Consider the following 57,671-nt stretch of genomic DNA (forward strand, 5'->3'; position numbering starts at 1 on the left):
AAAAAGATTCACATTGAAATGGCACTACAGCAATCACATATTGCAGATCAGCTTGATATGCTCGCACAACAAAATGGTTGGATGAGCCATCCTAACGCAACGGCAATGGAACAAACTAATGCCCAAATCCCGTTGAAAGAAAATCAAGGACACATGCCAGTATATGACAATGGCAATGCCCCCACCCAAACACATTAATAAGAAAAGCGCAGGCGCCTTGCTAGCCCCGACAGGCATAAGACAAGCCCTGACGTGGCGGTCTTTGCCACAGAAGAGATTGACTTATGACCCCGAGGGGCTAGGCGCCCGGAGCTAGACAAATAGAAAAGCGCAGGCGCCTTGCTAGCCCCGACAGGCATAAGACAAGCCCTGCGTGGCGGTCTTTGCCACAGAAGAGATTGACTTATGACCCCGAGGGGCTAGGCGCTGGAGCTAGACAAGAAAGAGAAAAGTAATGAAAAACCATTCCCGATTTTTTCGGAGGATGGTTCTTTCACTTCCAGTTCTATCCTTTAAAAAGCCGTGCATTGATAGCCACGATAACTGTACTTAAAGACATTAACACAGCACCAATTGCAGGACTTAATACAATTCCGATTGGAGATAGGATACCAGCTGCAAGCGGAATTGTCACAATATTGTAACCTGCCGCCCACCACAGGTTCTGTATCATTTTACGGTAGGTTGATTTTGACAACTCTAAAATCGAAACTACGTCTTCAGGATTACTTCTGACTAGAATGACGTCTGCTGTTTCCATCGCTACATCCGTACCAGCACCTATAGCAATACCTAGGTCTGCATTGGCTAGCGCAGGTGCATCATTTACGCCATCACCTGTCATAGCAATTTTCTTTCCTTGCCTTTTAATTTCTTTGATTTTATCTGCTTTTTCATGAGGTAAAACTTCTGCAACAACCTGATCTAATTTCAATTGCTCAGCTACCCAGCTGGCAACTTTATAATTGTCTCCAGTTAACATTTGTGATTCAACATTTAATTCTTTTAAACGTGCGATTGCGCGCTCAGCACTTTCTCTCACTTTGTCCGCTAAAGCAATCATACCTGCAAGCTTTCCATCAATGATAACAAAAATGACCGTCTTACCTTGTTCCGATAAATCGTTAAATGTTTGATTATTATAATGGATGTTTTGTTCTTTTACATAACCAGGACTTACAATTAGAATTTCTTTTCCATCTACGTTCCCTTTTAAGCCTTTACCTGTCATAGATTCGAAATGGTCAGGCTCTTGGAAGGTAATATTCTGCTCTTTTGCCCCTTCTACAATCCCCTTAGCTATCGGATGTTCAGACTGGGCTTCCAATGAAGCAGCAAGTTGTAAAACACTTGTTTTGTCGAAATCAGTTTCTGTAATAATATCAGTAATTCCGAATTCTCCCTCTGTCAGAGTTCCTGTTTTATCAAAAACAATCGATTCGATCTTTCTTGCTTCTTCGAATTGGGTCCGGTTGCGAATTAATAACCCTTGTTTAGCAGCTAGAGCTGTCGAACGTGCTACAACTAATGGCGCAGCTAAACCGAGCGCATGAGGACAGGCAATAACCATAACTGTAACCATTCTCTCTAATGCATAGGCAAATGGATACCCTAATAATAGCCATATGACAAGTGTAGTCACACCAGCTAGTAAAGCTAGATAAAACAGCCATTTAGCGGCACGATTGGATAAATCCTGTGTTTTGGACCTTGACTGTTGTGCTTCTTGAACCATGTTAACTACTTGGGAAAGATAACTGTCTTCACCAGTTTTTTCGACACGAATTGTTAAGGATCCTTCACCGTTTATAGAACCAGCAATTACTTCATCATCGACCGCTTTTTCTACTGGAACGGACTCACCAGTTAGCATCGATTCATTAACGGCTGATTGACCTTTCACAATACTTCCATCAACTGGTACCTTCTCCCCAGGCTTTACCAGCACTTTTTCTCCCTGCTCTAAACTCGATACTTTTACTTCCTTGATTTCACCATTTTCATCAATTAGGTGTGCATCTTGAGGCATCATCTTAACAAGTTCTTCCAGTGCATTTGATGCACCCATAACAGACCGCATTTCAATCCAGTGACCAAGGAGCATGATATCAATTAAAGTTGCCAGTTCCCAAAAAAAGTTATTTCCTGACAGACCAAATACAGTTAGTGTACTATAGCCATAGGCAACTACGATCGCTAGTGCGATAAGTGTCATCATGCCTGGATTTTTTTGCTTAAGTTCGTCAATTGCACCTGTTAAAAACGGTTTTCCACCATAGAAAAAAATAAATGTCGCAAGTGTAAATAGTACATAACTAGCACCAGGAAACGTTAATTCATAATTAAGAAATGATTGAATCATGGGTGACAGTACTAAAATTGGTATTGTTATTAGTAAGGATATATAAAATCTGCGTTTGAAGTCAGCTATCATATGCCCATGATCGTGGCCTCCGTGACCATGTCCAGAGTGGTCATGATGATTATGCCCATGATCATGGCCTCCGTGATCATGATTGGAGTGGTCATGATGATTATGCCCATGATCGTGGCCTCCGTGATCATGATTGGAATGATCATGGGTCATTTCTTTATGGTCGTGGTGCGTTTTTGAGTTTTGTGTATGTTGATGTTCATCCATTTTTTTCCTACCATCTTTCTTATGATGGTTATGATTGTGATCCACGTCACTCACCCTTTCTGTCATTTACTTCCATAAATTATATCCCGCTTCACCCACTTTATACCCCCCACGGGTTTAAATTAAACATAATTTTATCATTTAGGCTTATCCACTTTTTTGATTTGTGTTATTCAAAGAGAAACATCCTTGTGTTCTCACAAACTTTTGTCCTTAGAATATTTCAAACCACACATTCATATAGTGAAATATAATGGACAAGTAAGAGAGGGGTAAATTATGGGAAGATCTCTATCCTTTATTTTAATAATATTACTCATACTTTCGGTTACTGTGATAGGGAAAACAGTCTATCATCGAAAAAGAATTCCATGTATGACCGGGATGATGATCGCTATGACAATGGGGATGAGTGTTGGTCTAACTGTTGGGGTTATTTTTGGAATCTTGTTTTCAGGAAACCTCTTTATAGCCACGGTTTTGGGTATGGTGATTGGCATCGTAGTCGGCTTTATATCCGGTGTTCCTGTTAGTATAATGGCTGTTCTAGATGGATTATTATCTGGTGCGATGGGCGGTATGATGGGAGCGATGCTAGGGGATATGATTATACCGGAGTATCGTGATGCCATTACCAAAATAATGTTTTTCTTATCCCTTTCAACGATATTAATCTTATTGTATTTATTCCAAAAGGAAAGAAAGAGTAGCCAAGCCTTTCTTTTTAACAGTCCACTGCTATTGGTTATTCTTTTCGGTTCAATTTTCCTGTTAATTAATCAGATGGGGCCTATTTATTCTGAAACAGACACGCCAAACAATAATCAACTAGATTTCACTACGAATCAACAAAGGTTATCAATCAAAAGCGATGTTTTCTCTTTTTCACCGAGTACCATTAAGATTGAAGTTAACAAGGAAGTAATCTTAACATTAGAAAATCCCGATAACATAGAACATGACTTGGAGATTGAAAATTTCAAAGGAGAAAGCTCGTCTATTGATAGTAGTTCACATCTTCATAATCAATCTAATAATACAATTCATCTACATGCTGCACCTGGGAAACAACAAAGTGTTACCCTCACTGCCACTGAGCCAGGAATTTATCGATTCATTTGTACCATTCCAGGTCATAAAGAATCTGGGATGGTAGGAACTATCGAGGTAACATGAAAGCAAGTCGCAAATTTCTTGGCTTAATACTCCATCGTTATAAGCGGGGTACCAATCGTAAACACAGTATTTCCGCTTAAGGAATCATATCGACTAGCCATTTGAACGTTTATCGGCTTGTTATTACTTTTTAAAGAATAATTTATCTTTTCAGAATAACCTGTAAGACTAATTACGTCCTTTTCATTCAATCCCTCACGGACAGATGCGTTAATATCCGAAAGCATATCCATGATAACTTTTTGTTGTTGGTCATGACTTAATTTTTGGTTTGCGGTTCCTTGAATATTTACTTTTATTTTCGAATCAACTGAAATTGTTTCTAACGATTTTTCAAGATAAGAATACGCGTTAACAAAATCCGTTTTATCGGTCAGGTTGCTTGACAATGACAGTATAAGATGTGCTTGGTATGCTCCATTCTCGTGTAGGACATTCGCTAAAGTTACTTGTATAGTAGCGTTCGGTAAAGCTGAAATCGTTTTTTGCCCTAAATATTTGATTAAATCTTTATTATCTGGGGCTGACGTCAACGATAGATTAATTGAAAATGCTTGTTCTATTTCATTCTTAACCTCTTCAACATTTGAAGTGTTTTTAAAGGTGTCAACTACACCAGTATAATTCAACATCAATCGTTCCATCTTAATATCTGCTTTTTCAAACGTATCTATTAATAAAAGTCCATCGTCCTTTATATCTTTCGCATAAACAGCTTGCTTTTGATTAAAAATGATTGCAAATACTAAAATGATAAGTAAAAAAGTAATAAATCCATTCTTTGTACAGATTTTTTGGAATGTCCCAAACATCTCATGCCCCTCCTATTAAACGATTCTATCAAACTATTAATTATAGTTTGGGCAAAAATGGATGCGGTTATACACTAAATTACATTTAAATGTTCACAAGCCAAAGGGAATGATATAATTGGCGGTGGTGATTAGAATGATACAAATAATTGGGAAAACAGAACTTTATTTTCATAGTGATCAAACATTTCTTTCGGACATCAACTATCATTTGCATCAAAGTTTGGAAAGCTTTGAGGTGCTTTTCCATGAACAACAGAACAAAAGACATAAAATAACGATCTCCTTTATCCTTCATATGGAAGAAAAAATACACTGTAGAACGTTAATGGATTACAACAGTTATGCCTATGATGAATTTAAAAATAGACTTCCCGATAAAATTCATACATCTTACATGCAAACATTAGATATACGCCCTGCTGGAAAAAGGAAGCGGCGAAATGGAAAAGCCAAGCGAAAAGTCTAGCCTACGCTTGGCTTTTTTTATTAGAATAAGAAAGAAGTATGGCTACGCAGCTTCTACAAATCAGTCCTACCGAGGAAAATTAATAAAAGTCGCATAACAATGATTTACAAGAAAATAGGCTGAAACAATATAGAGTACTATACTTTTTACTAATATACCATATTTAGGCAAAATGTTGATTTATTTACCTGAAACTATTAATTTATTGACTGAAATAGCGAAACACTTGTTTGTACTACCTGCCATTTAAAGTTAAAAAAGTTTAAAAAAGTTAAAATAGAGAATATATTTATAAATTGTTTTTTAATAGTTAACGATATTTAAAGGAGGCTGTTAAACTATGATACAATTAAGTACCTCTTTACTAAAAGAAGCCTATCAAAAGGCAAAAGACTTACAAATGAATGAAGACTTTATCCAACTGCTAAAGGTTGAATTAGAAGGAAGAGAACATGAACCAGGCACACAGCTCGAGGAGAATAAATGACATTACATTATTATTGTTTATGGAATGAATGACAAGATGGATAAAGACACATTCTATTTTTGAGACTATTATAGCAATAACCTTCTATTCACCTTAGATCTCTTATCACTGGCAAACTTAAGAAGGGAGGATATTTTTTTGTGACCAACATTAATGTTATCATCGCAGAAGACAATCCAGATGCGCAAGAAATCATCTCGAGTTTTCTAAAACCTCTTGACGATTTTACTGTTACTGGGATAGTTGACAACGGGGAAAGTTTAATTGATACAGTAGCGAACAAAAGTGAAACCCAATTAATCATCGTTGACATTGACATGCCAAAGATAGATGGTATAACTGCGGTCGAATCTTGTTTGAAAATTAATCCTCACCTAAAAGTTATCTTTACAACCGCATACGATCAGTTTGCTGTTAAGGCATTTGATCTAAATGCACTAGATTATGTATTAAAACCGATTAAAAAAGACCGGTTATACATTGCCTTACAAAGAGTAAAGTCATCCATACCTAACCAAGAAGATCATCTCAAGCAGAACTTACTTACGATTAAGATGGATCGGATTTCTTATTTTATTCCCTTGTACAAAATTATATTCATTGAAAAAGATAGTCGTAAAACAATTATTCACACGAAAGAACAACATTATGAGACGAATGAACCGTTAGATAGTATTTTTAGAAAACTGGATAATCACTTTTTCAGAACGCACCGATCATTTATCATTAACACAACTTACCTTTCCCATATAACGTTTGAAGGTGAAACATACTTTGCTCATTTTCGAAATTATCCCAATTATGCCCACGTATCGAAACTTCGCATTAATGAATTGTATAATAAATTAACGTATCCTAATTAACGACCCAAAGTAAATCAGACCTTGATACTTTGGGTTTTTTCTAATTTGTTGAATATATGGTAAATAAAAGTTTCCCTTTAACATTCGTTCCTAATTCATTAAAATAGATGGAAATAGTGTCTTGGAGGCAATTCATCTATGCAAACGTTTTATACAACCGGTACATTTCAAGCATTATCTCGGTCGTCTGACATGACTGGGGCACATATCTTGTACATGTTCAATGAACAGGATAAATATGTCGAAAATGCTTTTTCATATATTTCGGAAGGATTGGACAATGGGGATAATATAATCATAGCCGAAGATAAAACATTTTATCGTACTATTGTTAAACAACTAGAAAGGATTGGATATTCTCATCACGCCATACAGTCAATCGTCTATCTCTCAAACGAAGAGTTTTATTTAAATAAAGATCGCTTTAGTGCTGAAAAAGGTCTCACCCAATTACAAGAAGTTATTCACGATCAGCTATTATCAAAGCGTAGAACGAGGACTTGGGGCAATGTACCGTCAGATGTATCATCTCTTAGTGAAATAAGAAGATATGAGAGTGAAACTGATAAGTTTATTAAGGGTAAAAATCTCATATCGGTGTGCTGCTATAACGCATTAACAACTCCCGCTTTTTTTCAAAATGATTTAATGAAGGTTCATGACTATTTAATGTTTGATGATCAATTGGAAAAATCACCCTTCTATAATCAAAAATCCGCTTCCTTTCCAACCTCCGAGAGAAAACGGCTAGACAAATTAGAGAAAGAAAATCAACTACTTAAAGAAAAGAACGACAAGCTGCTAATAGATTCAGCAAGACAGAAAGAACTTGAGAAGTATTTAAAACTAGATAAGCTAAATGCGGAGAAGGCAAACCATGCGAAAAACCTATTTCTTTCCCAAATGAGTCACGATTTACGAACACCCCTTAACACAATCCAGGGCTTTGCTCAAATTATTTTAATGAATGAAAAAGAAAGTGATTTAAGAAATAAAGTAAATAAAATATTTTATGCATCTGAACAGTTGCTCAAGCTAATTGAAGAAGTGTTGGATTTTTCATTAATTGACTCTGGTAAAATAACGATTAACAAAGAAAAAATACAGGTAAAGCACCATTTAGAAAAGACTGTAAATACTGTATTAGAACTAAATAATACAGATATCGAAGTTAAATTAACAAACGTCAACAAGGACTTATACATAGAGGTTGATCCACTTCGGTTTAGCCAAATTATTACAAATCTTTTAAATAACGCAATCAAATATAATAAACCTAATGGAAAGGTGACCATCTTTTGCGAACATGATAAACAACAGAAACAGGTAAAGATAACTATTGAAGATACGGGACTTGGCATTGACCAACAGGAACTTAATTTGATCTTTGAACCATTTTACCGGTGCAAAAGTAACGCCAATAATTGGAAGGGAACAGGTTTAGGGTTAGCAATTGTATCACAATTAACTGAGCGAATGAATGGAACTTACGGTGCAACAACAGAAAAGGATAAAGGATCGACTTTTTGGGTTTCATTTCAAACAACCAACAGGCTTAACCATCGAGTTGAAAATGAAACCGAGGTAAAAAGTCGTTTGAACCTTGCATATCCGACAAACGTATTATATATAGAAGATAATTCAGAGAACATTGATGTGATTAAATCGATGTTTAATCTGATTAAAAATACGAATGTCTCCTGCATCAGTACTGGAGAAGAAGGCTTAATAAAGGCATTCGAACACCCACCAGATGTCATTCTGCTTGATTTAACTTTGCCTGATATTGATGGGATTGAGTTATTAAAAAAATTGAAGTCGAATCCTATTACAAATAAGATACCTGTCATCGTTATTAGCGCAGATGCAATGAAGTCAACAATTAAACAAGCCTTGGAAGCAGGCTGCAGCGCTTATATTACAAAGCCTATAGACTTTATCGAATTTAGAATTGTATTTGAAAAAACAATAAGATATCTTGGCTATCATCAGTCGGAAAGAAAGTACTAAGGCCTTTCTTTCCGACAGGTAAAAAACCAAGATTTGTCTAGCTCCTCCACCTCTTTTTCTTGTCATTTTTTTGATTTTAACGTTTTTATTTATATGCTTTGGGAAAGACTGATAGCAGTCGTCAGCGTTCGACATTACCCGACAAAAAGGAAGTGACTACGTTGCTATTTCTGCTGTTTTCAGTTGTTGTCTTTACAGTAGTAACGATTATTGTACCAAAACGGATAAATAAGCAAGATTTATATGCAGTTGCCTTATTCTCTATTATTATTGGATTTGTTGTTGATGTTACGTTAGATTTAAAATTTAATCTATATGGCTATTTCGAGCCAGGAGTTCAATTTGCTGGATTTCTTCCTATTCTTGTACTTTTTCCCGCTTCTGGAATGCTCTTTATCAATTTTTTCCCATTTGCTAAATCACTTGGAATGAAGTCATTGTATGTCATTTGTTGGACTATGCTTTGTTTAACTTACGAGTTTTTTTCTGTTAAATTAGGATACTTCTATCATAATAGCTGGACGTTCTTATATTCGGCATTTGTTTACCCGGTTCTTTTTTTTACACAATTAACACACCTCCACCTCTTCCGCCGTTACATAAGAAAAGCGTAAGCGCCTTGCTAGACTAAGGCAGGCATAAGACAAGACCTGACGCGGCGCTCTTTGCCACATGGATTTTTTGCTTAAGACCTCAGGCGGGATAGGGGCTGGAGTAACCTTTTATGGATTATTTTTTTTAAAAAAGTGAGGTTCATCGTTGTTTCCATTAATCATCCTTAGAAGCACACCACATACAACTTCCACAAGCGAACCCAGGGTGCTTATGGGCAGTCTCTATTAATGCTTCGTATCTCGTATCAAAATAAAGCCAACCACCATCGCGAAGAAAACCATAAATGCCTTTGTGCTTTGACTCTTTACTTGGAATAAAAATGCATGTATTTTCATGAAGAGTAAGTTTTTTTGTTGGGAAATCTACATTCAACCACATAAACCTCTCTCCCTTAACTAGAATACACAGCAATTCTTATAAGTCTACCTTTCTACGTACCGATAAACGAGATCCTTGACTCCCTGTTTTTCTACTAACTCAACTAACCCTTGGGCCTCTAGATGCTTTAGAAAAATACATACATTAGCGTAAATCACTGGTGTGCCACTGGAATACCTTTCTTTGGTAGCCCCGTGATACTTGATTAAGTCCTCACACAGGTCACTAGCTTTAAAAATAGGAGATGTTAGGTTGTCTAAATAGACGAATACACCTAATTGCAGCTCTTGCTCTAAAGGTATATTTAATGTATATGCAGACTGCTTGTCTTGTTTAACCTCTGTTAACATTTTTCGTTTCTGCTTCATTTCCTCCCTTCTCTTCTGTGCTTTCATTTCTTGTTCTTGTCTAATTATTTCCATTTGCTTTGTTCGCTGTTCGTGTAGATACTTTGCCAATATCTTTTTTAAAAGCTGCACTTGTCTGCTTAGTAACGGAACATCGTAAGCCAGCTGTTGTTTGATGTCCTCTGGAATTTCCACGCTTTCTGGGATGCCAAAAATCCCTTCCTGAGCTAGCGTCCATCCGTTCGCAGCTTTCATTAACACTTCATCCATTTCATAGTCAATTTGCTCAATACCTTTTACGATATCCCTTACTAATTGTGGTGAAATACTTGTATGCTCTTCAAAGTGAGTGATGCCAAACTTTTTCACTTCACCCGTTTCTAAATTTTGCAAAACATATTGGTAGCGTAATGGACGTCCACATTCACAGAACAACTGAGGATTTGCCCGCCACTCAGGTCCTGCGTCAATATAATCCATTAGCATCCATTTTTCAGCAACATCTTCTATTTCTCCACCTGTAACGGCACTTGCCTTTTCTTTGGCAAGAACATTTGCAAAAATCGTTCTTCTTCCTCGTTTCAAGTAGTCATTTATGAATTTCTTCTGTTCTTCATCCAAATTGGAAAACAGTACGTCTCTTTCCTTTTGTGACAAGCGTTCTAATCGTTCCATCAAGCACTCCTCCTTAATTTAGCATCTGTGAAAGGTGTTCTGTCGATGATGGGGTATTCATCACTAAACAGCTTTTTTTAGAAAAGCGCAAGCCGCGCCTTGCCCACCCCCGGAGCTAGACAGTTTTTGGATTTTTTTATACTTTCTTTTCTTTTGAAAGAAGAGGCAGAATAGTTACTGCCTCTTCAAGGATGGTTCATTATACTTCTTGTAAGCTTCTATTATTTTACCAATTATTCCAACCGAAAGAGGTTGTTCAAAAAGTCACCAATAAGCTACGCATCTCTTCGTTGGCTTTTTGAACACGCACTTAAAGGAAATTGTAAATTAAACCGATAAACTACATTTCTATCTTTTAGTCCACATCACTATTCCAAAGGTGTATACTTCCCAAAGTCTACAATTACCCCATCATCACGACTATAATAATGAATGAGTTTAGGTTCGTCGAGTGAATTGTCAAGGCTTCCGAACCTAGCATCAAACCCACTCCAGCCGTTTAGACCATCCTCATCACTAAAGCTACTTTCAACGTACTGTTCCGCTAACGAATAGTCATTCCAGAACGAAACAGCAGAGTACTTTTCACTTGAAAATTCAATTGCAGCTCGCAATAAATACGGTTCTTGTTCTTTAAACTCGTCCGGTACATTGTCGATATAAACGACTGCATCGTAAGGAGGACGATCCATTTGGTTAGAAACAATGGTATATTTAAACTTTGGAATTTCCATGACACTCGTAATCCGCTCGCTTAACAACTGGTTATTTTCTTCCATTTGCTGTACGGTAATTTTTAGTTCTTTTAAATTTTTTGATGTTTGTTTATAGGAGTCAAGCTCCGCTGTTGTTTTACTTAACTGATTTCGCAATGAGATAATTTCTTCTTCCGTTTTGTTCAACTCGTTTGTTAATGCTTGATTTTCAGTTTCTAAATTATTTGAGCAACTAGTCAACAAAAATAGAAAAAGGACAGAACCAATGAATTTCTTCATGTTATACATAAGATATAGACTCTCCTTTCCTACCGAAACATACGTATGGATACCCTCTTGGTATATTTTAGCATTTTTTATATTTTGCTCAAGATACTTTCACTTTAAGTTAAAAGAAAAGGGCAAGTTGCACTCTGCTCATTCGTCCTTTACGTTCAGGTGAAACATGATACGCGTTTAGTGCAGGCTTGTGGTGTTTGATTTGATTCCATATCACAACAACTACCAACACACGGCTCTAACCTTTTACCACAAATATGGATACCAAATAGTACCAAAGTAATATATAATAGACAAAGGCTGATTATTTACATGAAGATACAGGCCTATAGCTATTAATTGCGATGGTCACTCGGCTACCAAAGGAAAAATCGTTCCCCTTTGGACATCTTCTTCACCTGAATATGGAGGTATTCCGTGTTAAAATCAATTCAACAACGTTGCCTATTGATTATTGGTTTACATACATTTTTATATTATCTCTATTTGTACCTGACAAAAGATAACGAGAAAATTTTATTAGTTGGTTCTGATGTATTTGTTTTGGTCGCAGCATTGCTAAGCTTTGTATGGTTATACAAACGATTTTTAAAAACGAATGATCGTTTTAAATATTTTTGGCTCGTTTTAAGCATCGGGACTGGATGTTCGGTCATTGCGCAAGTCATCTGTCTTTATTATCGACTTTTTCTTAATACCTACCTTCCTTACCCGAGCCTTGCTGATGCAGCCTGGTTACTACAATCGTTTTTATTTGTTGTTGCCTTAGTAATTAAAAAGAGATTGTTAGAAAGTTATTATCCGGTGACTCGTTTCTTATTTAACATTTTAATCATTATAACCGTTGCAGTCACACTTAGCTGGAAATACTTAATCGGGCCAGGATTCTCTTCTTCAACTGATTCTATCCTGACAATTGTTGTGTCAATGTCCTATCCAATCCTTAATTTAGTTGTTTTATCTGCATCTATTAGTTTATATTTTATTGCACAACACTCAATAAATAAGACTGTACTCTCCTTACTTACAATTAGTTTTTTTGCACAAATTGTCGCTGATTCAGTCTATATTTTTACATTCATGGATAGTATTATTGTTGATCACGGGATTTGGGTTATGCCGCTATGGTCGCTGTCCTTATTTTTAATAGGATTTGCTGGCAATCAGGTAAGTCAATCCCAATCGTTAAAGTCAAATCAGCTACATATGATTGATCGGAGTAATCTTGTCACAAACATTAGTATTGTCATCCTATTTATCCTTGTCATCACCTTTAACCCAACCATGACTGAAATCGATGTTGGCTTTCTCGTAACATTTTTTCTACTTTTTATTAAACAGATTATTACTCTATCAGAAAATGAGAAGCTTTCTCTTGGATTAGAACAAAAAATTACCGAACGAACAGCAGAGCTGCACACGACCTTAGAAAGAATGGAGAGAATGGCCAATTTTGATCCGTTAACAAAACTGCCGAATCGAAACGTGATAATTAATTTTTTAGAAGATAAATTTCGGAAACAGGAACAAGAAAAACTTGCTGTTATGTTTATTGACTTAGATCATTTCAAAACGGTTAACGATACAATGGGACATGAAGCTGGTGACTTCTTACTTGTTGATGTATCGAAGCGACTAACAAATAGTGTTCGGACCAATGATATTGTAGCACGCCAAGGTGGCGATGAATTTATTATTCTTGTTGACAATGTTGACTACGAGGAAACAAAGCGGATTGCCGAACGGATTGTCGATAGCTTTGACTCCCCTTTTTTGTTACGAGGGAATGAGTTTTATACAACACCGAGCATTGGAATTAGTATATATCCTGATGATGCAACAAATAAAGATGATTTGATTAAAGCTGCTGATAATGCCATGTATCAATCAAAGGAAATTGGCAAAAACACCTACCAGTTCTATGGCGATATATCGACTACGTTAAGCCGTCAGTTAGCTATTGAAAGTGGACTTAGATATGCATTAGAGAACCATCAAATGCATCTAGAATTCCAGCCTCAAATAGATTTAAAAACAAGAAACATAGTTGGAATTGAAGCATTGTTAAGGTGGGAGCATCCACTGCTTGGCAACATTACTCCGGAAGAATTTATTCCGATTGCGGAGAACACGGGACTAATTTATAAAATTGGCAAGTGGGTACTTCGAACAGCGTGTGCGCACAACAAAGCTTGGCAATTAAATGGATACCCACCGATTACAATTGCTGTCAATTTGTCGCCATTGCAATTCAAGGATCCGAACTTTGTAAGCGATGTTGATAATATTCTACTAGAAACAGAGCTAGCGCCACAGTACCTAGAATTGGAAATTACCGAACGACATATGCAAAACATTGACCTGTCAAGACAAGTAATTACTACACTCAAGGATTTAGGAGTATCTATTTCGATTGATGATTTTGGAACTGGTTATTCGTCTCTATCTGTTTTACACCAATTACCAATTGACCGTATGAAAATCGACCAGGCCTTTATTAATGATTTTCATAAAAATGAAAAGACTAGTGGATTGGTTAAAACCATTACGGAAATGGGCCGTAACTTAAATTTCGAACTAGTTGCTGAAGGTATTGAAAGCGAAGAGCAAGTTACAATTTTAAAAGAATATGGTTGTCATATTGGTCAGGGGTATTTATTTAGTTACCCGCTGAAGTTAAATCAAGTAGAGCAATTATTTAACAAGTACTATTCATTACAAGAAAAGCACAGGGAGTCTTCCAGCCCATGACAAGCTTAAGCAAAAAGTAATCTATGTGGCGCTCTTTGCCAGATAGATTATTTTTTGCTGTCCGAATTAGGGCTTCATTCGGACTCTGGTTGCCGGGTTTTCGATTTCTCTGTCCGAATTGGGGCTTCATTCGGACTCTGGTTGCTGGGTTTTCGATTTCTCTGTCCGAATTAGGGCTTCATTCGGACTCTGGTTGCTGGGTTTTCGATTTCTCTGTCCGAATTAGGGCTTCATTCGGACTCTGGTTGCTGGGTTTTCGATTTCTCTGTCCGAATTGAGGCTTCATTCGGACTCAGGTTGCTGGGTTTTCGTCTTCTCTGTCCGAATTAGGGCTTCATTCGGACTCTGGTTGCTGGGTTTTCGATTTCTCTGTCCGAATTGGGGCTTCATTCGGACTCTGGTTGCTGGGTTTTCGATTTCTCTGTCCGAATTGTAGGGATGCTCAGCAGATCAACTAATCGGATCCTCATTCCACTAATTGAATTTTATATTTGGGACAAGTACCCTGTCCCCTTGTCCCTTCCCCTTGTCCCTTCTCCCCTTGTCCCTCCCTTGTCCCTTATATCAGTTTGTGGGCATACCATTTTTGGCCGTTGAATCGTTTAGTGAAAATGATACCCCGAACTGCCCATTCGACAATCATCGCTACCCAGACACCGATAATTCCAAATCCTAACGTAATGCCCAGTACATATCCAATCACGACACGGACGATCCACATCGACAACAACGACGCAACAGAGATAAAGGTTGAATCCCCTGCCGCTCTTAATGCAGACGGCATAAGGAAACTATGTGACCATAACAGTGGCTGAGCAATTGCTGAGATCATTACTAAAATAAAGATTGTTGGGACAATTTCATCTGGCGCTCGGAATAAATTCATCATTAATGGGAAGAAAGGTAAAACAATGATTGCAGTCAAAACAAACAAGATGGATGATAGCTTCATAAACGACTTCGTGAATTTCCGGGCATCCTCACTATTTTTTTGACCAATGCTTTGCCCTACCACCGTGACAATCGTGACGCCTAATGAATTTGGACCAATCTGCAGCACCATTGCAATTGCATTGACAATCGCATAGGACGTTAGTGCAAGCGTCCCTAGCTCGACGATGAACGTTTGCGTTAACAATTTTCCTCCGTTAAAAAAAATCTGTTCGGCGGCAAATGGCAAGCCAATAAACATAACCTTTTTTATGATGGAAAAATCAAGACGAAGAGCATCTTTCACTTTTAGACGAATAGTTTCATTTATTTTTATCATATAGAATAGTGATGCGGCCATGCCAAGCAGCCTTGCTAATAGGGTAGCAATTACGAGGCCTGTCACACCAAGATGAAAAACAGTAATAAATAAGACGTTTAAGATTGTGTTTGTTAAATTCATAATTAGTGACAGGTTCAAGCATGGCTTCGTTTCCCCTATCCCGCGCAATGCTCCAGAAACAGCCTGGAATACCCCGATAAATGGATACGATATACTGCTCCCAATCAAGTAAACCCGGGCAAGCTCTAATACTTCTGGGTCTGCTTCGCCAAACAATACTGTTAATAAAGGTTTATGAAAAATAATGACGAGAATGGCTAATAGCACTGAAATAAGTGTTGTGGCTGAGATTGCCTGTGTCGCTGTTTTCGAGACCATTACTTTATTTCCGCTCCCTTTGTACTGGGCAATAATGACTGTCCCACCAGTGGAAACAGCAATAAATACAAAAATCAAAAATATATTTAACGAATCTACCATACTTACTGCACTAACAGAAGCAACTCCAGCCGAACTAATCATTGCGGTATTAAAAAAGCTCATGAAAATTAAAAAGGCTTGGTCGACAAACACAGGAATAAAAATCGAAATCATTTGTTTCACATGCATCGTTTTGCCTGTAAAATGTTGATCCAGCCAATTCCCGATACGCTCTTTTGTTCTTACTAATCGATTTACCATTAGGCAACTCTTCTTTTTATTTAATTTTTAAGAAAATGAATACATGTTATTATAGCACTTATGTATCGAATGAGATGAAAAAATTAAGTGTCAATCGCGCCATTTACATTAAACCTATAGCACTCAGTACTAGTTTCGAGTAAAATAAGACACATCGGCAAATTAAAGGATTCTCTGTACAACTTAGAGGGCTTTTGAAACTGCGGCTTACCATTCAAAAAGGATGTTTATTACATATGGGAATACTGTTGTTATTACTCAGCACATTAATGTGGAGCTTTGTCGGAATCCTTGTTAAGGCAACTTCATTTTCTATTGACAGCTACACAATTACTTTTTTACGGTTTGCAATCGGTGTCATTTTCTTACTTTTATTTTTATTTTTAAGTGGACGGAAACTAAATATATCCTGGAAGTCAAAATGGATCTGGTTCGGGGCACTCGGAAAAATAGTAAACTATTTATTTGAAAACTACGGGGTATCGGTTGGGTATGCGTATGAACAAATTTTGGTTTCACCGTTTTTAACGATTTTTATGCTTCTACTTTCTATTTTTTACTTTAAAGAAAGGGCAACTTTATGGGCATGGATATCGGCTACCCTTTGTATATTAGGTGTCATAATAATTAGCTGGAATGGAATGCCTATAAGCCAGTTACTCGAATTCGATTTATTTTTAACATTAGTGTTTGCCTTGTCTGCATTCGGTGCTAGCTTTCATTTCATGGCGCAAAAAGTGTTAATTGATAAAATGGGCGCCATCGATATGAATTTATCTATCTTTTTATGGTGTAGTCTGTTGACGACACTCCCCCTTCCTACTCAATTTACTTACAGTGGGGAAATGTCTGGCGTAACAGTCATTGCCATTACAGGGTTAGGCTTAATAACAGGTATAAGTTTCATTATCTATTCGAAAGCATTACAGCGTGTTTCTTTTTTGGTAGCAGGCATTCTAGTAAACACTAGTGTCCTGTTCACACTACTTTGGTCCTGGTTATTTTACAACGAACCCATCACCTTGTATGTCATCTTAGGCTCAGTTTTATTCTTAATAGGGATGAGCCTTCTAAGCATCCCACAACCAAGAAGAGCAAAGTATAAAAGCACTGCTTAAAAGATTTATTGGCATCAAAACATGTAAATTCAATAAACCAGATGGACGTGTACATAAGTCCATCTGGTTTAGCCTAAAGCTTGATTAACACGTTGGATAAAGGCTTGTTTTACCATTTCATGCTCTCCTAAACAGTGACTGAGCAGCAATTGGGCGCTGTTATCTTGATTGTATTGTTCTACTTTTTTAATCATCGATTGAAATAGCAAACCATCAAATAACAGGTAAGGTGCGACGATCACCTTTTTCTTCTGTTCGGTTCCGAGCTGGTCAAGCTTTTCCGTAAAGGCCGGTTTGCAAGCAGCCAGATAGGCGACATCCACTGGTTTGTCCACTTTTTCACTTAACATGGTCGCAATAGCTTCAATATCCTGTTGAACAGATAACATGTGGCTACCTCTACCAACTAATAAGATGGATTCGTATTTGGCAATATCAGCTGCTGTAGCATGGATTCGCTCGACCAAAACGTGAACTAATCGCTCTTGCACTCCTAGCGGGGCACCGTAACGAAAAACTATTTCCGGATATTGTTGTGTGACTTTGGCCAATTCTTCTGGTATATCATGCTTATCATGCCCTGCACTGAGTAGTAAAATAGGTACTACTGCAATTGCTGTTGCGCCTCGGTCAACCAATCTTTTTACCCCTTCTTCAATGGAAGGAGCACATATTTCTAAAAAACAGATTTCTTGTAGCTGCGCATCGATTGAATGTTGAATAGATGTTAAAAAATCGATTGCTTCCTCTTCCCCCGCTTTCAGCCGAGTACCATGGCTGACATATAATACACCCTGCATCCTTTCACCCCCAAACTAAAGTTCACTGGAAACCAAGTCGGCACTTAATTCGTCAAACCATTGGATATGCTCACGTAGCTTAACAACCTCACCAATGATAATCATGGATGGATTACTAACCTCATCTAACTGGTCTGTAATCGTCGCCAACGTCCCTGTGATCGTTTTTTGCTGTTTAGTCGTTCCCCAATGAATGATTGCAACTGGAGTCTCTTGGTCCATGCCATGCTCAACTAGCCGGTCCCGCATATCGGGAAATCGTTTAACCCCCATATAGATACAAAGCGTCTCAACCGTCCGGACCAGACTTCTCCAATAGTCACTCGTATCTTTTTCCGGATTGTATCCGGCGATAAAGGCAACAGACGAGCTTACATTTCGATGGGTTAATGGAATACCTGCATAGGTGGGTGCAGCAGAGCCAGAAGTAATACCTGGGACAATTTCAAACGGTATCCCTTGTTCACGTAAGACAAAGGCTTCTTCTCCACCACGCCCAAAAATAAGCGGATCTCCACCTTTGAGACGGGTAACTACTTTATCTTGATTAGCAAATTGGCAGAGCATTGCGTTAATTTCCTCCTGGATGAGTGCGTGTCTACCTGGTTGTTTTCCACAATAAATTAACTCAGCATCTTGCTTGGCATAGCCTAACAGTTCTCCATTTACTAACCTGTCAAAAAGAATGACATCGGCCTCTTTAATAGCCCGTAATCCTTTGATTGTAAGTAACTCAGGATCACCCGGTCCTGCTCCTACTAAATAAACCTTACCCATCGTAAATTCCTCCTGTTCACTTTACCATAGCTGAATCATGAAAATGGTTGAGACCATCACGATTAAACTTAATGGTAATCCAACTTTAACATAATCGGTGAACTTATATCCACCTGGACCATAGACAATTAAGTTTGTTTGATAACCAATTGGTGACAAGAAGCTTGCCGATGCACCAATTGTAATTAAAATTAAAAAGCTCATTGGGTCTTCACCAAGCCTAGTAGCAGCTTCTACCGCAATCGGAAACATTAACACAGCAGCAGCACTGTTTGTAATTATTTCGGTAAAAATTACAGTCAATAGATAGAGAAATAATAAAACACCAATCGTCCCAAATGGGCGTGATAGATAAATTAACTGATTAGCAAGCAAGTCAGCCGCTCCGGTTTTAAACAATGCCTGCCCGACCCCAAACGCACTAGCAATTAGTAACAGCACATTAATTTGGACATGCTGCTTTGCTTCTTGAGCAGTAATGATTTTACAAGCTAAATAAACCATAACGGAAATACTCATCGCTTTTAACATCGATAACACATCAAAGCTGACAAGAGCAATCATTACAAGTAATGTCCCAATCGCAATCCATGATTTAGTTTTATCTAACTTATTTAATAGTGGATGGTCATGGATTGATGTGACAACGTAAAAATCATTCGATTGCTGGGAACGTTCATGAAAGTCAGTTCCTGCTAACAATAACAAAGTGTCTCCAGGTTTTAAAATAATATCACCAATTTTACTATCGATTCGTTCATTGTGGCGGTGGACGGCGACAATTCCTGAATCATACTTGGCCCGGAACTGGGTATCTTTGATTTTTTGATATAAAAGCGATGATTGATGAGAGACTACGACCTCAATAAGCTTACCAGTCCCATTTCTAAGCTTTTCTAGTGTGACATTTGTTCCTGTTTTTATCGTTAACCCTTTTTTATTTTGTAATTCAGCAATTTTAGAAAGATTTCCGGTAAAAATAAGGCGGTCGTGCGCATGAATTTTCGTTGTTTTCTTCACCGGGTAAATCCGCTCGCCATTTCGGATAATCGCAATAAGGAAGACGCCCTCTAGACGCCTTAGACCTGCCTCTTCGATTGATTTATTAACAAATGGATTATCCAAATACGGATAGTTGTCTTCAACAATTATTTCTGTTAAGTATTCCTTACCATTGTCATCCAATAGGGCATTTGCTTTGTAATCCGGTAACAACTTATAGCCAATAGTGACTAAATAAATGATACCAAGAATACTAGCTGGTAAACTATATTTAGCTAAAGTAAATAGTGAGTAGCCTTCCATACCCCTTTCAATCATTAATCCATGGATAACTAGATTCGTTGACGTTCCCATCAGCGTAACAATACCACCTAAGATTGATGCATACGAAAGTGGAATTAAAAACTTCGAAGGGGATACCTTGTTTTCTCGGCACCATTTCCTGACAATTGGGGTAAGCGTTACAACGATTGGTGTATTATTTAAAAAGGCAGATACACCAGTTATTGGAAGTAATAGCTTAAATAATGAATGTCTTTCTGATTTGTTTGTAGCAAGTAAAAAAGAAATCGACCTCTCAACAAATCCACTTTTTTGAATCGCTCCTGCCACAATGAATAACAAACCAACGACAATTGTACCTTCATTGGAAAAACCTGCAAATGTTTCTGTTGGTGTTAAAATCCCTACAACAAAGAAACTAATTAGTGCAACAAAGACGATGATATATGGCCGTGCGATCTCTGTTATTAATCCAATAATCATACAAATGACTACAAGAAACGAGAATGCGATCTCCCACGTCATCGCTTTCACCCCCTCCCCGAACCACTCGGATCAATAGACACTTAATCCTATCCGTTAACTTGGTATTAACCCCCAAAAAAATCAACTTAATAGACGTTGACAAAGTCTCGTACGTAACCATTTTCTTTCAAATAGGCAACAATCGTATCCACGGATTCCTCTAGCGTTAATTTATCTGTTTCGATGGTAATTTCTGGACTAGCAGGTTCTTCATACGGCGCATCAATCCCGGTAAATCCTTTAATTTCTCCAGCACGGGCTTTTTTATAAAGGCCCTTAGGGTCCCGCTGTTCACATACGTCAATACTTGCTTTCACGTAAACTTCAATAAATTCATTTTGATCAAGAATGGCACGGACGTTGTCACGATCCTCGCGGTACGGCGAAATAAATGCTGTTAACGTAATTAATCCTGCATCGACCATTAATTTTGATACTTCACCAATACGACGAATATTTTCGGTGCGATCCTCTGGGCTAAAGCCTAAGTTGTTGTTTAAACCGTGACGAATGTTATCTCCATCTAAGCGATAAGTGTGGATTCCTAGCTCATACAATTTTTTCTCTAATTCAACCGAAATCGTTGATTTACCAGAACCAGACAGACCTGTAAACCATAACACGACGCTTTTGTGCTTATTTAATGCTTGTCGTTGATCCTTTGTTACCTCTGAATCATGCCAAGTAATATTTGTCGCTTTACTCATATTTATAATTCCTCCTTTTAAAATTGGACATGAGAGTCTCCCCTCATGTCATATTATGCTTCTTGTTCTTGCATTCCTCTAATTAATACTTCTGCAACTTCTGGGCGAGAGAACTGTTTCGGTGGTTTTTCACCGTTACGTAACATTTCACGAACTTTCGTACCACTCAAATGAACGTGGTACTCCTTGTCATGCGGGCACGTTTTTGCTGTTCCCATGTTTTCACATTTGGTACAGAAGAAAGCATGTTCGAATTTAAAGATTTGAATACCTAACTCATCTTCAAATTGACTAATGAATTCTTGCGCTTCGTATGTCCCGTAATAATCACCAACACCAGCATGATCACGACCGACAATAAAGTGTGTACAACCATAATTTTTCCGAACGATAGCATGTAAGATTGCTTCCTTCGGTCCTGCATAACGCATTGCCGCAGGATAAATAACTAATGCAGTCCGGTCTTCTGGATAATAGTTTTTAAGAATTACCTGATAACTTTCCATTCGAACAACTGCAGAGATATCATCAGACTTTGTTTCACCGACTAATGGATTTAAAAGTAGTCCATCAACTGCTTCAAGCGCACTTTTTTGAATATATTCATGGGCACGGTGAACAGGGTTACGGGTCTGGAAACCAACAATCGTGTTCCACCCGAAGTCATTAAACATTTGACGCGTTTCACTTGGATCTTTATAAAAAGCAGTGAAATCCCCGTGGTCTGGACGATTCAATAAAGTAATTGGACCCGCTAAATAAACATCGCCACGTTCGTAAAGTTTTTTCACACCTGGGTGTGCTTCATCAAGCGTACCGTACACTTTCTTAGCTTCTAGTTCCTTATCATAAGTGTATTTTTCCTCTAATTGAAGGGTTCCGTAAATGACACCATCTTCCCCTTTTAAAGCAATCTCATCACCTATCGACAACTGTTCTGCTTTTTCAGTTGTCACTGCTAATGTGATTGGAATACTCCAGACTGTTCCATCTGCAAGTCTAGTACGACTCACGACTGACTCATAATCCTCTTCACCTAAGAAACCTGTTAAGGGACTAAATCCACCAATACCAATTAATTCTATATCGGACACAGTCCAAGCCGAGATCGTTAATGTTGGAAGTGATGCAGCCTTTGTAAGCGCCTCTTCCCGTTTTTCCCCGCGTAATTCACGATTGATTAATGTTCCTCCGTGTGCTTCGATTGCCATATTTATTAACCCCCTGTTTGTTTCGTTACAGAGTTCTGAATCTGCATCGATTCTTTCACTCATTTATGCTTTTGTTGACTCTTTATGAAATTCTCGGCCATCTTCCACTTTATCTACGTAACCTGCGCGAATGACAAAGTCACCAAAATGTTCGTTCTCTTCTCGTTCTTTCGCATAGCGTAAAAGAATTGGGCGTAATTCTGCCAATATCTCGTCTTCGCCAATATTTTCACGATACATTTTGTTTAAACGGTCACCTGTGAAGCTTGCACCTAAATACATGTTGTACTTTCCTGGCGCTTTTCCAATAAACGCAATTTCAGCTAAAGCTGGACGAGCGCATCCATTCGGACATCCTGTCATTCGAATCGTGATTTCTTGTTCACGCAAACCTGCTTCGTCTAAAATCTCATCCATTTTATCAATCAATGATGGTAAATAACGCTCAGATTCAGCCATCGCTAATCCACATGTTGGAAAGGCTACACATGCCATTGAATTTCTACGTAATGCAGAATTTTCTTTTCCATCCGTTAACCCATATTCATCAACAAGCTTCTGAATTTTCGGCTTCATGTAGCTTGTAACATTGGCAATAATTAAATTTTGATTTGGAGTCATGCGGAAATCACCAGTATGAATGTTCGCAATTTCCCGCAAAGCTGTTTTTAACTTGTACGTTTCTGTATCAACTACCCGGCCATTTTGAATAAATAACGTCAGATGCCACTTACCATTGTGACCCTTCACCCAACCATAGCGATCGCCATTACTCTCAAAATAGAAGTCACGCGCTTCTTCTAACTCATAGCCTAACCGATTATTTAGCTCGTTTAGTACCCATTCTTTGCCTAGACGGTCAACTGTGTATTTAAAACGTGCATTTTTCCGATTGGAACGGTTTCCGTAATCACGTTGTATTGTTAAAATTTTCTCAGCAACATCGACCATTTTGTCTTTCGGGCAGAAGCCAATCAGCTTCCCAACCTGTGGATACGTGTCTGTTTCCCCGTGAGTGCTTCCCATTCCACCACCAACAACAACGTTAAAGCCAACTAATTCCTCATTCTCTATTATTGCAATGAAGCCAATATCTTGCGAATAAACATCAATATCGTTAGATGGTGGAACCGCTACACCAATCTTAAACTTCCGTGGTAAATATAGATCACCGTAAATTGGTTCAATCACCTCTTGACTGTCAACTACCTTTTCTTCATCAAGCCAAATTTCATGATATGCCCTTGTGCTTGGAAGAAGATGGTCACTAATTTGCTTAGCGTATTCACTAACCTCAGCGTGCACATTGGATTGTGAAGGATTCACGTTACACATCACATTTCTGTTAACATCGCCACAAGCAGCAATCGTATCTAACAGCACTTGATCCATTGCTTGGATTGTTTTTTTCATGTTCCACTTCAAGATACCATGCAATTGGAATGTCTGACGTGTCGTTAACTTCATTGTACTGTTCCCATATGTTTCACTTAATTCATCCATCGTTAACCATTGTGCAGGTGTCGCTACTCCAGCAGGTAAGCGAACGCGAATCATAAATTGATAAGCAGGTTCTAATTTCTGTTTTCTCCGCTCATTACGCAAATCACGGTCATCTTGCATATAACTTCCGTGGAATTTTAAAATTTTCGTTTGATCGTCCGGTATCGAGGCAGTTATCGGATCTTGAAAACTTTCTTCTAGCGTCCCACGAAGGTAATTACTTTCTTCCTTCAGTTTCTCGGCAGCATCGGGCGGGCCTGCTTCATATGGAAATCTCTTCTTCGACATATTAAAAAACTCCCTTTCTATCGAACTATCGATCTTAGTCTTAATACACATCACGTTGATAACGTTTTGCTTTTCGCATATCCGTGATCAATGCTTCTGCTTCTTCTCTTGTTTTATTTCCTTCTTGTTCAATAATCGTTAGCAGTGTTTCATGAACATCTTTAGCCATATGTTTCTCATCGCCACAAACGTACACGTAAGCACCTTTTTCTAACCATTGATATAGCTCTTTACTCTTCTCAAGCATCCGGTGTTGCACATAAATCTTTTTCTCGGTATCCCGTGAAAAAGCAACATCCATTTTCGTAAGCACACCATCTTGCAACCACTTTTGCCACTCGGTTTGATACAGGAAGTCTGTTGTGAAGTGCTGGTCACCAAAGAACAGCCATGATTCACCTTGGGCTTCTAATTCCTCACGCTCTTCTAAGAAGGAGCGGTATGGCGCAACACCTGTACCAGCACCAATCATAATGACTGGTGTTTCAGGGTTTTCCGGAGGGCGGAAGCTATCATTCTTTTGAACATAGACTAATAGATACTCACCAACCTTAGTTCTTTCAGCTATTTGTCCGGAGCAAACACCAATTCGTTCCCGACCATGTGCTAGATAGCGAACAGTGCCAACGGTTAAGTGTACTTCGTCAGGGTTTGCCTTTAAACTACTTGCAATCGAATAAAGTCTTGATGGCAACTTACGCAAAATTTGAATAAAGTCTTGTGCCGTTACCTTCCAAGGTCCAAAATCACGAACCAAATCTAACAAGTCGCGCCCTTCTAAGTAGGCATTGATTTCATCTCGGTCACTAGCTATTAACGCTCGTAATTTCTCATCAGTCGTTAAACCAGCAGCCTTCTCTAATAACGGCTTCGTTAATGTCGTAATTTCAAAGTGAGAGGTTAATGCTTCGCGCAACGAAAGCAAGTCACCTTCTTTATTAATTGGTACTGATTCATCCGGATTCCAACCCATTTCCTCAATTAATTCACGTACTAGATCTGGATTGTTTTCTGGAATAATACCAAGACTATCCCCCGGCTCAAAACTTAAATTCGATCCTTCTAAATCTAATTCTAGATGAATTGTTTCCTTGTTCGAACCACGACCATTAAGATTAATAGCCTCTAAGATTTCTGCTTTAAACGGGTTTTTCTTAGAGTACTTTGGTTGGTCAGTGAAGACTTCTGCTTGTTTAAGGGTTGCCTCACGACTCGCAGGTCCACTTTTTGATTCATTTAGTTTGCTTAATACACCCTTAAACCATTCTTGCGCTGGCTCTTCAAAATCGAGGTCACAATCCATTCTTGGATACAATCGTTCTGCACCTAACTCTTCTAAACGTTGATCAAAATCGATTCCAGTCTGACAGAAGAATTCATAGGAACTGTCACCTAATGCTAATACAGAATATCGTACACCCTCGAGTTTTGGTGCTCGTTTGCTGTGTAAAAATTCGTGAAAAGAAATCGCATTGTCCGGTGGGTCACCATCACCATCTGTGCTTGTAATAATTAATAAATCTTGAACATTTTTTATTGACTTTGGTTTAAAGTCATCCATTACCGAAACAGAAACTTTAAAATTGTCAATTTTTAGTTTTTCAAAATATTCCTCGGCAAGTGCTTGGGAGTTCCCTGTATCTGTACCATATAAAATGGTAATCTCTCTCGTTTCCACCTGTGCTTCTTGTTTACTTTCAGACTCTTGCTCCAATGCATCTTGAAGCGAGTTGTCCGGTGTAATGATTTGTTGTCCATCAGTCAATTGAACAGGAATAGATAGAAAACCACTTAACCAAATCTTTTGGTTCTCTGTTAATGTTGGTAACAATTGGTTAAGAAGCTCCACTTGTTCTTGACTAAAAGGACTATTCTTCACTTGTAATTGCAAAGACAACACCCCCATACAAAGAATTTTCGTTGTTTTATCAAAACTATATCACTAAATTGATTAAAAACCAATAATATCAAGTGAAATACTCGGAATTAATCCCAAAAAATAAATCCCTTAATTGGTAGGATACACCTTATCGGCTATTACTTGGTGTGTGCAAGCCACATTCGGTTTTATTCAGTCCTTGCCAGCGACCATTACGACTGTCCCCGCCATCCGCTACCGGGGAAGTACACGGAATACAACCAATGCTCGGATAATTCCGGTCGTGTAAGTCATTGTAGTCCAACTCATTTTGCTTAATATAATCCCATACATCGTCCCATGTCCAGTGAATAAGTGGACATACCTTGACAGACTCGAATCGTTCATCTTTATTGACGAAATTGGTCTTGCTTCTAGTTGGTGATTGCTCTCTGCGTAAACCTGAAATCCAAGCTGTCGCACCACTTAACGCATCCTCGAGTGGTTTGATTTTTCTTATATAACAGCATTGATTAGCATCACGTTTCCAAAGTGCCGAGCCAAGCTGGTTAGCCTGTTCTTCAACCGACAGCTCTGGCTGTTTCATTTCGATTTGAAGTTTTGGATATCTTATTTTTACCTTTTCGATTAATTCATACGTCTCTGGAAAATGTAGTCCAGTATCTAAGAAGACAATCGACGCATCTTCTTTTGCCTGTGCAATTAAATCGATCAAAACAATTCCTTCTGCACCGAAGCTACAAGCATAGACAATATCGTCGCCGTACGTTTGGTATGCCCAATCGATTACGTGTGCAGCTCCTTTGGTCGTATCCGTTGGGTTCCACCCAGAGAACGGATCACCAGTGAAGTTGCTGTATTGAAGTATATTAGTATTCATAATTTCCTCCTTACATATAAAAGCCTTACGTTATAAAATCTAAGCAATCCGGATAGAAGGTATCTACCCGGAAAATCTATATTACTACTATTATAGCTTATAAAATTTCATTTGCCACATCAACAATATATTTTAATTTCTGCCATTGCTCTTCTTCCGTTAATTTATTGCCGTGATGCGTGGATGCAAAGCCACATTGTGGGCTGATGCATATTTGTTCAAGCGGTACATATTTACTAGCTTCTTCTACCCGGGCTTTGATTGCTTCTTTATCTTCTAATTCACCGAACTTGGAAGTAAAGACACCAAGCACGACTTTCGGTCCACCAAGAGGAATATGGTTCAGTGGCTTAAATCCACCAGATCGTTCATCATCATATTCTAAGAAAAATCCGTCTACTTTTTCTTTGGCGAATAATGTAGGTGCGATTAAGTCGTAGCTTCCTTCAAAAGCCCAATTAGAACGGTAATTTCCACGGCAAAGGTGTGTTGTTACAACTAAATCTTCCGGCTTACCTTCTAACACTCCATTAATGACGCGAAGAGCAAGGTCAATTAATTTATCCCTTGAATACTTTCCGTCATTAAACGGGATATCAGGAGATGAAAGACCTGCAATATAAACATCGTCAAACTGCAAATATCTGACACCCGCATTATAAAAAGCTTGCAGCGCATCACGATACGTTTGAATGACATCCTTTGCGAATTCCTCAATATCAGGGTAAATTGATTCGTCACGAATACCTTTATTAAACAATTGATTCGGACTAGGAATCGTTAGTTTTGGGACTGCCCGGCCACCAACGATTTCCTTGAATTCCTCGAAATCTTTTAGTTGTGGATGGTTTGGGTTAAACGACACTTTTCCGTTTACTCGAACATCGTACCGCTCCGTCTCTTCACCTTTAAACTGGAAACCTTGTTCCGGAACGTATCCTTCCACACCGTTTAAATGCTCTAAGAAATCAGTATGCCAAAACTTACGTCTAAATTCCCCATCCGTCACTGCCTCTAATCCAATCTCCACTTGCTTGTCAACAATTCGTTTGATTTCTTCTGTTTCGATTTCATGTAATTCGGTTGCACTAATCGTACCATCAGCAAATTGTTTTCGTGCAAGATGAATTCTTTCTGGACGAAGCAAGCTTCCTACGTGATCTGCTTTGAATGGTGCTTTTGTTATTGTTACTGACATTATTGGTCTCCCACTTTCGTTTGTTAGTTTATTTTCATCAAGTTTTCGGATGCATTTATTGTAATATCTCGTATTATCTAATCACTTTTACTTGTTTACTAGCTTCAATAAGTGCTTGCTCGATATCAGCAATTAAGTCATCGACATGCTCAAGGCCAACTGATAACCTTAGTAATCCATCAGTAATTCCGCGTTTTTCCCTTTCTTCTTTTGGCATTGCTGCATGTGACATTTTGGCAGGATACGACAAAATTGATTCGACAGCACCAAGGCTTACCGCAAATACTGGTATCTTCATGTGCTCAACAAATGTCTTCGTTACGTCTACATTAGGTAACGTAAAGGATAATACAGCTCCATCTCCACTCGTTTGCCTTACGTGGATCGGATGGCCTTTATGGTTAGTTAACCCAGGGTAGAAAACTTCTTCAACGAGCGACTGCGATTGCAAGAAGTTAGCAATCTTGTATGCTGATTCTGTTGATTGTTTTAACCTTGCTCCAAGCGTTTTTATTCCTTGAATTAACGTATAGGAATCATGAGCACCGAGAATCGAACCAAATGTATTCTGGATAAAGGCTAATTGGTCTCCTAACTGTTTGTCCTTCGTAACTGCTAACCCTGCAATAATATCACTATGACCGGATAAAAATTTCGTGGCACTATGTAACACGACATCTACACCGAGCTCAATTGGCTTTTGATATAAAGGTGTCATGAACGTGTTATCCAAAAAGGTTAAACAGTCATTCGCCTTCGCAATTTTCACAACGCCCTCAATATCGGTAATATCTAAGCGAGGATTGGAAGGTGTTTCGATATAGATTACCTTGGTGTTCGCTTCAACCGCTTGTGCAACAGCATCAAGATCTGTCATATCAACAAACGTGTAACTAATATTAAACTTATTTAAAATCGATGTAATAAAGCGATAAGTCCCACCGTATACGTCTTCTGATACGATGACATGATCTCCAGCCGAAACGAGCATAAACGCAGAAGTGATGGCAGACATTCCAGATGAAAAGGCAAAACCATCCGTACCACCTTCTAATTCTGCAATAGTTTTTTCAAGCGCTTGTCTCGTTGGATTCCCAGAGCGACTATAATCATATGCACCATATTCATCAAAGTTATCTTGATGAAATGTTGATGACAAGTAGATTGGAACATTAACAGCACCGGTTTGGTTATCAGGACTTGCTTTTGTTGCTGTATGAATTAACTTCGTCTCGATTTGGTTGTTAGTTGTACTCATTCCGCTGCCTCTCTTCCAAGTTTCTCAAATGCTTGCTTTAGATCTGCAAGTAAATCTTCCTCGTGTTCAATCCCAACAGAAAACCGTAATAGGCGATTGCAAATTCCGCGTTTGGTTCGCTCCTCTTCCGGAATGTCTGCATGGGTCTGTGTTGCCGGGTAGGTAATAAAGCTTTCGACTCCCCCTAAACTTTCGGCAAATGTAATCAACTTTAAATGTTGTAAAAAGTCATTTACCCAGCCACCTTCTTGTAGTCGAAACGAGAGCATTCCACCTCTACCGGGATAGAGCACATCGGTAACTTTCGGCTCATCGTTTAAGTAGGTAACGATTGCTTCGGCATTTTCCTGGTGCTTTCGTAATCGTAGTGGTAATGTTTTTAACCCTCGAATCAATAACCAAGCGTCTAGTGGTGATAAGACTGCGCCCGATGCATTGTGCAAGGTCGCTAGTCGATTACAAAGTTCTTTCCCCTTCGCAACGACTAAACCTGCTAATACATCATTGTGTCCACCAATATATTTCGTTGCACTGTGAATGACAATATCCGCACCTAGTTGGACAGGTTGCTGAAAGTAGGGTGTTAAAAACGTGTTATCAACGATTAGTAATAAGTTATGTTTTTTGGCGACTTGAGCAACCTGTTCAATGTCAATTTCCTGCATTAAAGGATTTGTTGGAGTTTCTATTAAAATAGCTTTCGTATGTGCAGTAATCGCACGTTCTGTTTCAGCAATTGTGTTCATCGAAGTGTACATTGGCTTTATTTGATACTGTTCGCTGTAATAGGCAAGTAACCGGTACGTACCACCGTACACATCTTCAGCAACGACAATTTCATCACCTGAACGAAATAAGGATAAAACTAACTGAATAGCAGCCATTCCTGAGCTGCAAGCAAATCCAGCATCCCCATTCTCAAGATTTGCAATCCCGTCCTCTAGTACTGCACGTGTTGGATTTTTCGTTCGGGTATAGTCATAACCTGTCGACTGACCCAACCCTTCATGTTGATAGGCTGTTGATAAGTAAATCGGGGTACTAACAGCACCAGTTACTCGGTCACTATGATTCCCAAGTTGAGCCAGTCTTGTTTCTAACCTATGTTCTGTCAAGTTGCTCACCCTTCCCTGAATTTATAAAAATCAAAAGCGGAGGCGCAGAATGGACATGGCTGGCAAATTGTTATCCACATCCAGCAGCTTTTATCATAGACAAAAAAGGCCATCTAAGAAGATGGCCTTTAACAGTTTAGTCCAAGCGCTCTTCTTATCTTTTAGGTTTTAGTAAACCTATTGGAATTAGCACCATGCCTAACATCGGCTGGTTGCTGAGACTTCACAGGGCCAAATCCCTCCATCTCTCATGATAAGAAATAAATATAGTAATATTTATTCATTATATTATTTAGTTTTAGTAGTTCTTTTATAACCTGTGATTAGTGTAATGTAATTTGGCATTTATTACAAGTATTTTTTTTAATATTTTTTAATTTTAGTATTAGTCAAGTTAATTTAGATAGGGGGAGAACTGTCAAGCACCCCTATCATTTAGATGATTCTTGTTGTAACAACACCTTCGATTTGACTTATTTTTCGTTCTAAGTTAGGGATAATATCTCCATTGACGTCATTTTCAATATCAATCATCGTATAAGCATACTCACCACGGCTCCTGTTTACCATGTCAGCAATGTTCAAATCAAAACTTGAGATAGCTGATGACATTTGACCAACCATGTTTGGAACGTTTTGATGAAAAGTAGCAACACGTTTTTTCCCGGTATAAGGAAGGCTCGCATTGGGGAAGTTGACCGAGTTCTTGATATTGCCTGTTTCTAAATAATCTTTGATTTGGCGAGCAGCCATTACAGCACAATTATCCTCCGATTCCTTTGTAGAAGCACCAAGGTGTGGAATCGGAATTACATTTTTCATTTTTAACACATTCGCATTCGGAAAGTCTGTTATATACCGAGCAACAGTCCCCTCTTCAAGCGCTTGAGACATGTCTTTTTCATTGACAAGCTCACCACGTGAAAAATTCAAAATTTGGACCCCTTGTTTCATTAGACTGAATGAACCTGAATTAAACATTCCTTTCGTGTCATCTGTTAATGGGACGTGAACAGTAATGTAATCGGAATGTTGAAACAATTCATCAATCGTAGCCGCACGCTTAACATTGCGTGATAAATTCCAGGCAGTATCAACGGAAATAAACGGGTCGAATCCAATCACGTCCATACCAAGGTTTAGCGCGTCATTGGCAACTAGTGCACCAATTGCTCCTAATCCAATTACACCAAGTGTTTTACCTTTTGCTTCTGTACCAACGAACTGTTTTTTACCTGCTTCGACAAGTTTGGAAAGATCTTCAGTTTCGTTATCCAAAGCTTTTGCCCACGCTACTCCATCAAATAGATTACGGGAAGATGCCATGATAGTGGTCAGAACTAATTCCTTTACAGCATTTGCATTTGCACCAGGGGTATTGAAGACAACAATTCCTTGCTCGGTGCACTTTTCTACCGGGATATTGTTAACACCTGCACCAGCTCGCGCAATTGCTTTTAACTCGTCACCAAAGGTTAAGTCATGCATGTGAAAACTACGGACGACGATAGCATCTGGGTTTTCACTATTGTTATCAATTTGATAGTTATCATCAAAAACTTTTAGACCATTTTCTGAAATATTGTTTAACGTTTTGATCATTTGCTTTTTATCTAACGTGATTGTACTCATAATTATTCCCCCTAATTCTTTTATCATTTAGATGCACCCTGCGATAGACAGCTCTCGGATAAGAAAAGTGCCTGGAGCTAGACTGCTCTCGGAGCTTTTTATACTTTCTTAGCCTTTAACAAAAAGAGGCAAGGGTATCTCCCTTACCTCTGCCCAGGCGAACGGCTACGACACTATGTGCTCCCCCGCGGTTATCCGCGTTTCGCCAGTTACACATAGTATTGTCTCTAATTTTTTTGAATAAGGTAATCTTAGGACAAGTTATGTCCCCTGTCAATGAATCTATCATTAATATAGCAAAAGCTCGTTTTAAAATCAAGCGGAAACTGAATATTTATCCTGAATAATCATTTAATGTTCGTGTTTTTTAGTTATTCTTCGTCTGCTAGTGGTAATGTTATCTTGAAGGTCGTGCCTTCTCCTTTTATACTAGTAACGTTAATTTCACCTTTCAAACTATCAATAATCTTAAAACAAACCATCATCCCTAATCCGGTTCCATTTTCTTTAGTAGTAAAGTAGGGAGTTCCTAGGCTATTAACGTCTTCTTCATCCATTCCTTTTCCATTATCGATAATTGTAACTTGTAAATATTTCCCGACTTGTTGGGTGCTGACAATAACCTGTCCGCTTCCATCAATCGATTCGACTGCATTTTTTATCATATTTAAAAAAACTTGAGTTAATTCATTGCGATTGGCACGGACGATAAAGTTTCCATTCGTTTGATTTATAATTTCCACTCCACTAATCTGGGCATGGTACTTGGTTACATCTATAACATTTTCAATTACTTCCACACAATTTAACCGCTCGAAATCTTTTTCGTTCGTTTTCGCTAACGATAAATAGTCGTAAATAATCTTTTGGGCTCTATTCAACTCTGAATCAATTAATTGTAACGAGCTATGTTGTTTCTCGGTTAAATTCTTATCACCCTTTAGAATTTGAGTAAAACCCATCACAATCGTCAAAGGGTTTTTTATTTCGTGGGCAACAGATGCTGCCATCTCACCAATTAGTTTTACCCTTTCAGCTTGCTGAATTTGAACCCTGTTTCTTTCCTTCTCCATTAAAGTCTCGACAATATAGACGACTAACACAATCGTAAGGAGGTTTGAGACGAAGAAATAGGTGATAAACATTGGTATTTCAGTATAACTAACCTTTCTGATAAAACTAAGCAATCCGATAACGATTAAAGAAACGGAAAAAAGCGTTAGGAGAACACTTATTTTTAACTTTTCACGCAATTCCACCCGTTCATATTTTTTGATAAACAAGCTTACTATTACCGCCGACAACGAAAAAGCAATTATTGTTATCAGGAAGCCTTCATCGATCCCAATCCTCGCCCGGTAAATGAAAATGACGAGTGTAGCAAATAACCCCATCTTCCGTCCACCATACAAAAACGCAATAAGCCATGGAATAGTTCTCATGTCGTAAACATGCCCTGTAGCAAGGTTAAACGGATAGGACATTGATATAATGATAGCAATTGCACAAAGGAAACCAATGATGTAGTAGTTAACTTTGGTAGGATATTTTTTGTAAAAAAAAGAAAAGTAGATAAAAACTGGTATTAATATTACTAACAGTGCAAACAAGTAATTTTCAAAGTTAAACATAGTGTGTCGCTCCATCATATCTGACGTTACCCAAAATTATAGCATAAAGGAAGATAGGTTAATTAGTAGCCAAGCCCAAAAAACGAGCCGAAAGTCATTGCCCTAATTCAGAAGTACCAAAATTTACTAGTCTATCAAGTTAATAAGAAAAGCTCTTGATTTTTTTACTCTTATTTTTTGAAAAAAGTTAATTCTACTTACCTGCGAGCGGTAAAACAATTGAGAAGGTTGTCCCCACCCCCTGTTTACTTCTAACATTCAGCTCCCCTTTTAAACTATTAATTATTTTATAACAAACCATCATTCCTAAACCAGTTCCGTGCTCCTTTGTCGAATGATAAGGAATACCAAGGAGACTAACTTCTTTTTCACTCATTCCTTTTCCGTTATCGATTATATTAATCTCAATATATCTTCCTAGTATTCTAAAATTAATCGTTATTTCGCCATCTTTTTCAATTGCTTCGATGCCATTTTTGACTATATTTAAAAAAACTTGGGTCAACTCACTTCGGTTAGCTTTCACGCAATAGTTGCCATGTGTTTCATTTTTAAGAACAACACTAAATAACTGTGCATGATACTTTGTAACCTCAACAACGTTGTTGACAACCTCCATTATATTTAACTTTTCTACTTCTACTGGCTTTGATTTCGCAAATGACAAGTAATCGTAGATAATTGTTTCAGCACGTTTTAACTCAGAATCAATTAACTCTAATGAGCTCAACTGACGTGCTGTCAAATTTTTATCACCCTTTAAAATTTGTGTAAAACCCATCACAACGGTTAACGGATTTTTAATTTCATGGGCTACCGATGCTGCCATTTCGCCAATTAATTTAACTCTTTCCGATTGTTGGAGTTGAACCTTATTCCTTTCCTTTTCTAGTAATGTCTCAATTATGTAAATAACTAGTAATGTCGTGAACAAATTAGCAACCACAAAGTAGGAAAGAGAAGAGGTTAGCTGGTTTAAGTTGGATTTGTCTATCACAAGTACAATCCCGACTATAACTAATAGGTTATTTACGACAGTGAATAATGCAGAAAGGGCAAGTCTTTGATAGAAGCTACTTGCTCGATATTTACCGATTACAAATGTAATACCTATACTTGCTATGAGAGTAACAAATAAAGCAACGAGTAATCCAGCATCGAATCCTATAGTGGCCCGTAAAAGGACTATTAAAACTGCGATAAACGCACCGACCCAGTTACTACCATAAAGGAAAGCAATTAGCCACGGAATATGGCGCAAGTCGAAAATGATACCAGATGGTAATCTGGAAGAAAAAGACATAGTTAAAATAACTGACAAAGCACAAAGCAATCCTAACATTAGAAGATTGGTTTTTGATTGATTATTTTTAAAAATATATGTAAAAAAAATAAAGATTGGAACTAAGATAATTAATAATTCAAATAGGTAATTTTCGAAGGTAAGCATTGTCTCAATCTCCCGTGAAGTAACATAAACCGATATTTTATGCACATTATATCACAAGAAATTATCCAATTTACCCCTATTTATTGAAATTTTTAGAAAAGCGCAGGGACAGGTGCTTGTCCTTCATCTTTTGGACGAACAACGGTCCCTGTCCCTTTTGTTATGGTTGTACGTTATCTCGTTGTGCTTCAATATTAATGAGTGCCCGCTCGATTCGATGCTGTGTTTCTTCGACACGCATTTGAGCTTCTGTCAATGGTTCCGTTGAAGTTCCACTACCATTAATTGCCTTACCTCGTGCTGCTTGAATGTCATGTTGCGTTTCGCGTAATTTTTGTTGCAACTGTTGGATTTCTTCTGTGTTTGCATGATTAACAGCTGCTTGAGCAGACTGTTCTAGTTGCTGCGACAATTCAAAGAGTTGCTTGATCTCTTGGTCATTTTGAATAGGCATGAAAATTCCTCCCAATAAAGTTTACCTGCATATCTTCTGCAAAATACACCCAGCCTATTCAATAAGTAGCGGTGGCTTAAGTTGTAACTTGGGTGTGAAAACACGGTATCAGTGTGAAGATTACGAAGGATTTGGACTTTCGGGCGAATTCATAAAAGTAAAAAAAGACAGTTCCTACACCGATTAGGCTGCAAAAACTGTCCTTATAGATTACATCGCAATCCGATAAATTCGTTCGACCGCGTCTGCGCAGAGCTTGACGAAGTTACCTAATTGGCCTTTTTCAACTGCTTTTTTCGCCATGTCAGAAAAATGTTCATCGTCAATTTCGGCATCTCGAAGGGTCGTTGGCATACCAATTGATTTAAAAAATTCTTCTAATTTCTTAATCCCTGCTAATGCAGTTTTTTCTGGATTATTCAGGTCAATTTCAACATCCCAAACACGGTTGGCAAATTGAACGAAACGATTAATATCATGCTTGTAAACATATTTCATCCAAGCCGGGAAAATAATTGCAAGGCCTGCGCCGTGAGTAATGTCATAAATACCACTTAGTTCATGTTCGATATCATGACTCGCCCAATCACCAGTTCTTCCTGTATTTAGCAAATCATTATGTGCAATTGTTCCTGACCACATAATTTCTGCCCTCGTATCATAATTAGTTGGATCTTCTAAAACGGTATGGGCATTATTAATAATAGTTCGAAGTGTAGCTTCACATAGACGATCTGTTAACTCTACGTGTTTATCGTTTGTAAAATAGCGTTCTAAAATGTGAGCCATCATATCTGTGATTCCAGCTGCTGTTTGATAAGGTGGTAATGAGTAGGTTAGTACTGGATTCATAATGGCAAATTGCGGCCTTAATTTAATATCACCGAATGCACGCTTGTACCAGCCGTCTTCATTGGTCACAACAGTTCCGGCACTTGATTCACTACCCGCAGCAGGTATCGTCAAGACAACACCAATTGGTAAGCAGTCCTCTACTACTGCTTTTCCTGTAAAAAAGTCCCAGGCATCACCTTCATATTTTACTCCAGCTGCAATTGCCTTCGCTGAGTCAATCACACTACCGCCACCAACCGCAAGGATGAAATCGATATCATTTTCTTTGCAAAGATTAACACCTTCACGAACAAGACTGATTCTCGGATTTGGCTTTACCCCACCAAGTTCAAAAATTTCAATTCCTTCTGCTTTTAGAGAATCAATAACCGTGTCATATAAGCCACTTTCTTTGATGCTTCCACCACCATAATGTAGCAGAAGCTTATTGCCATAACTAACTGATTCTTGACCAACTGTTTGTTCTGTATCTTTGCCAAAAATTATTTTCGTCTTATTATCAAACACAAAATTTTGCATATACGTTTCCCCTCCTTTCTTAATAATAGTACGTTGACCCATTTAAAACAACTCTTTTGAAAGCGATTGCGTTTTGGGGTTTCACTTTCCATTTGGTTACCATTTTCACATTTTGTCGATGATTCGCTCCTTCATTGACAATTACTCACACTACGCTGTATCCACCTTTGTGACATAAAAGAACAAACTTTGGGCAAACGTCCTCTGTTATTTAAATTTTGTAGTATGATAAAAGCGAGTTATTTTATTTTTGGGAGAGGTGGGAGACAGATGGAATTATCTAGTATTTTTAGTAATGGTATGGTCCTTCAACGGAATCAAAAGCTTACGATATCAGGGCAAGCGAGCCCTTCTCAAATGGTGCATCTATCTTTTCTTAATAACAATTTCGAGACTATCGCAAATAGCAATGGAGAATGGTACATAGAATTAAAAGAACAAGCTGCTGGTGGACCTTATCAAATGGAAATAACAACAGATGCGGAAAAAATTGTGCTTCAAGACATCTTAGTTGGCGATATCTGGTTGCTCGGTGGCCAATCAAACATGCAACTTCCTTTGGAGCGGACCCGTGATTTGTTTGATGAGGAACTAAATCAGATAAACAACACGTTCATCCGCCAGTTTTCGGTTCCTCAAGTGTATAATTTTCACCAGCCAGCGGAAAAAGTTGAGGGTGGAAACTGGGTGAAGGCAACCCAAGAGAGCCTATCAAGCATTAGTGCAGTCGGATACTTTTTCGCAAAAAAGATTTATGATAAGTATGGAGTACCAATAGGCTTAATCCAAACAGCTGTCGGCGGAACACCAATCGAGGCATGGATGAGCGAGGCATCATTACGTAAACTTGGCGGATATGATGCAACGATTGATCAATGTAAAGATGATTCCTTTATTGAGGAAACAAAGCTTCGTGACGAAAAAAGGCAAGCAGACTGGTATAAACGATTGGATGCTAAGGATATCGGAAAAAAAGAAAAGTGGCATGAGGAAATTTTCAATCCAGCTGATTGGAGTCAGTTGGAAATACCTGACTCGTTTAAAGGTACTAAACTTGAACAGTTACGAGGGGCTGTCTGGTTTACGAAAAATTTTCATATCCCGACCGGTATGAACGATGAAGAGGTGCTTCTTAAGCTCGGTACGATTGTTGATGCAGATGAAACATTTATTAATGGTACCTTAATAGGTAGTACTGCCTATCGTTATCCACCTAGACGATATATGATTCCAAAAGGCTTATTGAAACCCGGCAGAAACACGATAACTGTCCGCGTGATTAGCACGCAATCAACCATTGAATTTATTAAAAACATGCCTTATAAGCTGATATGGGAAAATCTAGAGATTGCCCTAGATGGTGTTTGGCATTACAAAATCGGAGCCGAAATGGAAGCGCTAACTGGATCAACATTCTTCATCTATAAGCCTGCTGGAATGTATAACGGAATGATTGCACCGCTAGCTAACTACTGTATAAAAGGTGTGCTGTGGTACCAGGGAGAATCAAACGCACATGAACCTAACGGATATCGTAAACTTTTCGAAGAATTGGTTAACGATTGGCGTGATACATTTAATCTTTTTGACCTTCCATTTCTTTTTACACAGCTTCCGAATTTTGACACTGGCGTGACAAACCCGGACCAAAGTAACTGGGCAAAACTACGGGAAGAACAACGCCTCTCGCTTTCGATTCCTAATACCGCAATGGCTGTAACAATCGACGCTGGTGAGCATAATGATTTACATCCGCAAGACAAAAAGACAGTTGGTCAAAGACTTGCATTAGCTGCTTTAACTAAAGTCTACGGAGAAGATTTGATTTTCAGTGGACCAATCTACCGCGAAAAACAACTATTTAAAGATGCTATTTACCTTACATTTGATCATGTCGGAAGTGGCTTGGTAGCGCAAGATGGTGAACTCAGATCATTTATGATTTGTGGAAGAAGCAACCAATTCGTACCTGCAACAGCGATTATTGACGGAGACAAAGTAATTGTAAAAAATGACCAAGTCAAAGAGCCTATTCACGTACGCTATGGGTGGTCAGACAATCCGGACGATGCAAACCTGTACAATAAAGAAGGGTTACCGGCATCACCCTTCACAACTGAAACTAGCTGGGACTAATTCATGGTTTTTCATTTTCCACGGGCCCGAGCTAATGAACGGCCCCTAGCAGTTACTTAAAAGCTTAAGGCGAATCTTCATTAGCTATCTCTGATTTAATTTTAATAATGCAAGTGTGAAAAAAGCCAATCTGACAATCGGTTGGCTTTTTTGCAGCGAAAACACTTGGCTAGAGTGGTATAAAAATGGAGATAAATAGAAATAAATGTGTTGAACTAAGATAAATGGAGGAAAAAGATTTGGAAATTGGAGAACTTATCGGAAGAATTGCACTTACTTTCTTCGCTTTATTTACATTAGCCAGAATAATGGGACGAAAAGAAATTAGTCAAATTACTTTTTTTAACTTTGTATCGGCTATTGCTATCGGTTCTGTCGCTGCGAATCTTGTTGTTAATGCAAATTTAAGTATTCGAAATGGTATAATTGCACTCATTGGCTGGAGCCTATTTACCTTAATAATGGATGTGATTGACATCAAGTCAAAATTAGCTCGAAAAATAACAACTGGTGACCCTGTTGTTGTAATTAAAGAAGGGAAAATAGTCGAAAACTCCTTACGCAAAAGTCGTTTAGACATCGATTCTTTAAGTGCCATGTTACGCCAGCAAAATGTATTCTCGATGGCTGACGTTGATTATGCGATCTTTGAAACGAACGGTAAGCTGTCTGTGATGAAAAAGGAAAATAAACAAACCGTAACGAAAAGTGATATGAATTTATTGCCAAATCATGACAAAAAGTTCCCAATTGCTACACAAGTAATCAGTGACGGGATTCTTCTTACCAAAAATTTATCTAAACTAAATATTTCGGATGATTGGGTATATAGCAAATTAAGGGAAGCAAAGATTGATTCTGTTGAAAATGTGTTTTATGCCGAGGTTCAGCAAGATGGATCTCTTTTTATTGATAAGAAACAAGAAAAACGATAAGTTAAGAAAAGTGCAAGTCGCGCCTTGCCCACCTCCATTTACGAGCAGATTTGAGTAGACATAGGACAACCACTGGTTCAGACGGCAATTCGTCTATACACCAATGGTTGTCCTTTTCGTTTTCTTAATGATTTATCTTAGTTAGTTTCTTCTTTTTTGTCACTTTTGTCTACGTCTACATTGTTTTTGTTTGCTGGCGTTTGATGGATTGAAAGTCCTTTATCTTCATCCCCACTTATATCGCACTGTGGAAAACCTAGTTTAATTGCCATCCTTGCACCTCTCCTTATTTATAAACTTTCCATTTTAAGGATACACTACTTTCGAAATAAATCCTGTTATTTTTTTACACTTTGGAAAAAATAGGTAAATATAACTAGTAATTGATTTGATGATTACGCTTACAAAATGCTTGTTTTTGTATTATACATTGTCAATAGCATCGTTTATTAGTTTCGGAAACCTCATAACAATGTGTCAAGCCCTTCCTGATAAGGCGATTGCGCTTGGATAAAATATTCAAATTTCGCAAATTTCCTAAGACTGATTTCATCCCGTTTCCATAACCAGTCGTTCATTTCTGTTTGTGTCCGGTGGGCACGGAAAGCTTTTAGTTTATGTGGTAGATAGTTGTTAACATTTACTTGGACCATCTGCTCAGCGGAAAGCCCAAATTCCTTTGGCTTGTTTGCAACCATACCACTTGAAAGATAAAATAGTTTAATCGGCTTTCCCAGATTTTTTGAATAACGGTAAAAAGCCTTTTTGGTTGCAAGTCCAATGGAGCAATGGTCAGGATGTCCACCTAGTGTTTCATGAAAGGTGATAACTGCATCAGGTTTTACGTCCTTCATCTGTTCAATCACTCTTTTTATTAACGTTTCCAAATCTTGAATCTCGACTAGCTTGTCCCGTATTCCTAAAAACCGTAAATCATCTATATTTAAAGCTTTACACGCCTCTTCTAATTCCTTCTCTCTAATACTAGCAATTGTCTCGCGGGTTGCAATAGGTGGTACGCCCATCCGCCTCCCCATTTCCCCTTTCGTAGCACATACCAATTTCACTTGATGGCCAAGATGTGCATATTTTGCTAACGTTCCTCCACAAATAAATGTTTCATCATCAGGGTGTGCAAAAACTGCTAAAATAGTTGCCATAGGTTTCAATCCTTTCTAATTTCTTTATAGTGGAAACGGTTGCGTGCTAATTTCTAATGTACGAGCAAGTCGGCCGTGCTCATCGTAGCCAGTTACGACGACTAAGTCATCTAATACTTGCATATGCGTCACGTAATCGACATGAATAAGAGACGATTTTTGATCAAGTTCCAAAAAGACACGATAGGCCGTATCACCTTTCACATGGACCTCGTCTAACATTGCTTTACCGTTGCGAAAATAACCACCAGGATTTATTTCCATATGTATATAGATAGGTCGCCCCTTCCATTGGTTAAGTTTATTAAGTAGTCGGTCTGGTCGTAGTTCCTCCAATTGCTTCCCCACCCTTTAGTTTGTTTAGTTAATTAAACCCAGCTTGGCATTGTTTTGTTCATATTAGACTTAGATTACCATTGTTCGGTTCAGGGTCAACAGTAAGCAGCAAGTGGTTAAATATTGACCTGTTTTTCGAAATTTTTCCAGTGATGATTCACTTTTTGCTATTCTAAAAGCGCAAACTTAATTCACTGACTTCGTAAAGGTTTTTCCATTGCTATAGATAACTTTGATAACCAATCTTTTATTTTCATAGTTTTTCTCTTTCTCTAAACGAAAATAGCTTGATTTTTTATCTGTCTGTGCGTCCCCTTCCATAGCATTTAGTTGCTCCTCGGCGACCAAAGAATCTCCTTCATAAACAGATAAATACACTTGTTCAATAACATTATCAGAAATATTCTGGTTATGATGGTACAGATTTACAGTTATACTTTTTTCCCGAAGCTCTATGTCTGATTGGATAATTCCATATGAGTCTACTCCATAATCACCTAAATACGTAGTCTTTATGTCGCTATTTTTTTCAATTTCACCGTTGGACATAGATACATAATACTTCAACACATTTTGCTGGTATTGTTCTTCAGCTACTTTTTTTCTCGTCTCTTGTATGGATGAGTTGCCACTCATGAAACCAATCTCCCATTGTGGACGCAAATCAAGGTTGAGTGGAACTTTTGCTTCAAATAATCCTTGGTTAATTTGCTCCGCTGGAACGGCTGTATACGATTCCCCTGCTCCCATTAAATAATACAAAGTTACCTTGGCACCACTTTGGAGTTCTTTTATTTGCCACTGCAAGATAGCCTGTGGGTCATTATCTGTAGCTGGGAGGTCTACGTCGAACGGGCTTATCCAGCTCTGTTCCCTTTTCATGTCATTTAAAAAGTTGTTAACTTCGTTTGCTTGATTGCTAACCTCGTATTGAATGTTTTGTTGATTACTAGAAATGAATTGAATTTGGCTTTCTACCTGATTGATTTTAGATAAGGATATAACATTAACAATTACACTTATAACAAGCATTAAAATAATCCCATAAATAGCATACTCCTGTTTCATTTTATTCCCCCTTGGCTAAATTTCATCTTGATATTATATGCCACATGAATTTTAACATGATTCTTGTAATGATATGCTATAAATTAAAATTTCTTCTCGATATGTTCTATGATATGACTAGCAACGTTAACCCCTGTTAGCTCAGAAATTGTTTTTATCAACGCACTTGAATTCACTTCGCAGACGATAGGATCACCATCTTCATCAAACAGTAAATCCACACCTGCAAAATCGAGGTTAAGTGCTTGACAGGCTCGAATCGCAATGTCTTTTTCTTTTGCTGATGGCTCGTATTTCTCCACCTTTCCACCAACAGCAACGTTCGCCCTGAAGTCGTCATTACCTGAGTACCGGTACATTGCTGCCACGCACTTGTCACCAACGACATTAATGCGCACATCACGCCCCCTGCTTGATTCAATAAATTCCTGATATAAGAATGGTTGAAAGTTAAATTGTCTAGTTAAGGAAAGTAACTGCTCGTCATTATTTGCTAAAAAAACCTGGTTTCCAAAAGAGCCAAAACAACCTTTCAAAATTATTGGAAACGCGAAAGCTTTGACAACCTTTATCAGAAATTCTTGTTGCACGTGATCTGAAACATTGATATCTCGTGGAGCGATGATGGTCCGTGGCATCTTTATCTTTTTCTTATGTAACTTAATATGGGTAATTGCTTTATTTACTGTACCTTCAATTGCTTCAGCACAATTAAATAACGGAATTCCGATTGTCTCTAAATATCTCGCTAAATACATATCACTGTCCCAGAAAATAACAAAATCAGGGGTATCCTGTAGGTCTTCTCCGTTATTTAATAGGTAAAAAAGTTCCTTGTCCGTCTTTATTATTAAATCTATACCACGACACTTCGCCGCTTGTTGTAGTAAATCAAAGTTTGCTGTGAACCGCTCTGCCGTTTTTTGGTGATGAATCACCAGCCAACCTAACATACTCAAATCGCCCCTCCGTAAAATTGATCAAACGTTTGTTCAATACTATTCCGTTGTCGTCATACTAGACAGCTCTTGTTCTTTTATCTGTTAAAAAAGTAACCACCTCTTCCTTCCCTCTAATATCAAGGTGTATACCTACAATTGATCATTCTATCCGATGTAATCGATCCCGAAAACACAACTTTCATATAAAAAATCTATAATATGACTATAGTCGTTCGTCTCATAAAACTTAGATAGTCGTTCGTTAAACTCACCTAAATTTCTTTCTTCGATTGTTACAACTCCCTTGCCGTGTGGAATTAAAATTTTATTGGCTGAAATAATGCTTGTTCGTTTATTTCCATCCCAAAATAATTGTTTTCGCATAGCAAGAGCGAACTCGTTTCAGCAAGCTGAGACATCGGGGAATCAGATGGAGTCTTGACTCCACCTGATTGGAAATTCCCAGCTACGCTTCGCTTAGAGGTGGGGGTCTAAAACCCTAAATACATAGATTAAGGTTCTTCATTAACTTATAAAGATTTAACCGCTTCTTTTACCGGTGTTTCTCCTGAGACAACTTGAAATTCTTCGCCTATAGTATTGGCATCCACTAGGCTACTAAAAATGACACTAGCAACGTCTTCACGCGGAACCTGGCCTCTATCTACCTTGACAGCGACGTTTACTTTTCCAGTCCCACTATCATTAGTAAGTCCACCTGGATGGACAATCGTATAATCAAGATCTGTTGCTTTTAGCCACTCATCCGCATAATGTTTGGCTGCGACATACGGTGCAAATGATTCATTAGCTTCCTGAATGGCTTCGCGCGTTGTATCAAACGAGCTAACCATGACAAACCGCTTCACACCAGCAAGTTTAGCTGCTTCGATCGTTTTAACCGCTCCATCTAGGTCAATCATAATTGTTTTATCTTTACCAGTATGAGGACCAGATCCAGCCGTAAATACGATTGCATCGACACCTTCAGCTGCTTTAGCAATTTCTTTTGTATCCCCTTCAAGATCAACCACGACTGTCTCTGCACCTAGTTCCGTAAAATAAGATGATTGTGCTTCATTACGTATCATTGCTTTTGCTTCGTGTTCACTCTCTTGAATGAATCGAACAAGATGTTTCCCAATCTGCCCATTTGCACCAACAACTAGAATTTTCACTGTGAATTGCCTCCTTCTATCCATATACATTAAACCCTTAACCTTATCCTATTTCAACACAATTCCAATGTCCATTAATGCGCATCAGTAGACTCTTCTTCGACCAAAAATGTTTCATAACAAGTACAACCGTCCTAAAATACGCATTAAATTATTAGCAAAATCGATAACTATACAACAATTATGTACCTCCTAATCCCAAAACTACTCTTTAAATAGCACTCGAAAAACGAATAACACTTAATAAATTAATTTTATAATCACAATACTTTGAAATCGCTTACATTATATGTTATACTAACTTTGCAAAAAAAAATAAGTAAGAAGGTGAAAAATATGGATTTTTACGAACAGTTACCTGATGACTTACTAATTGAGTTCTATTATGAAATTAATAAAACAATTAAAAAGGGTAATATTAAAAAAACAACCTATTACGAACTAGGTTTACTTATCTCTGTCATGAATCGAAGAGGAATTCCGGTAGACCCCTCACATTGTCAGGCAGGATAAAGAATAGTGACTTAAACAAAAGGTACCAGATATACATTAATCAAAAACCACGGTCATTTATCCTCTTTCGTCTCTAACAACCTACTGAATGACATGTTACCTTATTTCCTTTATCTTCATAGTCACTGGCTGAATTTTGCAGGTGTTGAATTCAGACTTGATTCATTGGATTTTCACTTTCACTGTCCGAATTGAGGCTATATTCGGACTCGATTGGCCATTAAGTTTGATTCAACTAAGGTGAAGATAAGATCAAACACTGAAACTAGACAACATGAATTTTTTTAAAAAGGTACCAAGATTGTCACTTCAATCTTTAGTACCTTTTTTAGATGGATGATTTTTTTGATTAAAGCCAAGTTGTTACTTCTGAAACAGGCTTTCTATTTTTGGGAACGGGTATGATATCTGGGTAGCCGAGATAAACAAGGCCTACCATTTCCTCATTGTCTGACAACTTAAACGCTTCTTTCATTTTCGGATGATACATAGGGGCACCACTTCGCCAAATTGCTCCAAGCCCCATTGCATGGGCGCCCAATAACATATTTTCAATCGCCGCATGGGTCGCAGCGCGGTCCTCTTTTCTCTCCGTATCATCTTGCCCACGAAAAGAAACTACTACAGCAATAACAACTGGTGCTCTCGTTGCCTTGTTTACTTGTGTTTTGGCAATCAATTCTTTGGTTTCTTCAGTAAGGTCCTCACCCACATTATCAATCGCTACTGCTTGGTAGGCATCACTCAATATTTTCCGTGCCTCCCCTTCCATAACAAAAAATCGCCACGGCTCGGTCAAGTGATGGTTCGGTGCATGGGTTGCAAGCTCTAGTAATGCTTCCACCTTTTCTCTTTCAATTGGGTCTTGTTTCACTTTCACGACACTTCGCCTTGTTTTTATTCCTTGAATGACATCCATCATTTAGCCCCTCCATTGTTTCTTAACTAACTATATAATATTAAATACCGTCCTATGCCATATCAACACCAATCTCATGACAATAAGGCAAGCCACTATCAAATTACCTCTGTCAAGAATGGTTTTGAAAAGTCCTTATCGATTTCTCTGGTATTGTAGCGGCATAATTTCACACAAAAGAAAAGCGTCTAGAATGTCCCTTGTCCGAGCCCTCTTGATCTTAAGTCTTACAGCAAGGTGTCCTCTGACTCATTTTCGCGCTTGATTTCAATCTTGACTTTCTTTATTCTACGGTTTGTAACTTCATCAACAATTACCTTAAGGTTTTCATATTCAAATGAATCGCCATGGGCAGGTACTGCTTCTAGATTTTCAATCACCCATCCACCTAACGTATGGTACGAGCTATCCGGTTCGGGCAATTTCATCATATCTGCGAAGTTATCCAATTGGAACTGTGCATCAAATTTATAGACATTTTCATTAATCCGAGAGATAGCACTTACTTTTTCATCCTGTTCATCCCAGATTTCCCCAACAATTTCCTCTAATATATCTTCTAATGTTAGTAAACCTGCAGTTCCGCCAAATTCATCTAATACAATTGCCATATGAAGCTTTTCTTTTTGCAGCCTCGGAAGTAATCCTGATATTTTCATCGATTCCACGATGAAAAATGGTTCTCTTAACAATTCCCGAAGATTAACTTCTTTATATTTCAACAGATGAGTAAAGAATTCTTTTTCAGATAAAATTCCGATAATATTATCGATATTCTCTTCATAAACTGGTATTCTCGAAAATCGTTCTTCAAAAAAGATCTGCTTAATGTCTTCCACCGACTGATTGACTTCAATCGCAACCATGTCCATTCTTGGCGTAATAATCTCTCCAGCTATCGTATCATCAAAATCCATTGAGCGGTTAATTAACTCACGCTCTTCCTTATCGATGACGCCCTCTTCCTGACTAATATCGAGCATCACTTTAATTTCTTCCTCTGTAACAGAGGGCATGCCTTCCCCTTTTGCGAAAAGATTGGTGACAACACGCTTTAATTTTGCAAAAAAGAAGTTAATTGGTGTTAGTAACTTTATTAATAAAAACAGTACGGTTGCAATTGCTAGAGAATAGCTTTCAGCATGTTCTTTCGCTAACGATTTAGGAAGAATCTCACCAAAAATGAGAATTAGGATAGTCATGGCAATTGTACTTATGAATAAACCAGTATTTCCACCAAATAATTTCGTAGCAACAGCTGCTGAAATACTTGCTGCAGCAATATTAACGATGTTGTTACCAACTAAGATTGTTGATAATGTATTGTCGAAATTTTCAGCAATATGGAGTGCCTTCTTACTGCCTCGTCTTCCTTCATCAACAAAGTTTTTCAATCTAATTTTATTGACGCTTGAATACGCTGTTTCTGCAGATGAGAAGAAGGCAGACATTACTATTAATGTCATTAACAAAATGATCGAACTCAGTGGTATATCTTCCAACAAGGGTCACTCTCCTGTAATCATTCATTTATAATAAATTCCGTAAATAGTAGTTTGGCATATTAGGATAACAAGATCAATGCGTTCATTAACGCCATCGCATGAGGCTTTAGATTGTTCACTACTTTCAGCTGCTCACTCTTATCTAATTTTCCGAAAAAAGACTGTATTTCTTCAATTTCATTTGTTAAAAAGTCCATTTTATTCGTAATATCAATAGTTTGCGCCAACATCGCTTCCTTATTTATCTCTGTTGCTTGTAACACAACTTTCCTTTGTTTAATTTGCTCTAATGACATATTTGTTTGCTTACATTGGTCAATAAATTTCAAGTCAGCAATTGCTTCTTGTTTATAGTAACGATAATTGGACTCTGAACGCTCACATTCTAATAGACCAATTTTTGTATAATAATCAATTGTTCGTTTTGATGTATTAGTAATCTCAGCTAATTCTCCTATTCGATACAACTTCCCAAGTTTCATCACCTCGAATACATAGTATAAGGTATGTTTGCACAACTGTACAGTACAACGTTACAGTTTGTTGTGCCAATTATTGGTTTGATCTCCATTCCACTTAAATTTTTATCTTCTTTTCTTCATTGTTCGATATGTTAATTGTAAAAACTAGAAATTGATGTTAAAAGAGGTGGGTTATGAAAGTGTTATTAGCTGAAGACCAGCCTAAGGCAAGTGTGGCTGACTTTACATGTTCATTACCAAGACGATAAATAAAGAGTTCCTTTTAGCATTCTATTTAGATTAACACTACTTTAATTAAAAGGGGCAAGGTATCTATACCTTGCCCCCGAAAAAATTTATCCCCAAATTTTTATATAGTTTTTACCTGCTTGCAACTGACTGATTGGTCCGACGACAGTCTTTTCTTCCCTTAGGTTTCCTAATAAATCCTTATCGATAACTACTTCCGTTCCGTCAGGATTTTCAAATTCGGCATCAACAAGACGTGCTCTCTCTAAAGTTTTTGTTGATTGAATTTCACCAAGTAGTGAACCAAAATCTTCTGGAAGCTCCACAGATAAATATACTTCATTTCCTTCTTCAATAATTTGAATTTCCGGATTAAAGTTGTCTGCAACAACTCTTTCATTTTCTCTTTCAAACGATTCTGCACCATTATAGTATGCATTACGGTTAATATAAACCGGTTGCTCTACTTTATGGAATACATCATGGTCACCATCTTCCTGATGAACGGTTTCGATGAACTCTTCAATTGAAGTGGTGTAGCCTTTATAGTGTGCCGTACCAACACCTTCAATCGCATCATCACCAATGAATATATTATTGATGAAACGATCATCTCCACCATAGACAGGAGCAAAACCAGCCACTTCTGTGCTATGTGGTACGTGATAAGGAGTAGCCCGGTCAAGCATTTTGCGATGTACCATTTTACCTCGGACAATATTGTTAATATAAGCTCCACCTTGAGCATGGTTATCTAACGCATAATCAGCAGTTAAAATATTGTTATCAACAATGTACGGACCACTACTTACTTCAACAAACAAATCACGACTATTTCGATAGTAAATATTTCTGCTTACTCTCGTACCTTGTGTCTGCCAATCTAACCAAGTTCCTAACGAGCAATCATGGATACGGTTATCATGAATTTGCACATCAATTGCTGCGTGTAGCTTGATACCAGCAATCTCATGTCCATAGAATTCACGCTTTAATGCAATGTTATAAATATGGTTATTATAGATTTCACTAAATACACAGCCTAGATGACCAACCACACCATTTTGGCCACAATCATAGATGGTGTTATTTCGAATAATGTGTGAGCCGATTTTCTCCTTACTCCAACCAATTTGTCGAGCGGAAAAGACTGATTCTAATTGATATTGATAGCCTGGCTTATCTTTACGGATGGTACGGTAGTTATGGCCAGTTGTAATTTCTTTACCAATACTGATTGCACTACATTTTGAATCATGGATAATGTTGTCCTCGATGATCCAGCCTTTACTCCAATGCGGACCAATTAGTCCAGGCTGATCTGCTGTTGGTGGAGTCCACGGTGTAGCAGCCTGAGCCATCTCAAAACCTCTCACCGTAATATAGTTAACGCCTACTTGTTCTGGGTAAAAACAAGCTTTTCGCACATTAATCTCTACTAATTCTTCATTAGGATTTGCTCCTTGGAAATTAGCATAGATTGTCGTATGAGTATCATCTACTTCTGTGTACCAAAGATATTTTGTTTGTTCTTGATTTTTAACAGGAACAATCGTTTTCGTCCAGTGGTCTAACACTTCTGTTTTAACTTCAGGATTTTGCAATTGTTCCAATGTTTCCGCTTCATAAAAGGACATGCCATTTAAATAAACGTCACCTAAGTGTCTTCCTGGATTATACACAACCCAGTCCCCAAAAATTTCTTGTTTGTACGGATTATAATCTCCGAAAAATTCATTAGCTAATACAACTTTCCAAACATTGCCTTCCACTTGTTCCCAATCGTTAATCTGCTCGGAGCCTTTAATGACAACTTTCTCACCTTCAGCTGCCTGATATGTAATTCTTCTATATTCACTTAATCCTGCATACTTCGGTTTCACCCATTCCCGGTACACACCCTCGTGGACAATAACTGTATCCCCTGCTGCTGCAACCGATGCAGCTTTATTAATTGTTAAAAATGGATGTTGTTGCGTTCCTTCGTCATAATCTGAACCATTTTTTGCTACATGATATTCAAAAGCCATGCTAAATTCCTCCTTCATATCAATCTAGCTTCATTATAGGAGCAAATAACAATCTATTTCTATTCTAAATATAGTATAATTTAAGACAATATTAGTGTTTTTTAGGGGGATATGCTTGTGGTTTTTTTCGAACAACATGGGGTTGAAGAAAAAGAATCCTTTCACTCCTTTAAACTAAGTAATCAAACCTTTCCGCTCCATTTTCATCGAGCCTATGAGCTGATTATTGTCAATCAAGGGGAATTGCTCGTAACGATTGACCAAAAAGAGTATGTGTTAAATGAACATGACATTGCATTTGTTTTTAATAACCAGACTCATGAATTTAAGACAATCGATCAGTCTGAGGTGACAATTGTCATATTTTCACCAGAATTAATTGGACATTTCTTTATGAATTATAAGGGGTTTATCCCGGAAAACAATGTGATTCGCCTAGAGCGTTCCCCTAATATAGAGGATCTCACATCCATTTACCGACAAAAAAGTTTTTTATACGATATTTGTGGCACGTTAGTCGAAAGTACTACGTTTATTCCAGTAGAGCACTCAACCAAAACGAAAGTGTTACACAAAATGCTCCTGTTTGTCGATAAAAACTATAGTGAGGACTGCACATTAAAGACTGCTGCCAAACACTTACAGTATGATTATGCCTATTTATCGAAATTGTTTGTACAAATGACCAACATGACCTTTTCAGAATACTTAAGTCATTACCGGGTATCACAGGCATGTTATCTATTAAAAAACAGTCAGCAATCCGTTAGTGAGATCGCGATGAACTGTGGTTTTAATAACCTTAGGTCGTTCAATCGCAGTTTTAAAAAAATTACTAGCCAGTCTCCGCGGAAGTATAGGGAATTGGCCTAGATGAACCGGGAAACATCCTATATTTGACGAGCGTCCTGAGTTGAAATGGCTGCAGGCGGACCCACGGGGCTAAGCGATAAATGGCCCCTATGCCCCTATTACATATCCTATGTATGCTAAAATAATCCCAAGCCCATAAGTAGCGACAAGGTAGTAGATTGCTTTTCCTTTTTGTTTAAATAATGCAAACTTCACTGTTTCTAACTTGAATGTGGAAAAAGTCGTAAAGGCACCGAAAAAGCCTGTGCCTACTAACAGTGCAATCTTTTCATTTGCTTGTAATCCAGTAACCAGTCCTAATAGAAAAGCACCTAAAATGTTAACTGTAAATGTTCCATACGGGAACGCTGCATGATTCCAAGCTTTACTAATGATAAACCGGGACACTGCACCGCAAAAGCCGCCAATACCAACCAATACGATATTAAAAAACATTATGCCTTCTCCCCTACTCTACTCACTTTAAAACCTAAACGACTCATTGCCATACCACCTATTAGACTTACGATAACATAGCATATGCCTAAAACAATCGATCCTCTGTCAAACAACAGAACCGTTTCGACACTAACCGCCGAGAACGTCGTAAAAGACCCAACTAACCCGGTACCTATTGCAGCTTTAGCATAGTCAGACAAAGCAAGCTTGTTAAACAAAGTTGTCGTTAACCATGCTAGTAGATAGCAACCGATGAGGTTAATGAGCAAGGTCGAAAAAGGGAATGGGCTTTCAGACACCAGCGCAATTCCAACTAAATAACGCAACATTGCACCCAATGCCCCAGCAAGCCCAACCAACACGTAAATCATAGCAAAAATCCTCCTTAATAAGAAAAGCGAAGGGGACTTGCTAAGCCTAAGGTAAATTCTTGGAATGGTTCTTTGGTGCTCATCCTTGACATTTTCTTGGAATCAGAATCCACCAAACAACAGACAATTAGTCCCCTTCTTGTTTAGTAATTATTAAACCCGTTTATCGGGACGATTGCATCCTCAGGAACGCCACCTTCTCGTTCCATCAAATGATTAACCGTTAGACTCTTTTTTTCCGGATGAAGAATTTCAGCTGACAACACGTCGCCTATTACTAGTAAAAAATCACTAGTTTCCACAATATTCGTAACCTTACAATCAAAGTATGCTTGCGAATTTTTTAAAATGGGACAACCAGTTTCTTTATAAATGAATTCATCTTCACCCATTGATTTAATATCTTGATCTCCTTTGAAAAAACGGTCCATTAAATCTTCTTGGTCCTCCGCAGTCATGCTGAGGGCAAAAACACCACCACGTCTGACGATGTCTGCTCCTTCCATCTCTTTTGGGAAACAGACTAGCATTTGCGGTGGTTCATGCGAGCATTGCGTTACCCAACAACCATTGTGAAAATGGGTACGCTCACCATCCGTCGTTGCAATGAAAAATCCACCTCGCAAGCGTTTGTTATACACTTCTTCCACTGGATCAAATTTTGATTTTGTGTCTATCTTAACCACCCCACTAGATTTATTTATTTTAAGCATAGCGCAAATTGATTAGTGATTATAACTTTATGCCTGACTTAAAGTCGGTTATACCGAGAAAAACATATACGAAAAACAGTCCCCTCCTGCTTTACTTCAATTGTTTGTCGAGTTTCCAGATGCCTGTTGCGTATTCTTGGATCGTTCGGTCACTTGAAAATTTGCCTGAATGGGCAATGTTAACGATGCTTTTCGACAACCATTTATCTTGATGGCGATAGGCCTCGTCAATTAATTGATGCGTTTCCACATAGCTCTCGAAATCCTTTAAAATAAAAAATGGATCATTAGTCGAAAGCAGGTGGTAATAAATATCGGTAAACTCGGTATCATGATGACCGAAAATGCCATCCCGTAACTGATCCATGATTTGTGTAATCCGCTCATCGTTGTGATACATGTCGCTCGCACTATATTGACCACTCTGGTAATAGGCATTTACTTCCTCTGCACGCAAGCCAAAGATAAATATGTTCGGGTCACCGACCAGATTTTTAATCTCAATATTCGCCCCATCTAATGTTCCAATTGTAAGAGCCCCGTTCATCATCATCTTCATATTACCTGTACCCGAGGCCTCCTTACTAGCTGTTGAAATTTGTTCACTAACATCTGCTGCCGGCACAATTTTCTCTGCCAAACTGACATTGTAGTTTTCAAGAAAGACAACTTTAATTTTCCCATTAATCGTCGCATCATGATTAACAATGGAGGCAACCGTATTAATTAATTTAATGATCTCTTTAGCAAAATAATAACCGGGAGCCGCCTTTGCACAAAAGATAAACGTTCGTGGCGTAATATCAAGCTGTGGATTTTCCTTTAATTCATTATACAAATAGATCACATGGAAAATATTTAAAAGCTGCCGTTTATACTCATGCATTCGTTTAATTTGCACATCAAAAATGGATTGATCATCGACTAATATTCCAGTCGTCTGATGAATATACCGTGCTAAATCTTGCTTATTTTTCTCTTTCACATGGCCAAGTCGCTCCAATAACGGATTGTCATTGACATAACGAAGTAAATGCGTGAGTTCACGTGGTCGATTAACCCACCTCGTGCCAATCGTTTCCGAAATAAGATTAGCTAATCGCGGATTAGCCATTAATAGCCAACGGCGATGCGTAATGCCATTTGTCTTATTGTTGAATCGCTCCGGATACAGTTTATTAAAGTTTTTCATTTCATGATTTTTTAAAATATCCGTGTGCAACTGGGCAACCCCATTAACACTAAAACTTCCCACAATCGCTAAATGTGCCATGTGGATTTGACCGTCCGCAATGATCGCCATTTGCGGGATACTATCACGTAATTCTGGATAGTCAAACCAAATCCCTTGGCAAAAGCGTTCATTGATCTCATCAATAATCATGTACAAGCGTGGCAGCAGCTCTTGAATCATCGAAATTGGCCACTTCTCCAATGCTTCAGACATAATGGTATGGTTTGTATACGCGAAAACCTTCGTTGTTATCGCCCAAGCGTTTTCCCAACCAAACCCTTCCTCATCCATTAAAATCCGCATCATTTCAGGTATTGCCATGCTTGGATGGGTGTCATTAATTTGAATCACTACTTTCTCATGTAGATGAATCAGTGATTTCTGTTTCATTGCTTTATAATCATTGATAATTTTTTTCAAGGAAGCAGCAACAAGAAAGTATTCTTGCTTTATTCGAAGTCGTTTTCCCTCATCTGTTGAGTCGTCTGGGTACAGCATGCCGGAAATTTGTTCAATCGAATGATTATGTTCTAGCTGCTGATAATAATTAGACGTTGCAGCGTGTAAATGACTAGCGGAATCAACTTGTTCTGCGCTCCACAACCTGAGTGTGTTAACAAATTCATTATTGTAGCCGACGACAGGCACATCATAAGGAACAGCTAGTACTTTATCCGTATTTTCGTGTTTAAATTCTAGGGACCCGTCATTACGTTTTAACATCGTAACATTGCCACCAAATTGCACCTCAATCGCTTCGTCAGCCCTCCGCGTCTCCCACGGATATGGCTCTTTCAACCAATAATCCGGTAACTCCGTTTGGTAGCCATTAATGAACCGTTGCTCAAACATCCCGTAACGATACCTGATACAAAAGCCGTGACCTGGATAACTTAGCGTTGCCAAAGAATCTAAAAAACAAGCAGCTAGTCGGCCCAATCCCCCATTACCAAGCCCTGGGTCATGCTCTTCTTTATAAACATCGGTTGGTGTGAACCCTAAACGCCTTAGTGATTCGTTGCACACCTTCCACATACCAACATTTAATAGATTACTTTCGAGTAGCCGCCCAATTAAAAACTCCATCGACAAATAATAGACTTGCTTTGGCTGTTTTTGTTTACAATGTTCTTCGGTTTTCAGCCAGCCTTTGTTGACTTCTTCGCTGACGATTGCACAAATGACATCGTATAAATCTTTATGGGATGCGTCCGTAATATTTTTCCCCTTGAGTGTTTCCATCTTACTCTTCATTATTTGAATGTACTCATCAACAGTCCAATTGACCAACGCCTAAGCGCTCCCTTCTATGACACCTAAGTGCACCAAAAATAAAACTCCCTCTAAAGACCACGTGCACATGATTTTTTCAGAAAATAAACGTAGGGTTCACCTTATGTTCTGAACCCTACGTTTCACATTCCCCTAGTAATTAGTATTTCGAAACTAGGGACGATTGATTCATTGTTTCATAGAGATTGACGTATTCTTTTGCAGAATCCTTCCAACTAAATTGGCTCTTATTGATATTTTTCAACAAGCAATGCCATTGTTCTTTGTCATGATAAAGATCAAATGAATAGTTGAGCACATGTAATAAGTCATGGGCATTATAATTCGTAAAGCTAAATCCGTTTCCAGTTCCTTCATGCTTGTTATATGGTGTGACCGTGTCTTTTAATCCTCCTGTTTCCCTGACAATTGGGACGGAGCGATATTTCAGGGCAATCAACTGGGATAAGCCACACGGTTCAAACAACGATGGCATAACAAAGAAGTCACTGGCTGCATACAGTTGTCTCGCTAACCCTTCATCAAAACCCAAATAGGCAACGAGTTTCTCCTTATGTCGGTTTGCAGCATGGTAGAAAAAGTTCTCAAACTCATATTCACCAGTACCTAGTAATACAAACTGTACATCCTTTTCTAAAAATTCATCAAGAATTGCTTGAACCAAATGGAGCCCTTTTTGCTCAACCATCCTTGTCACCATTACATAGAGTGGAACATTCCCATCAACCGGTAAGCCCAATTTCTCCTGCAACGCAATTTTATTTTCCTTCTTTTTCGCACGAGAAAATTTATAATTATGCACAATGTAGTCATCAGTCATTGGGTCATATTCGTTTTCGTCTATCCCATTAATAATGCCAACTAATTGGTCCTCTTTTTCGTTTAACAGCGGATACAACCCTTCCCCGTAATACGGTGTCTTAATTTCCTCCGCATAGGTAGGACTAACGGTTGTAATTTTATCGGCGTGGAATATCCCAGCCTTCATGCAGTTAAGCAAGCCGTTCCATTCCAATCCACCAATGTGGTCCCGTGAAATATTAAACAACTCATCAAAAGCATCAACCGGCATAATTCCTTGGTACTTAATATTATGAATCGTGAATACTGTTTGCAATTGCTTTTGGGGCTTTAGTATTTTAGCAAAAGCGAGTGCAAGACCTGCTTGCCAATCATGTCCGTGAATAATCGTCGGGTTAAAATCAAAGTGGTCAAGCGCGTCAATCACTGCCCTACTAAAAAAGACGAACCGTTCGCCATCATCGTAATAGCCGTATGTTCCTTGTCTACTAAAATAGTACTCATTCCCGATAAAATAGTAGACAACACCCTGGTGCTGTAGTGTGAAAATATCCGCTTCTTGATTTCGCCAGCCAACAGGGACAAAAATAGATGCGACCCATTCTAGTTGTTCATACCAATTACGTATGACCTCCTGGTAGAGTGGAAGAATGACTCGAACCTCCACCTGGTCGGTTTGATTAAGCACTTGTGGCAAGGAGCCAACAACATCCGCTAGCCCGCCTGTTTTTACAAATGGGGTACACTCCGATGCGACAAATAGTATTTGATTTTTCAATAACTCTGCTCCTTTACAGTCTTTTAAGAATACTCTTCTAATCTGTTAAATCGTTCTTCTCTTGGCAACGACAAATGGCTGTTCTTTTGTTCCTTTTAATGCTTGATTTTTCGTGACTGTTACATTTTTGTCTAAAATAACATTTTCCAAATGAACACCTTCTTCAATTTGGCAGTGTTGCATAATAATCGAATTTTTCACCGTTGCACCTTGTGCGACTTTAACATTGTGAAACAAAATACTATTCGTCACTTCGCCATCAATTTCACACCCTGTTGCGATTAACGATTTACTTACTTTTGCTGTATCATGATAGTTTGTCGGAGGCTGGTTATTCACTTTTGTTAACACATTGTTCCCCGAAAAAAAGAGTTCTTGATAGCTAGAAGCTTCGAGGAGAGCCATATTATGGCGATAATAACTTTCAATCGAGTTAACGACAGAACTATAGCCATCGTACTGATATGCTTGGATTTTCAGAC

Annotated in this window: 51 protein-coding genes, 1 pseudogene and 2 riboswitches (1 of these 54 running past the window's edge); of the genes and pseudogenes, 13 read left to right on the plus strand and 39 right to left on the minus strand. The window is 38.2% G+C overall.

Annotated elements, in window-relative coordinates; translation table 11 throughout:
• Nucleotides 1-198, plus strand: a pseudogene (locus tag NC799_RS11835) (hypothetical protein); the annotation flags it as partial.
• A gap of 307 nt (nucleotides 199-505) precedes the next feature.
• Here NC799_RS11835 and NC799_RS11840 read toward each other — a convergent pair.
• Entirely contained in the window at nucleotides 506-2,587 is a 2,082-nt protein-coding gene (locus NC799_RS11840; RefSeq protein WP_272446718.1) for a heavy metal translocating P-type ATPase, read from the minus strand.
• 333 nt (nucleotides 2,588-2,920) lie between these two features.
• Here NC799_RS11840 and NC799_RS11845 point away from each other — a divergent pair, with 333 nt between their 5' ends.
• The gene (locus tag NC799_RS11845) at nucleotides 2,921-3,817 is read left to right on the plus strand and encodes a plastocyanin/azurin family copper-binding protein (protein WP_272446655.1); all 897 of its coding nucleotides are present in this window, start codon (nucleotides 2,921-2,923) and stop codon (nucleotides 3,815-3,817) included.
• Between the two features lie 23 nt (nucleotides 3,818-3,840).
• Here the strand turns inward: NC799_RS11845 and NC799_RS11850 are convergent, their stop codons facing one another.
• Nucleotides 3,841-4,629: a YwmB family TATA-box binding protein gene (locus NC799_RS11850; RefSeq protein ID WP_272446656.1), complete on the minus strand. Its 789-nt coding sequence runs from the start codon at nucleotides 4,627-4,629 to the stop codon at nucleotides 3,841-3,843.
• Nucleotides 4,630-4,765: 136 nt separating this feature from the next.
• Between NC799_RS11850 and NC799_RS11855 the strand changes: the two genes are divergently transcribed.
• The 5 genes from NC799_RS11855 (at nucleotide 4,766) to NC799_RS11875 (ending at nucleotide 9,072) form a co-directional block, all read left to right on the plus strand.
• Nucleotides 4,766-5,098, plus strand: coding sequence for a hypothetical protein (locus NC799_RS11855; RefSeq protein ID WP_272446657.1), 333 nt, complete (start codon nucleotides 4,766-4,768; stop codon nucleotides 5,096-5,098).
• Nucleotides 5,099-5,438: 340 nt separating this feature from the next.
• A complete protein-coding gene (gene sda, locus NC799_RS11860; protein ID WP_272446658.1) occupies nucleotides 5,439-5,585 on the plus strand; it encodes a sporulation histidine kinase inhibitor Sda in 147 nt (48 codons plus the stop codon).
• Nucleotides 5,586-5,725: 140 nt separating this feature from the next.
• Nucleotides 5,726-6,448: a LytR/AlgR family response regulator transcription factor gene (locus NC799_RS11865; protein WP_272446659.1), complete on the plus strand. Its 723-nt coding sequence runs from the start codon at nucleotides 5,726-5,728 to the stop codon at nucleotides 6,446-6,448.
• Between the two features lie 138 nt (nucleotides 6,449-6,586).
• Nucleotides 6,587-8,458 carry an ATP-binding protein gene (locus NC799_RS11870; RefSeq protein ID WP_272446660.1) on the plus strand — a complete coding sequence of 624 codons (1,872 nt, stop codon included), beginning with the start codon at nucleotides 6,587-6,589 and terminating at the stop codon, nucleotides 8,456-8,458.
• A 161-nt stretch (nucleotides 8,459-8,619) separates the two neighbouring features.
• Complete coding sequence (locus NC799_RS11875) at nucleotides 8,620-9,072, plus strand: CBO0543 family protein (RefSeq protein ID WP_272446661.1); 453 nt, start codon at nucleotides 8,620-8,622, stop codon at nucleotides 9,070-9,072.
• A gap of 154 nt (nucleotides 9,073-9,226) precedes the next feature.
• On the opposite strand, the gene NC799_RS11880 is transcribed toward NC799_RS11875, so the two are convergent.
• From NC799_RS11880 to NC799_RS11890, 3 genes are all read right to left on the minus strand, one after another.
• Nucleotides 9,227-9,451 carry a hypothetical protein gene (locus tag NC799_RS11880; RefSeq protein WP_272446662.1) on the minus strand — a complete coding sequence of 75 codons (225 nt, stop codon included), beginning with the start codon at nucleotides 9,449-9,451 and terminating at the stop codon, nucleotides 9,227-9,229.
• 44 nt (nucleotides 9,452-9,495) lie between these two features.
• Nucleotides 9,496-10,473 carry a DUF3895 domain-containing protein gene (locus tag NC799_RS11885; RefSeq protein ID WP_272446663.1) on the minus strand — a complete coding sequence of 326 codons (978 nt, stop codon included), beginning with the start codon at nucleotides 10,471-10,473 and terminating at the stop codon, nucleotides 9,496-9,498.
• A 368-nt stretch (nucleotides 10,474-10,841) separates the two neighbouring features.
• On the minus strand, nucleotides 10,842-11,477 hold the full coding sequence (locus NC799_RS11890; RefSeq protein ID WP_272446664.1) for a hypothetical protein: 636 nt from the start codon (nucleotides 11,475-11,477) through the stop codon (nucleotides 10,842-10,844).
• Nucleotides 11,478-11,885: 408 nt separating this feature from the next.
• Between NC799_RS11890 and NC799_RS11895 the strand changes: the two genes are divergently transcribed.
• Nucleotides 11,886-14,219, plus strand: a complete 2,334-nt coding sequence (locus NC799_RS11895; RefSeq protein WP_272446665.1) for a putative bifunctional diguanylate cyclase/phosphodiesterase — start codon at nucleotides 11,886-11,888, stop codon at nucleotides 14,217-14,219.
• Between the two features lie 559 nt (nucleotides 14,220-14,778).
• Here the strand turns inward: NC799_RS11895 and NC799_RS11900 are convergent.
• Nucleotides 14,779-16,173 (minus strand): MATE family efflux transporter, encoded by a 1,395-nt coding sequence (locus NC799_RS11900; RefSeq protein ID WP_272446666.1) that lies wholly within the window; start codon nucleotides 16,171-16,173, stop codon nucleotides 14,779-14,781.
• 236 nt (nucleotides 16,174-16,409) lie between these two features.
• On the opposite strand from NC799_RS11900, the gene NC799_RS11905 reads away from it, so the two are divergent.
• The gene (locus NC799_RS11905) at nucleotides 16,410-17,291 is read left to right on the plus strand and encodes a DMT family transporter (protein ID WP_272446667.1); all 882 of its coding nucleotides are present in this window, start codon (nucleotides 16,410-16,412) and stop codon (nucleotides 17,289-17,291) included.
• Between the two features lie 68 nt (nucleotides 17,292-17,359).
• On the opposite strand, the gene NC799_RS11910 is transcribed toward NC799_RS11905, so the two are convergent.
• The 16 genes from NC799_RS11910 to NC799_RS11985 form a co-directional block, all read right to left on the minus strand.
• Nucleotides 17,360-18,091: a sirohydrochlorin chelatase gene (locus NC799_RS11910; protein WP_272446668.1), complete on the minus strand. Its 732-nt coding sequence runs from the start codon at nucleotides 18,089-18,091 to the stop codon at nucleotides 17,360-17,362.
• Nucleotides 18,092-18,106: 15 nt separating this feature from the next.
• Nucleotides 18,107-18,868, minus strand: a complete 762-nt coding sequence (gene cobA, locus NC799_RS11915; protein WP_272446669.1) for a uroporphyrinogen-III C-methyltransferase — start codon at nucleotides 18,866-18,868, stop codon at nucleotides 18,107-18,109.
• 21 nt (nucleotides 18,869-18,889) lie between these two features.
• A complete protein-coding gene (locus tag NC799_RS11920) occupies nucleotides 18,890-20,677 on the minus strand; it encodes an SLC13 family permease (RefSeq protein WP_272446670.1) in 1,788 nt (595 codons plus the stop codon).
• An 86-nt stretch (nucleotides 20,678-20,763) separates the two neighbouring features.
• Complete coding sequence (cysC, locus tag NC799_RS11925; protein ID WP_272446671.1) at nucleotides 20,764-21,384, minus strand: adenylyl-sulfate kinase; 621 nt, start codon at nucleotides 21,382-21,384, stop codon at nucleotides 20,764-20,766.
• 53 nt (nucleotides 21,385-21,437) lie between these two features.
• Entirely contained in the window at nucleotides 21,438-22,595 is a 1,158-nt protein-coding gene (gene sat, locus NC799_RS11930) for a sulfate adenylyltransferase (RefSeq protein WP_272446672.1), read from the minus strand.
• Between the two features lie 63 nt (nucleotides 22,596-22,658).
• Nucleotides 22,659-24,386, minus strand: coding sequence for an assimilatory sulfite reductase (NADPH) hemoprotein subunit (gene cysI, locus NC799_RS11935; RefSeq protein ID WP_272446673.1), 1,728 nt, complete (start codon nucleotides 24,384-24,386; stop codon nucleotides 22,659-22,661).
• Nucleotides 24,387-24,426: 40 nt separating this feature from the next.
• Entirely contained in the window at nucleotides 24,427-26,277 is a 1,851-nt protein-coding gene (locus NC799_RS11940; protein WP_272446674.1) for an assimilatory sulfite reductase (NADPH) flavoprotein subunit, read from the minus strand.
• A gap of 136 nt (nucleotides 26,278-26,413) precedes the next feature.
• A complete protein-coding gene (locus NC799_RS11945; protein ID WP_272446675.1) occupies nucleotides 26,414-27,145 on the minus strand; it encodes a phosphoadenylyl-sulfate reductase in 732 nt (243 codons plus the stop codon).
• A gap of 97 nt (nucleotides 27,146-27,242) precedes the next feature.
• Nucleotides 27,243-28,343: a 5-methyltetrahydropteroyltriglutamate--homocysteine S-methyltransferase gene (locus NC799_RS11950; RefSeq protein ID WP_272446676.1), complete on the minus strand. Its 1,101-nt coding sequence runs from the start codon at nucleotides 28,341-28,343 to the stop codon at nucleotides 27,243-27,245.
• A gap of 73 nt (nucleotides 28,344-28,416) precedes the next feature.
• On the minus strand, nucleotides 28,417-29,601 hold the full coding sequence (metC, locus tag NC799_RS11955) for a cystathionine beta-lyase (RefSeq protein WP_272446677.1): 1,185 nt from the start codon (nucleotides 29,599-29,601) through the stop codon (nucleotides 28,417-28,419).
• Nucleotides 29,598-30,716, minus strand: coding sequence for a methionine biosynthesis PLP-dependent protein (locus tag NC799_RS11960; protein WP_272446678.1), 1,119 nt, complete (start codon nucleotides 30,714-30,716; stop codon nucleotides 29,598-29,600). Before NC799_RS11960 ends, metC begins: the two co-directional genes overlap by 4 nt.
• 151 nt (nucleotides 30,717-30,867) lie before the next feature.
• Nucleotides 30,868-30,976: riboswitch (SAM riboswitch) on the minus strand.
• Nucleotides 30,977-31,151: 175 nt separating this feature from the next.
• Nucleotides 31,152-32,348 carry a phosphoglycerate dehydrogenase gene (locus NC799_RS11965; RefSeq protein ID WP_272446679.1) on the minus strand — a complete coding sequence of 399 codons (1,197 nt, stop codon included), beginning with the start codon at nucleotides 32,346-32,348 and terminating at the stop codon, nucleotides 31,152-31,154.
• A 144-nt stretch (nucleotides 32,349-32,492) separates the two neighbouring features.
• Nucleotides 32,493-32,571: riboswitch (ZMP/ZTP riboswitch) on the minus strand.
• Nucleotides 32,572-32,719: 148 nt separating this feature from the next.
• Nucleotides 32,720-33,979 carry an ATP-binding protein gene (locus tag NC799_RS11970; RefSeq protein ID WP_272446680.1) on the minus strand — a complete coding sequence of 420 codons (1,260 nt, stop codon included), beginning with the start codon at nucleotides 33,977-33,979 and terminating at the stop codon, nucleotides 32,720-32,722.
• A gap of 193 nt (nucleotides 33,980-34,172) precedes the next feature.
• Nucleotides 34,173-35,429 carry a sensor histidine kinase gene (locus NC799_RS11975; RefSeq protein WP_272446681.1) on the minus strand — a complete coding sequence of 419 codons (1,257 nt, stop codon included), beginning with the start codon at nucleotides 35,427-35,429 and terminating at the stop codon, nucleotides 34,173-34,175.
• Nucleotides 35,430-35,589: 160 nt separating this feature from the next.
• Nucleotides 35,590-35,883, minus strand: coding sequence for a hypothetical protein (locus NC799_RS11980; protein ID WP_272446682.1), 294 nt, complete (start codon nucleotides 35,881-35,883; stop codon nucleotides 35,590-35,592).
• 210 nt (nucleotides 35,884-36,093) lie between these two features.
• Nucleotides 36,094-37,299 carry an iron-containing alcohol dehydrogenase gene (locus NC799_RS11985; RefSeq protein WP_272446683.1) on the minus strand — a complete coding sequence of 402 codons (1,206 nt, stop codon included), beginning with the start codon at nucleotides 37,297-37,299 and terminating at the stop codon, nucleotides 36,094-36,096.
• Between the two features lie 228 nt (nucleotides 37,300-37,527).
• Here NC799_RS11985 and NC799_RS11990 point away from each other — a divergent pair, with 228 nt between their 5' ends.
• Both NC799_RS11990 and NC799_RS11995 read left to right on the plus strand, forming a co-directional pair.
• Entirely contained in the window at nucleotides 37,528-39,393 is a 1,866-nt protein-coding gene (locus NC799_RS11990; protein WP_272446684.1) for a sialate O-acetylesterase, read from the plus strand.
• Nucleotides 39,394-39,632: 239 nt separating this feature from the next.
• On the plus strand, nucleotides 39,633-40,328 hold the full coding sequence (locus tag NC799_RS11995; protein WP_272446685.1) for a YetF domain-containing protein: 696 nt from the start codon (nucleotides 39,633-39,635) through the stop codon (nucleotides 40,326-40,328).
• A gap of 137 nt (nucleotides 40,329-40,465) precedes the next feature.
• Here NC799_RS11995 and NC799_RS12000 read toward each other — a convergent pair whose 3' ends face one another.
• From NC799_RS12000 to NC799_RS12030, 7 genes are all read right to left on the minus strand, one after another.
• Complete coding sequence (locus NC799_RS12000) at nucleotides 40,466-40,600, minus strand: hypothetical protein (RefSeq protein ID WP_272446686.1); 135 nt, start codon at nucleotides 40,598-40,600, stop codon at nucleotides 40,466-40,468.
• Between the two features lie 192 nt (nucleotides 40,601-40,792).
• Entirely contained in the window at nucleotides 40,793-41,488 is a 696-nt protein-coding gene (locus NC799_RS12005) for a PIG-L family deacetylase (protein WP_272446687.1), read from the minus strand.
• A 24-nt stretch (nucleotides 41,489-41,512) separates the two neighbouring features.
• Complete coding sequence (locus NC799_RS12010) at nucleotides 41,513-41,824, minus strand: DUF1806 family protein (protein ID WP_272446688.1); 312 nt, start codon at nucleotides 41,822-41,824, stop codon at nucleotides 41,513-41,515.
• Nucleotides 41,825-42,010: 186 nt separating this feature from the next.
• Nucleotides 42,011-42,892, minus strand: a complete 882-nt coding sequence (locus NC799_RS12015) for a hypothetical protein (RefSeq protein WP_272446689.1) — start codon at nucleotides 42,890-42,892, stop codon at nucleotides 42,011-42,013.
• Between the two features lie 83 nt (nucleotides 42,893-42,975).
• Nucleotides 42,976-43,845, minus strand: a complete 870-nt coding sequence (locus NC799_RS12020) for an ATP-grasp domain-containing protein (RefSeq protein WP_272446690.1) — start codon at nucleotides 43,843-43,845, stop codon at nucleotides 42,976-42,978.
• A gap of 153 nt (nucleotides 43,846-43,998) precedes the next feature.
• Nucleotides 43,999-44,217, minus strand: a complete 219-nt coding sequence (locus tag NC799_RS12025) for a Fic family protein (protein ID WP_272446691.1) — start codon at nucleotides 44,215-44,217, stop codon at nucleotides 43,999-44,001.
• A gap of 146 nt (nucleotides 44,218-44,363) precedes the next feature.
• Nucleotides 44,364-45,011: an SDR family oxidoreductase gene (locus NC799_RS12030; RefSeq protein ID WP_272446692.1), complete on the minus strand. Its 648-nt coding sequence runs from the start codon at nucleotides 45,009-45,011 to the stop codon at nucleotides 44,364-44,366.
• Between the two features lie 336 nt (nucleotides 45,012-45,347).
• On the opposite strand from NC799_RS12030, the gene NC799_RS12035 reads away from it, so the two are divergent.
• A complete protein-coding gene (locus tag NC799_RS12035) occupies nucleotides 45,348-45,524 on the plus strand; it encodes a hypothetical protein (protein WP_272446693.1) in 177 nt (58 codons plus the stop codon).
• A gap of 349 nt (nucleotides 45,525-45,873) precedes the next feature.
• On the opposite strand, the gene NC799_RS12040 is transcribed toward NC799_RS12035, so the two are convergent.
• From NC799_RS12040 to NC799_RS12055, 4 genes are all read right to left on the minus strand, one after another.
• A complete protein-coding gene (locus NC799_RS12040; protein WP_334313863.1) occupies nucleotides 45,874-46,446 on the minus strand; it encodes a nitroreductase family protein in 573 nt (190 codons plus the stop codon).
• Between the two features lie 224 nt (nucleotides 46,447-46,670).
• The gene (locus NC799_RS12045; RefSeq protein ID WP_272446720.1) at nucleotides 46,671-47,945 is read right to left on the minus strand and encodes a hemolysin family protein; all 1,275 of its coding nucleotides are present in this window, start codon (nucleotides 47,943-47,945) and stop codon (nucleotides 46,671-46,673) included.
• Between the two features lie 62 nt (nucleotides 47,946-48,007).
• The gene (locus NC799_RS12050; protein ID WP_272446694.1) at nucleotides 48,008-48,415 is read right to left on the minus strand and encodes a MerR family transcriptional regulator; all 408 of its coding nucleotides are present in this window, start codon (nucleotides 48,413-48,415) and stop codon (nucleotides 48,008-48,010) included.
• Between the two features lie 350 nt (nucleotides 48,416-48,765).
• On the minus strand, nucleotides 48,766-50,688 hold the full coding sequence (locus NC799_RS12055; protein ID WP_272446695.1) for a right-handed parallel beta-helix repeat-containing protein: 1,923 nt from the start codon (nucleotides 50,686-50,688) through the stop codon (nucleotides 48,766-48,768).
• Between the two features lie 111 nt (nucleotides 50,689-50,799).
• Here NC799_RS12055 and NC799_RS12060 point away from each other — a divergent pair, with 111 nt between their 5' ends.
• Entirely contained in the window at nucleotides 50,800-51,561 is a 762-nt protein-coding gene (locus NC799_RS12060) for a helix-turn-helix transcriptional regulator (protein WP_272446696.1), read from the plus strand.
• An 87-nt stretch (nucleotides 51,562-51,648) separates the two neighbouring features.
• On the opposite strand, the gene crcB is transcribed toward NC799_RS12060, so the two are convergent.
• The 6 genes from crcB to glgD form a co-directional block, all read right to left on the minus strand.
• A complete protein-coding gene (gene crcB, locus NC799_RS12065) occupies nucleotides 51,649-51,996 on the minus strand; it encodes a fluoride efflux transporter CrcB (RefSeq protein ID WP_272446697.1) in 348 nt (115 codons plus the stop codon).
• Nucleotides 51,996-52,370: a fluoride efflux transporter FluC gene (locus NC799_RS12070; RefSeq protein ID WP_272446698.1), complete on the minus strand. Its 375-nt coding sequence runs from the start codon at nucleotides 52,368-52,370 to the stop codon at nucleotides 51,996-51,998. Before NC799_RS12070 ends, crcB begins: the two co-directional genes overlap by 1 nt.
• Nucleotides 52,371-52,513: 143 nt before the next feature.
• Nucleotides 52,514-53,056 carry a flavin reductase family protein gene (locus NC799_RS12075; protein ID WP_272446699.1) on the minus strand — a complete coding sequence of 181 codons (543 nt, stop codon included), beginning with the start codon at nucleotides 53,054-53,056 and terminating at the stop codon, nucleotides 52,514-52,516.
• A gap of 118 nt (nucleotides 53,057-53,174) precedes the next feature.
• Nucleotides 53,175-55,571 carry a glycogen/starch/alpha-glucan phosphorylase gene (locus tag NC799_RS12080; RefSeq protein ID WP_272446721.1) on the minus strand — a complete coding sequence of 799 codons (2,397 nt, stop codon included), beginning with the start codon at nucleotides 55,569-55,571 and terminating at the stop codon, nucleotides 53,175-53,177.
• A gap of 178 nt (nucleotides 55,572-55,749) precedes the next feature.
• Nucleotides 55,750-57,189, minus strand: a complete 1,440-nt coding sequence (glgA, locus tag NC799_RS12085) for a glycogen synthase GlgA (RefSeq protein ID WP_272446700.1) — start codon at nucleotides 57,187-57,189, stop codon at nucleotides 55,750-55,752.
• Nucleotides 57,190-57,234: 45 nt separating this feature from the next.
• Nucleotides 57,235-57,671: the end of a glucose-1-phosphate adenylyltransferase subunit GlgD gene (glgD, locus tag NC799_RS12090; protein WP_272446701.1), read on the minus strand. 670 nt of this gene lie beyond the right edge of the window; only the last 437 of its 1,107 coding nucleotides appear in the window; its start codon lies beyond the right edge, outside the window; it ends in the stop codon at nucleotides 57,235-57,237.

The organism is Aquibacillus salsiterrae, assembly GCF_028416595.1.
In the GTDB taxonomy this organism is placed as follows: Bacteria; Bacillota; Bacilli; order Bacillales; family Amphibacillaceae; genus Aquibacillus_A; species Aquibacillus_A salsiterrae.

Coding starts and splice junctions, on each gene's coding strand:
- cobA (WP_272446669.1), bottom strand. CDS start 18,868: ATGGGTAAGGTTTATTTAGTAGGAGCAGGACCGGGTGATCCTGAGTTA.
- NC799_RS11985 (WP_272446683.1), bottom strand. CDS start 37,299: ATGGGTCAACGTACTATTATTAAGAAAGGAGGGGAAACGTATATGCAA.
- NC799_RS11910 (WP_272446668.1), bottom strand. CDS start 18,091: ATGCAGGGTGTATTATATGTCAGCCATGGTACTCGGCTGAAAGCGGGG.
- cysC (WP_272446671.1), bottom strand. CDS start 21,384: ATGAGTAAAGCGACAAATATTACTTGGCATGATTCAGAGGTAACAAAG.
- NC799_RS12000 (WP_272446686.1), bottom strand. CDS start 40,600: ATGGCAATTAAACTAGGTTTTCCACAGTGCGATATAAGTGGGGATGAA.
- NC799_RS11905 (WP_272446667.1), top strand. CDS start 16,410: ATGGGAATACTGTTGTTATTACTCAGCACATTAATGTGGAGCTTTGTC.
- NC799_RS11855 (WP_272446657.1), top strand. CDS start 4,766: ATGATACAAATAATTGGGAAAACAGAACTTTATTTTCATAGTGATCAA.
- NC799_RS11970 (WP_272446680.1), bottom strand. CDS start 33,979: ATGTTTAACTTTGAAAATTACTTGTTTGCACTGTTAGTAATATTAATA.
- NC799_RS11900 (WP_272446666.1), bottom strand. CDS start 16,173: ATGGTAAATCGATTAGTAAGAACAAAAGAGCGTATCGGGAATTGGCTG.
- NC799_RS11980 (WP_272446682.1), bottom strand. CDS start 35,883: ATGCCTATTCAAAATGACCAAGAGATCAAGCAACTCTTTGAATTGTCG.
- NC799_RS12070 (WP_272446698.1), bottom strand. CDS start 52,370: ATGATTTACGTGTTGGTTGGGCTTGCTGGGGCATTGGGTGCAATGTTG.
- crcB (WP_272446697.1), bottom strand. CDS start 51,996: ATGTTTTTTAATATCGTATTGGTTGGTATTGGCGGCTTTTGCGGTGCA.
- NC799_RS11950 (WP_272446676.1), bottom strand. CDS start 28,343: ATGTCAGTAACAATAACAAAAGCACCATTCAAAGCAGATCACGTAGGA.
- NC799_RS11975 (WP_272446681.1), bottom strand. CDS start 35,429: ATGCTTACCTTCGAAAATTACCTATTTGAATTATTAATTATCTTAGTT.
- NC799_RS11885 (WP_272446663.1), bottom strand. CDS start 10,473: ATGGAACGATTAGAACGCTTGTCACAAAAGGAAAGAGACGTACTGTTT.
- NC799_RS12035 (WP_272446693.1), top strand. CDS start 45,348: ATGGATTTTTACGAACAGTTACCTGATGACTTACTAATTGAGTTCTAT.
- NC799_RS12040 (WP_334313863.1), bottom strand. CDS start 46,446: ATGATGGATGTCATTCAAGGAATAAAAACAAGGCGAAGTGTCGTGAAA.
- NC799_RS11990 (WP_272446684.1), top strand. CDS start 37,528: ATGGAATTATCTAGTATTTTTAGTAATGGTATGGTCCTTCAACGGAAT.
- sda (WP_272446658.1), top strand. CDS start 5,439: ATGATACAATTAAGTACCTCTTTACTAAAAGAAGCCTATCAAAAGGCA.
- NC799_RS11850 (WP_272446656.1), bottom strand. CDS start 4,629: ATGTTTGGGACATTCCAAAAAATCTGTACAAAGAATGGATTTATTACT.
- NC799_RS11965 (WP_272446679.1), bottom strand. CDS start 32,348: ATGAGTACAATCACGTTAGATAAAAAGCAAATGATCAAAACGTTAAAC.
- NC799_RS12080 (WP_272446721.1), bottom strand. CDS start 55,571: ATGAAGAGTAAGATGGAAACACTCAAGGGGAAAAATATTACGGACGCA.
- NC799_RS12055 (WP_272446695.1), bottom strand. CDS start 50,688: ATGGCTTTTGAATATCATGTAGCAAAAAATGGTTCAGATTATGACGAA.
- sat (WP_272446672.1), bottom strand. CDS start 22,595: ATGGCAATCGAAGCACACGGAGGAACATTAATCAATCGTGAATTACGC.
- NC799_RS11890 (WP_272446664.1), bottom strand. CDS start 11,477: ATGTATAACATGAAGAAATTCATTGGTTCTGTCCTTTTTCTATTTTTG.
- metC (WP_272446677.1), bottom strand. CDS start 29,601: ATGAGTACAACTAACAACCAAATCGAGACGAAGTTAATTCATACAGCA.
- NC799_RS11920 (WP_272446670.1), bottom strand. CDS start 20,677: ATGACGTGGGAGATCGCATTCTCGTTTCTTGTAGTCATTTGTATGATT.
- NC799_RS11840 (WP_272446718.1), bottom strand. CDS start 2,587: ATGACCCATGATCATTCCAATCATGATCACGGAGGCCACGATCATGGG.
- NC799_RS11870 (WP_272446660.1), top strand. CDS start 6,587: ATGCAAACGTTTTATACAACCGGTACATTTCAAGCATTATCTCGGTCG.
- NC799_RS11945 (WP_272446675.1), bottom strand. CDS start 27,145: ATGAATACTAATATACTTCAATACAGCAACTTCACTGGTGATCCGTTC.
- NC799_RS11880 (WP_272446662.1), bottom strand. CDS start 9,451: ATGTGGTTGAATGTAGATTTCCCAACAAAAAAACTTACTCTTCATGAA.
- NC799_RS12020 (WP_272446690.1), bottom strand. CDS start 43,845: ATGTTAGGTTGGCTGGTGATTCATCACCAAAAAACGGCAGAGCGGTTC.
- NC799_RS11845 (WP_272446655.1), top strand. CDS start 2,921: ATGGGAAGATCTCTATCCTTTATTTTAATAATATTACTCATACTTTCG.
- cysI (WP_272446673.1), bottom strand. CDS start 24,386: ATGTCGAAGAAGAGATTTCCATATGAAGCAGGCCCGCCCGATGCTGCC.
- NC799_RS12005 (WP_272446687.1), bottom strand. CDS start 41,488: ATGGCAACTATTTTAGCAGTTTTTGCACACCCTGATGATGAAACATTT.
- NC799_RS12025 (WP_272446691.1), bottom strand. CDS start 44,217: ATGCGAAAACAATTATTTTGGGATGGAAATAAACGAACAAGCATTATT.
- NC799_RS12015 (WP_272446689.1), bottom strand. CDS start 42,892: ATGAAACAGGAGTATGCTATTTATGGGATTATTTTAATGCTTGTTATA.
- NC799_RS12060 (WP_272446696.1), top strand. CDS start 50,800: ATGCTTGTGGTTTTTTTCGAACAACATGGGGTTGAAGAAAAAGAATCC.